Origin of the sequence: Planococcus circulans, assembly GCF_020023385.1 — a bacterium.
Lineage (GTDB): Bacteria > Bacillota > Bacilli > Bacillales_A > Planococcaceae > Planococcus.
Genome location: NZ_JAIQCL010000001.1, coordinates 1 through 57671, shown reverse-complemented (window position 1 = coordinate 57671; position 57671 = coordinate 1). Strand labels below are relative to the sequence as shown.

The 57671-nt window shown below is 46.1% G+C and carries 62 protein-coding genes and 2 riboswitches (1 of these 64 running past the window's edge); of the genes, 46 read left to right on the top strand and 16 right to left on the bottom strand.

Annotated elements, in window-relative coordinates:
* The 6 genes from K8U60_RS00310 to K8U60_RS00285 all read left to right on the top strand — a co-directional run.
* Positions 1-575 carry the final stretch of an ABC-F family ATP-binding cassette domain-containing protein gene (locus tag K8U60_RS00310; RefSeq protein WP_223632520.1) on the top strand. 1303 nt of this gene lie to the left of the window's left edge, so 575 of the gene's 1878 nt are visible here — the last part of the coding sequence; its start codon lies off the left edge, out of view; its stop codon occupies positions 573-575.
* Positions 576-601: 26 nt separating this feature from the next.
* The gene (locus tag K8U60_RS00305; protein ID WP_223632518.1) at positions 602-1732 is read left to right on the top strand and encodes a conserved virulence factor C family protein; all 1131 of its coding nucleotides are present in this window, start codon (positions 602-604) and stop codon (positions 1730-1732) included.
* A gap of 149 nt (positions 1733-1881) precedes the next feature.
* Positions 1882-2184: a hypothetical protein gene (locus K8U60_RS00300; protein ID WP_223632515.1), complete on the top strand. Its 303-nt coding sequence runs from the start codon at positions 1882-1884 to the stop codon at positions 2182-2184.
* Positions 2185-2216: 32 nt separating this feature from the next.
* Positions 2217-2471, top strand: a complete 255-nt coding sequence (locus K8U60_RS00295; RefSeq protein WP_223632507.1) for a hypothetical protein — start codon at positions 2217-2219, stop codon at positions 2469-2471.
* A 240-nt stretch (positions 2472-2711) separates the two neighbouring features.
* Complete coding sequence (locus K8U60_RS00290; RefSeq protein WP_223632503.1) at positions 2712-2918, top strand: hypothetical protein; 207 nt, start codon at positions 2712-2714, stop codon at positions 2916-2918.
* Between the two features lie 113 nt (positions 2919-3031).
* Positions 3032-3274, top strand: a complete 243-nt coding sequence (locus K8U60_RS00285) for a hypothetical protein (RefSeq protein ID WP_223632499.1) — start codon at positions 3032-3034, stop codon at positions 3272-3274.
* Positions 3275-3353: 79 nt separating this feature from the next.
* Here K8U60_RS00285 and K8U60_RS00280 read toward each other — a convergent pair whose 3' ends face one another.
* Positions 3354-3590 carry a hypothetical protein gene (locus K8U60_RS00280; RefSeq protein WP_223632497.1) on the bottom strand — a complete coding sequence of 79 codons (237 nt, stop codon included), beginning with the start codon at positions 3588-3590 and terminating at the stop codon, positions 3354-3356.
* Between the two features lie 128 nt (positions 3591-3718).
* Complete coding sequence (locus K8U60_RS00275) at positions 3719-3952, bottom strand: hypothetical protein (RefSeq protein ID WP_223632495.1); 234 nt, start codon at positions 3950-3952, stop codon at positions 3719-3721.
* Positions 3953-4212: 260 nt separating this feature from the next.
* Here K8U60_RS00275 and K8U60_RS00270 point away from each other — a divergent pair, with 260 nt between their 5' ends.
* The 16 genes from K8U60_RS00270 to K8U60_RS00195 all read left to right on the top strand — a co-directional run bounded on the left by K8U60_RS00270 (position 4213) and on the right by K8U60_RS00195 (position 15998).
* Complete coding sequence (locus tag K8U60_RS00270) at positions 4213-4650, top strand: BrxA/BrxB family bacilliredoxin (RefSeq protein WP_223632493.1); 438 nt, start codon at positions 4213-4215, stop codon at positions 4648-4650.
* Entirely contained in the window at positions 4647-5429 is a 783-nt protein-coding gene (locus K8U60_RS00265) for a class I SAM-dependent methyltransferase (RefSeq protein WP_223632491.1), read from the top strand. Before K8U60_RS00270 ends, K8U60_RS00265 begins: the two co-directional genes overlap by 4 nt.
* Positions 5430-5701: 272 nt before the next feature.
* Entirely contained in the window at positions 5702-6295 is a 594-nt protein-coding gene (locus tag K8U60_RS00260; RefSeq protein WP_223632489.1) for a YpjP family protein, read from the top strand.
* Positions 6296-6565: 270 nt separating this feature from the next.
* The gene (locus tag K8U60_RS00255) at positions 6566-7510 is read left to right on the top strand and encodes a thymidylate synthase (RefSeq protein WP_263298517.1); all 945 of its coding nucleotides are present in this window, start codon (positions 6566-6568) and stop codon (positions 7508-7510) included.
* Between the two features lie 76 nt (positions 7511-7586).
* On the top strand, positions 7587-8072 hold the full coding sequence (locus K8U60_RS00250; protein WP_223632487.1) for a dihydrofolate reductase: 486 nt from the start codon (positions 7587-7589) through the stop codon (positions 8070-8072).
* 3 nt (positions 8073-8075) lie between these two features.
* Complete coding sequence (locus tag K8U60_RS00245) at positions 8076-8816, top strand: lysophospholipid acyltransferase family protein (RefSeq protein WP_223632485.1); 741 nt, start codon at positions 8076-8078, stop codon at positions 8814-8816.
* Between the two features lie 88 nt (positions 8817-8904).
* The gene (locus K8U60_RS00240; RefSeq protein WP_223632482.1) at positions 8905-9744 is read left to right on the top strand and encodes a DegV family protein; all 840 of its coding nucleotides are present in this window, start codon (positions 8905-8907) and stop codon (positions 9742-9744) included.
* 39 nt (positions 9745-9783) lie between these two features.
* Positions 9784-10584, top strand: a complete 801-nt coding sequence (locus K8U60_RS00235) for a GDSL-type esterase/lipase family protein (RefSeq protein WP_223632480.1) — start codon at positions 9784-9786, stop codon at positions 10582-10584.
* A gap of 12 nt (positions 10585-10596) precedes the next feature.
* A complete protein-coding gene (locus K8U60_RS00230) occupies positions 10597-11172 on the top strand; it encodes a YpmS family protein (protein ID WP_223632477.1) in 576 nt (191 codons plus the stop codon).
* 16 nt (positions 11173-11188) lie between these two features.
* Positions 11189-11719, top strand: coding sequence for a peptide-methionine (S)-S-oxide reductase MsrA (msrA, locus tag K8U60_RS00225; protein WP_223632474.1), 531 nt, complete (start codon positions 11189-11191; stop codon positions 11717-11719).
* Positions 11716-12141 carry a peptide-methionine (R)-S-oxide reductase MsrB gene (msrB, locus tag K8U60_RS00220; RefSeq protein ID WP_223632471.1) on the top strand — a complete coding sequence of 142 codons (426 nt, stop codon included), beginning with the start codon at positions 11716-11718 and terminating at the stop codon, positions 12139-12141. The genes msrA (K8U60_RS00225) and msrB overlap by 4 nt, the downstream gene beginning before the upstream one ends.
* Before the next feature lie 59 nt (positions 12142-12200).
* On the top strand, positions 12201-12416 hold the full coding sequence (locus K8U60_RS00215) for a YozE family protein (RefSeq protein WP_223632467.1): 216 nt from the start codon (positions 12201-12203) through the stop codon (positions 12414-12416).
* Between the two features lie 69 nt (positions 12417-12485).
* Positions 12486-13190 (top strand): purine-nucleoside phosphorylase, encoded by a 705-nt coding sequence (gene deoD, locus K8U60_RS00210; protein ID WP_223632464.1) that lies wholly within the window; start codon positions 12486-12488, stop codon positions 13188-13190.
* A 108-nt stretch (positions 13191-13298) separates the two neighbouring features.
* Positions 13299-14822, top strand: coding sequence for a lmo1851 family serine protease (locus K8U60_RS00205; RefSeq protein WP_223632461.1), 1524 nt, complete (start codon positions 13299-13301; stop codon positions 14820-14822).
* A gap of 58 nt (positions 14823-14880) precedes the next feature.
* The gene (locus tag K8U60_RS00200; RefSeq protein ID WP_223632458.1) at positions 14881-15762 is read left to right on the top strand and encodes a CobW family GTP-binding protein; all 882 of its coding nucleotides are present in this window, start codon (positions 14881-14883) and stop codon (positions 15760-15762) included.
* On the top strand, positions 15759-15998 hold the full coding sequence (locus K8U60_RS00195) for a hypothetical protein (RefSeq protein ID WP_223632454.1): 240 nt from the start codon (positions 15759-15761) through the stop codon (positions 15996-15998). Before K8U60_RS00200 ends, K8U60_RS00195 begins: the two co-directional genes overlap by 4 nt.
* A gap of 451 nt (positions 15999-16449) precedes the next feature.
* On the opposite strand, the gene K8U60_RS00190 is transcribed toward K8U60_RS00195, so the two are convergent.
* Complete coding sequence (locus K8U60_RS00190; RefSeq protein ID WP_223632450.1) at positions 16450-17826, bottom strand: MATE family efflux transporter; 1377 nt, start codon at positions 17824-17826, stop codon at positions 16450-16452.
* Positions 17827-18078: 252 nt separating this feature from the next.
* Between K8U60_RS00190 and K8U60_RS00185 the strand changes: the two genes are divergently transcribed.
* From K8U60_RS00185 to K8U60_RS00145, 9 genes are all read left to right on the top strand, one after another.
* Positions 18079-19155: an undecaprenyldiphospho-muramoylpentapeptide beta-N-acetylglucosaminyltransferase gene (locus K8U60_RS00185; protein WP_223632448.1), complete on the top strand. Its 1077-nt coding sequence runs from the start codon at positions 18079-18081 to the stop codon at positions 19153-19155.
* 30 nt (positions 19156-19185) lie between these two features.
* Positions 19186-20139, top strand: a complete 954-nt coding sequence (dapF, locus tag K8U60_RS00180; RefSeq protein WP_223632446.1) for a diaminopimelate epimerase — start codon at positions 19186-19188, stop codon at positions 20137-20139.
* Between the two features lie 18 nt (positions 20140-20157).
* Complete coding sequence (locus tag K8U60_RS00175; RefSeq protein WP_223632443.1) at positions 20158-21804, top strand: diguanylate cyclase domain-containing protein; 1647 nt, start codon at positions 20158-20160, stop codon at positions 21802-21804.
* 246 nt (positions 21805-22050) lie between these two features.
* Positions 22051-24876 carry a 2-oxoglutarate dehydrogenase E1 component gene (locus tag K8U60_RS00170; RefSeq protein WP_223632440.1) on the top strand — a complete coding sequence of 942 codons (2826 nt, stop codon included), beginning with the start codon at positions 22051-22053 and terminating at the stop codon, positions 24874-24876.
* Between the two features lie 24 nt (positions 24877-24900).
* Entirely contained in the window at positions 24901-26172 is a 1272-nt protein-coding gene (gene odhB / locus K8U60_RS00165; protein ID WP_223632428.1) for a 2-oxoglutarate dehydrogenase complex dihydrolipoyllysine-residue succinyltransferase, read from the top strand.
* 89 nt (positions 26173-26261) lie between these two features.
* A complete protein-coding gene (locus tag K8U60_RS00160; protein ID WP_223632426.1) occupies positions 26262-26852 on the top strand; it encodes a DedA family protein in 591 nt (196 codons plus the stop codon).
* A 636-nt stretch (positions 26853-27488) separates the two neighbouring features.
* On the top strand, positions 27489-27686 hold the full coding sequence (locus tag K8U60_RS00155) for a DUF6501 family protein (RefSeq protein ID WP_223632424.1): 198 nt from the start codon (positions 27489-27491) through the stop codon (positions 27684-27686).
* 89 nt (positions 27687-27775) lie between these two features.
* Positions 27776-28633: an ATP-binding protein gene (locus K8U60_RS00150; protein ID WP_223632422.1), complete on the top strand. Its 858-nt coding sequence runs from the start codon at positions 27776-27778 to the stop codon at positions 28631-28633.
* Between the two features lie 6 nt (positions 28634-28639).
* Complete coding sequence (locus K8U60_RS00145; protein ID WP_223632418.1) at positions 28640-30496, top strand: vWA domain-containing protein; 1857 nt, start codon at positions 28640-28642, stop codon at positions 30494-30496.
* A 687-nt stretch (positions 30497-31183) separates the two neighbouring features.
* Here the strand turns inward: K8U60_RS00145 and K8U60_RS00140 are convergent.
* Together K8U60_RS00140 and K8U60_RS00135 are read right to left on the bottom strand one after the other, a co-directional pair.
* Complete coding sequence (locus K8U60_RS00140) at positions 31184-32365, bottom strand: toxic anion resistance protein (RefSeq protein ID WP_223632415.1); 1182 nt, start codon at positions 32363-32365, stop codon at positions 31184-31186.
* Positions 32337-33044: a 5-bromo-4-chloroindolyl phosphate hydrolysis family protein gene (locus K8U60_RS00135; RefSeq protein WP_223632412.1), complete on the bottom strand. Its 708-nt coding sequence runs from the start codon at positions 33042-33044 to the stop codon at positions 32337-32339. Before K8U60_RS00135 ends, K8U60_RS00140 begins: the two co-directional genes overlap by 29 nt.
* A gap of 203 nt (positions 33045-33247) precedes the next feature.
* Between K8U60_RS00135 and K8U60_RS00130 the strand changes: the two genes are divergently transcribed.
* From K8U60_RS00130 to K8U60_RS00115, 4 genes are all read left to right on the top strand, one after another.
* The gene (locus tag K8U60_RS00130) at positions 33248-33544 is read left to right on the top strand and encodes a DUF1033 family protein (protein WP_223632410.1); all 297 of its coding nucleotides are present in this window, start codon (positions 33248-33250) and stop codon (positions 33542-33544) included.
* Positions 33545-33728: 184 nt separating this feature from the next.
* A complete protein-coding gene (locus K8U60_RS00125; protein ID WP_008428384.1) occupies positions 33729-33929 on the top strand; it encodes a cold-shock protein in 201 nt (66 codons plus the stop codon).
* Between the two features lie 227 nt (positions 33930-34156).
* Entirely contained in the window at positions 34157-34363 is a 207-nt protein-coding gene (locus K8U60_RS00120; RefSeq protein ID WP_223632408.1) for a cold-shock protein, read from the top strand.
* Positions 34364-34417: 54 nt separating this feature from the next.
* Positions 34418-34894, top strand: coding sequence for a YkvA family protein (locus K8U60_RS00115; protein ID WP_223632407.1), 477 nt, complete (start codon positions 34418-34420; stop codon positions 34892-34894).
* A 135-nt stretch (positions 34895-35029) separates the two neighbouring features.
* Here the strand turns inward: K8U60_RS00115 and K8U60_RS00110 are convergent, their stop codons facing one another.
* Together K8U60_RS00110 and K8U60_RS00105 are read right to left on the bottom strand one after the other, a co-directional pair.
* A complete protein-coding gene (locus K8U60_RS00110; protein ID WP_223632405.1) occupies positions 35030-36637 on the bottom strand; it encodes an ABC-F family ATP-binding cassette domain-containing protein in 1608 nt (535 codons plus the stop codon).
* A 107-nt stretch (positions 36638-36744) separates the two neighbouring features.
* Positions 36745-36978 (bottom strand): hypothetical protein, encoded by a 234-nt coding sequence (locus tag K8U60_RS00105; RefSeq protein WP_223632403.1) that lies wholly within the window; start codon positions 36976-36978, stop codon positions 36745-36747.
* Positions 36979-37134: 156 nt separating this feature from the next.
* Between K8U60_RS00105 and K8U60_RS00100 the strand changes: the two genes are divergently transcribed.
* A complete protein-coding gene (locus tag K8U60_RS00100; RefSeq protein WP_223632401.1) occupies positions 37135-38307 on the top strand; it encodes an MFS transporter in 1173 nt (390 codons plus the stop codon).
* Here K8U60_RS00100 and K8U60_RS00095 read toward each other — a convergent pair whose 3' ends face one another.
* Positions 38308-38619 (bottom strand): hypothetical protein, encoded by a 312-nt coding sequence (locus tag K8U60_RS00095; RefSeq protein WP_223632399.1) that lies wholly within the window; start codon positions 38617-38619, stop codon positions 38308-38310.
* Between the two features lie 83 nt (positions 38620-38702).
* Positions 38703-39233: a peptide-methionine (S)-S-oxide reductase MsrA gene (gene msrA / locus K8U60_RS00090; protein WP_223632397.1), complete on the bottom strand. Its 531-nt coding sequence runs from the start codon at positions 39231-39233 to the stop codon at positions 38703-38705.
* 376 nt (positions 39234-39609) lie between these two features.
* Between msrA (K8U60_RS00090) and K8U60_RS00085 the strand changes: the two genes are divergently transcribed.
* The 4 genes from K8U60_RS00085 (at position 39610) to K8U60_RS00070 (ending at position 43167) form a co-directional block, all read left to right on the top strand.
* Entirely contained in the window at positions 39610-40557 is a 948-nt protein-coding gene (locus K8U60_RS00085) for an LCP family protein (RefSeq protein ID WP_223632395.1), read from the top strand.
* 58 nt (positions 40558-40615) lie between these two features.
* Positions 40616-41803 carry an AI-2E family transporter gene (locus K8U60_RS00080; RefSeq protein WP_223632393.1) on the top strand — a complete coding sequence of 396 codons (1188 nt, stop codon included), beginning with the start codon at positions 40616-40618 and terminating at the stop codon, positions 41801-41803.
* Positions 41804-41867: 64 nt separating this feature from the next.
* Positions 41868-42287: a sporulation protein gene (locus K8U60_RS00075; protein WP_223632391.1), complete on the top strand. Its 420-nt coding sequence runs from the start codon at positions 41868-41870 to the stop codon at positions 42285-42287.
* A gap of 550 nt (positions 42288-42837) precedes the next feature.
* Positions 42838-43167 (top strand): hypothetical protein, encoded by a 330-nt coding sequence (locus K8U60_RS00070; RefSeq protein WP_223632389.1) that lies wholly within the window; start codon positions 42838-42840, stop codon positions 43165-43167.
* A gap of 142 nt (positions 43168-43309) precedes the next feature.
* Here K8U60_RS00070 and K8U60_RS00065 read toward each other — a convergent pair whose 3' ends face one another.
* From K8U60_RS00065 to K8U60_RS00040, 6 genes are all read right to left on the bottom strand, one after another.
* A complete protein-coding gene (locus K8U60_RS00065) occupies positions 43310-43771 on the bottom strand; it encodes a hypothetical protein (RefSeq protein WP_223632374.1) in 462 nt (153 codons plus the stop codon).
* A 222-nt stretch (positions 43772-43993) separates the two neighbouring features.
* Entirely contained in the window at positions 43994-44416 is a 423-nt protein-coding gene (locus tag K8U60_RS00060; RefSeq protein ID WP_223632371.1) for a VOC family protein, read from the bottom strand.
* Positions 44417-44463: 47 nt separating this feature from the next.
* A complete protein-coding gene (locus tag K8U60_RS00055; protein ID WP_223632360.1) occupies positions 44464-45219 on the bottom strand; it encodes an energy-coupling factor transporter transmembrane component T family protein in 756 nt (251 codons plus the stop codon).
* Positions 45200-46630 (bottom strand): ABC transporter ATP-binding protein, encoded by a 1431-nt coding sequence (locus K8U60_RS00050; RefSeq protein WP_223632358.1) that lies wholly within the window; start codon positions 46628-46630, stop codon positions 45200-45202. Before K8U60_RS00050 ends, K8U60_RS00055 begins: the two co-directional genes overlap by 20 nt.
* Complete coding sequence (locus K8U60_RS00045; protein ID WP_223632356.1) at positions 46623-47204, bottom strand: ECF transporter S component; 582 nt, start codon at positions 47202-47204, stop codon at positions 46623-46625. Before K8U60_RS00045 ends, K8U60_RS00050 begins: the two co-directional genes overlap by 8 nt.
* A gap of 1 nt (position 47205) precedes the next feature.
* Complete coding sequence (locus tag K8U60_RS00040) at positions 47206-47796, bottom strand: Ykof family thiamine-binding protein (protein WP_223632353.1); 591 nt, start codon at positions 47794-47796, stop codon at positions 47206-47208.
* An 88-nt stretch (positions 47797-47884) separates the two neighbouring features.
* A riboswitch (TPP riboswitch) is annotated at positions 47885-47990 on the bottom strand.
* Positions 47991-48632: 642 nt separating this feature from the next.
* Between K8U60_RS00040 and K8U60_RS00035 the strand changes: the two genes are divergently transcribed.
* The gene (locus K8U60_RS00035; RefSeq protein WP_223632351.1) at positions 48633-49349 is read left to right on the top strand and encodes a vWA domain-containing protein; all 717 of its coding nucleotides are present in this window, start codon (positions 48633-48635) and stop codon (positions 49347-49349) included.
* Between the two features lie 66 nt (positions 49350-49415).
* Here K8U60_RS00035 and K8U60_RS00030 read toward each other — a convergent pair whose 3' ends face one another.
* Positions 49416-50618 carry an MFS transporter gene (locus K8U60_RS00030; RefSeq protein ID WP_223632349.1) on the bottom strand — a complete coding sequence of 401 codons (1203 nt, stop codon included), beginning with the start codon at positions 50616-50618 and terminating at the stop codon, positions 49416-49418.
* A gap of 88 nt (positions 50619-50706) precedes the next feature.
* A riboswitch (purine riboswitch) is annotated at positions 50707-50806 on the bottom strand.
* A gap of 219 nt (positions 50807-51025) precedes the next feature.
* On the opposite strand from K8U60_RS00030, the gene K8U60_RS00025 reads away from it, so the two are divergent.
* From K8U60_RS00025 to K8U60_RS00005, 5 genes are all read left to right on the top strand, one after another.
* A complete protein-coding gene (locus tag K8U60_RS00025; RefSeq protein ID WP_223632346.1) occupies positions 51026-51709 on the top strand; it encodes a response regulator transcription factor in 684 nt (227 codons plus the stop codon).
* A gap of 1 nt (position 51710) precedes the next feature.
* Positions 51711-52715 carry a sensor histidine kinase gene (locus K8U60_RS00020; RefSeq protein ID WP_223632343.1) on the top strand — a complete coding sequence of 335 codons (1005 nt, stop codon included), beginning with the start codon at positions 51711-51713 and terminating at the stop codon, positions 52713-52715.
* Positions 52716-52835: 120 nt separating this feature from the next.
* Complete coding sequence (locus K8U60_RS00015) at positions 52836-53519, top strand: ABC transporter ATP-binding protein (RefSeq protein ID WP_223632339.1); 684 nt, start codon at positions 52836-52838, stop codon at positions 53517-53519.
* Positions 53516-56098: an ABC transporter permease gene (locus K8U60_RS00010; protein ID WP_223632336.1), complete on the top strand. Its 2583-nt coding sequence runs from the start codon at positions 53516-53518 to the stop codon at positions 56096-56098. Before K8U60_RS00015 ends, K8U60_RS00010 begins: the two co-directional genes overlap by 4 nt.
* A 197-nt stretch (positions 56099-56295) precedes the next feature.
* Positions 56296-57576: a M48 family metallopeptidase gene (locus K8U60_RS00005; RefSeq protein WP_223632333.1), complete on the top strand. Its 1281-nt coding sequence runs from the start codon at positions 56296-56298 to the stop codon at positions 57574-57576.
* Positions 57577-57671 lie beyond the last annotated feature (95 nt).

Below are 57671 nucleotides of genomic sequence, written 5' to 3'. Positions count from 1 at the left end.
ATGGCACGCAAATCGGCAAACTGTCGGGCGGCGAGCGCAAGCGCCTGTATCTCTTGAAACTATTGATGGAACAGCCGAACATCCTGTTCCTGGATGAGCCGACAAACGATCTGGACATCCAGACACTTTCGGTTTTAGAGGACTTCCTGGAAAACTTCCCAGGCGTCGTCATTACGATTTCCCACGATCGCTTTTTCCTTGACCGCATTGCGCGGAAATTATGGACAACAGGCACCGGGAAAATTGAAGAATATCAAGGCTTATACTCTGAGTTCATCAAAGAGAAAAACAATCCGGTGTCCCTGGCTGAACAGGAGCTTGTTGAAACAATTGTGCCTGAGCCGGTGAAACCGAAAAAGAAAATGACCTATAAAGAACAGCAGGAATACGATGGCATTCTTGAGAAGATTGCACAGGCGGAAGCGAAAATCGAAGCACGCGAAGAGGAAATGGCTCTGGCTGGTGCAGATTACGATAAACTGCAGAAGCTGACAAAAGAAGTAAATGCACTGACGGCTGATTATGATGCATTGATCGAGCGGTGGACCCATCTTCAGGAAATCGCGGAAGCATGATCTATTAATTGCAGGAGGGATTTTTTGTGAAAATCATTACCATTGAACCGACGCCAAGTCCAAACACGATGAAAGTGATCATCGATCAGGAGTTGCCATTTGGCAAAAGCCACAATTACAACAAGGAAAATCTGGCAGGTGCACCGAAAGAATTTCAAGAATTGCTTTCGATTGACGGAGTCAAAGGCGTCTACCACGTAGCTGACTTTTTGGCAGTCGAGCGCATCTCGAAGTTTGACTGGGAAACGATCTTGGCACAGGTCCGCAATGTCTTTGGCGAAGACCGGGAACATTCAAGCGATGAAATCGAAATGGACGAGCATTTCGGTGAAGTCTATGTACATGTTCAGGAATTCAAAGGCATACCCTTGCAGGTCAAAGTCTTCGATAACAGCTCTGAAGAACGTTTTGGCATGCCGGAGCGATTTGTCACTGCTATGAAACTGGTCATGGACCCGACAGAGGAAAACTACCTGCTGCAGCGTAAATGGGCCGATTACGGCGTCCGTTACGGTGACAAAGGCGAAATCGGCAAAAGCATGGTGGAAGAAATCGAAGCGGCTTATCCGCAGGACCGCCTGGACGCGCTGACTACGAAAGAAGATGCAGAGCAGGCACAAGCAGCACCACGGGGCCGCAGGATTTCTGCAGAGGAATTCAACGCGCCTGATTGGGAAACCCGTTTCCAGCTGCTCGATCAAATGATTGAAGCGGATGTGGACGACCTTCCATTGCTGTCTCTTGCGTTAGATGACGAAAAGATGTCAATCCGCCGCCAAGCCGCTATTTTCCTTGGAGACATCAAGGATAAAGCAGTGGTGCCTTACGTCGAACGTGCAATGAAAGACAAGAGCTGGGCCGTCCGCAGAACAGCGGGGGATACCATCAGTGACCTCGGTTTTGAAGAATTCGAACCGATTATGGTGGAAACCTTGAAGGATAAAAATAAGCTGGTCCGCTGGAGAGCGGCGATGTTCCTGTATGAAACAGGGACAGAAGCAGCATTGCCTGCATTGAAGCAAGCAGAAGAGGATCCGGAGTTTGAAGTGAAGCTCCAGATTAAAATGGCGATCGCACGCATCGAACTGGGTGAAGACGCCAAAGGGTCCGTTTGGAAACAAATGACCGAAGCGCGCGAAGCGATGAAAGACCAATAAAATTGAAGGCCGGTGACTGAAAAGTCATCGGCCTTTTTCTGTCATTAAGTCAACTTGTTCCAAATAAAATGTTTCCTTCGGTCCATTAAGAGGTAAAGTGCTCCTAACCGAGATAAAAAGGGAGTCATAATTTACTAGGAGGAATACAGATGGAAAACAGCGTTTATTCAATAGAAATCTTATCCAGTGGAAAGTACGAATCATGGGAATTTGAAGACCGCCAAAAACGTGATGCTTTTTTTGAAAAAGTAAGCAGTCAATTTAAAGAACAAAAAGTAAAGGAGCAGGAAGACGATATCGATGATACGCAGATTGTTCAGCTGTCTTCCAATAATCTGGAGATAAAGGACGATGGAAAATACGATCAGGATACTTCGTATGAATGGTTCGAATACGACATCTTCAGCAAAATGCTGGATTTCATCAACCAAGAATACGACAAGCTGGGGTAGGTAATTCTTTAAAGAAAGGAAGGTAGATGAAAATGAGGCTCACGAAAGATCAGTTGGAAGTCATCGCAAAAACTTTGAATGCCAAAGGCGTCAGCAAAACATGCGCAGCATGCGGTACCAAAGACCCTGTAATGGTGGATGAACTTCTGTTTTTGGGGAAATCGACAACGGGCAAGTTTCCATTAGTGGTCACCGGATGTGGTCACTGCGGACTCACGCAAAGCTTTGCAGTTAATCGGCTGGTGCCGGAGTTATTTGACAATCTGGCATTCGAAAAGGAAAGTTGACTAACTGAAGTGTTCCCCAACTACCCATTTCGGGTAGTTTTTTCGTTGTCAGGAAATCGTGTTTTGTGAGTGGGTAATGGCAGATATATAGGAAAAAATAGGACTATAAAATCACTTTATGCATCAAAAGATACGAATTTATCAATATTATTCATTTTTATTAAAAATTATTAGGTCCTTGTATACGTTTAATGGTATTAAATTTATGCTATCTTGTATGTATACATAGGAGGGTTTCAGGTGAATCTTACAGTCAATGGGGTAGTATTGAATCAAAAAAGAAGTTCGTTGATCATCAAAGAACTCATAAGAGAAGCAGTGGCAGAACATCCACAAGATGTAGAAGAATATTTAAAGGATTACACGGTAGAAGAGGTCGGAAGCTCCATCATTCTTCGCCCACCATCCGTTGAAGGCATTCAAATCTCACTATTTAAGTCGTCCTGAGGGACGGCTTTTTAATTTGTCCGGGTAGTAGGGTAGTATGTTAAAAGATGTGAAGTAAGCCATATTCAAAGTTTCAATTTTACTGTATATTGAAAAGAGAAAAGAGTGATATTATGGGCAGTGCAGTATTTCCCGCAAAAAAGAAAAAAATAGAAGCTATGATCAAAAAATATGGTATAGAGATGAGTTGGCATGTTTTTAAGACTAATTTTAAAATTGATTACCCAGAAGATTGGGAGCTGATCAATGCGGCTTTTGAAAGTTACCAAAAAAACACCAAAAGAGGCAAAAATCATCCGATGCCCCATCCGGATAAATATCTTAAGAATCTGTATAACAGCTTCTCAACCAAATAATGAGTTTAAAAGAGCATCCAACCGGATGCTTTTTTTCTTGGAATTCACATAGTATGCAGTGAGTAAAAAAACCTTCCTTTTAAGGGAGGTCAGTAGAATAGATTTTCTTGAAAAGACTTTCAGCCGCTTCATCGATCGACGTGTAGTATTCGACTTTGTGGCTTTCACTGGAAGTGACCTCCAGGATGAATGTGTCCTTGATGCACTTAACTTTAAGCGTATTTTCACTTTCTTCAATAGCGAATGTGTGTGTGATTGAAGAAGTGTTGAAATGGCAGGTGATTAATAGGAGATCCTTAATGTGATTCAACTTCATAACGTTAGCTCTCTTTCAGGGTCAGGCTTAACTTTTCATTTATACGTGCATCCGAGACAAGTTCCATGAAAAGTAATATATTTCACTATTTTCAAGAAAATCATAAAAAACCCCTGAGAGATCAGGGGTTAAGCATTGTGGGGTGAATTAACTTGGAGTTCTACTATTTTCACTGCTTCCGCAATAGAATCAAATAACTCTACTCTTTGTTCTATGAGAAAAGTAAGTTCTATGGTGGAAGTTGATGGGATACATCTTGCACGAATCAAATAAATACCATCTTTACTAAAGGTATGGATGATTATGGCAGTATTGTATTGGCGTATGGTAGTCAGTATTTCTGTTATACTTTCTAATTTCATGGTAATTCCTCATTTCCATAATTGGAAATTGACTAAGTGAAGTCTCAAAGAATCCATTACATCATACAATTCCTACTATAACATAGTAAGGGAAATCATGTAGAAGACAAGAGCAACTTCCGAATCTCCATTCCGATCATTTTTAAGGTTTCTCAGAAATAGATCGGTACACTATGAAATTAGGAGTTATCTGGGTTACACTAAAGGAGATAAGATTCTCGATACGCAACAAAATATTTACTAGGAAAAGGGGCGAAAGCATGAACGCATATGATGAATACATGAAAGGCATAGTTGTACCTATGCGCCAGGAATTGACCGGTGCGGGGTTCAAGGAATTATTGACGGCTGAAGAGGTCAACGAACATATGAGCAGCGCTCACGGCACAAGTCTTGTAGTCATTAATTCAGTCTGCGGCTGTGCAGCTGGTTTGGCACGTCCGGCAGTCATTGAAGCGCTGCAGACAGTGGAAGCTAAGCCGGAACATCTGGTGACGGTATTCGCTGGACAGGATAAGGAAGCGACTGCACAGATGCGCAATTATTTTGAAGAGATACCACCGTCTTCACCCTCAATTGCCGTATTGAAGGATGGCCAATTGGCTCACTTTATTCCGCGCGAACACATTGAAGGTTATCCGATGGAACAGATCCGCGACCATTTGGCACAGGCCCTTGAACAGGTGGCTGCTCAGTGAAAACGGTCATCACCACAGCGTACCGGCCAACTTCGTACATCTTCGAACAGGCCGGCCGCGTTTCAGCAGATCTTTCGCTCGATCAGATTCCACGCAATAAACGCTCCATCGAAAGATTGCATATGGATGAAAGAGCGGATCTTCTAGTCTGTTTAAAGGAACGGCTCGAGTTTTATCCACTGGGTAAAAACGAGCCGTTCTTTTTTCATCCGAATTCAGCGGCTTTCCGGACAAAAAGGCCGCTTGAACAAGACCCTTTGATCGAAGTATCGAGTCTACAGCCCGGCGATTCTTTTCTGGACTGCACATTGGGGTTGGCATCTGATTCGATTGTGGCTTCCCAGCACGTTGGTGAACAGGGCCAGGTGTATGGCTGTGAAAGCCATCCTGTCCTCGCATACGTCGTAGGGCAAGGCCTGCAGCAATATAGCGGCATGCCGCATTTGGAAGAGGCGATGAAACGCATTAAAGTGATTTCTTCCGATGCGGTGTCATTTTTGCAGAAACTGGAAACAAATTCGATTGACGTGATCTACATGGATCCGATGTTCACAGAAGAAATTACGGAAGCATCCAATTTTACACCACTAAGAGGTCCCGCTGACCAGGGTCAATTGACACAACAATGGATGGACGAAGCGAAAAGGGTGGCGCGCAAGGCGATTGTCCTGAAAGCGCATTTTCGCTCACAGGATTTTGAACGCTTCGGTTTTACCCGGCGTGTACGTCCGAATACGAAATTCCATTACGGTTTGATCTCTTGCCAAACCAAAAAATAAGCAATAAAAAAACTTCCCGTTATCCAGGAAGTTTTTTTATTGCTTATTAGTCTGTAAAAGAAAGTGAAGTCAAATATACGAGCATAAATAAAAGACCCAGTCCAATCAATAATGATGCATCCATGAAAAATTCCTCCTTTTCAAAAAAAACAAGGCGTTGTTAATGACTTTATTGTACAATGAATTTCAAGAAGATGAAACCTTTACCAATAAAATTCGTATAAATAAGCAAGCGTGTTACTAAAATGTTCATAAATGAAAAGGTGATGTTGATGAAAAATTGGTGGCAAAAGTCGCTGGTGATTGCAGTTGCCGTTTTAACATTGGGCGCCATCTCTCCGAACCATCTTATCTGGGAGTCGCTTCTGGACGAAAAAGGCCAACCGAAATCACATGCAGCAGAAAGTGATAACAAACAATATACGTATGATTGGATCGATCCGAGCGAGTTTTACATTACCGGTGAATCCATACTTGACACTGTGCACCAATCTGCCGAAGAGCAGTCTTACCTGAAGTTCGGATCGCGGATCGGTCCTGTGATACAGGATGAATTCCAGACCATGATCCTGCCGAACATCCAGCGGGCGATTGACGTTCATTTGGCAACTCTTGATTCCGGTAAATTAAGCAAACTGGCCATTTCTGAGAAACCGTCCGGCGATTACTCAGAAAAGATCTTCCATGTCTACGATACTGAAACCAATAAAGACGAAATCCGCTTCCATGTGAGAACGGAGAAAAAGCCGCAAGTTGGCTATTCCTTCAATTTCCACTACCATCTGGCCGAAGATGATTTCCAAAAGCACATAACCGTGGGCGATATTTACTGGTCCAAAAATACACCGCCGAAATGGCTCTCCTAAACCGCTCACTATGTGACGGTTTTTTGTTTTGGCGAATTATACAGTAGAAAAATGAGTTCGCTTTGAATTTACCAATCTCTTAGCGCCGGCGCGTCCGCGGGCTGGGCGGAGCGATAAGACGGGTGTACTTCCCGGCTTATTGTGTGAGCCTTGCCCAAAGCGACCGAAGCGGCATCTGAAATAATGATTCTCAGGTTTAATTTAAATTTAAAATCTTTATTAACACCAGCAGTATTGTTATGATTAAACTTAATAATGGAGGCGAAATACATGAAACAATATTTAGACTTATGCGAACATATTTTACATAATGGAGCGACTAAGGAAGATCGGACCGGTACAGGAACCTTAAGTGTCTTCGGCCACCAGATGCGATTCGATTTAACTGAAGGGTTTCCACTGATGACCACTAAAAAAACGGCGTTTCGCTTGATCGTCTCGGAACTTCTCTGGTTCATCAAAGGCGACACCAATGTCCGGACTTTGCTGCAGGACAATAATCATATATGGGATGAATGGGCGTTTGCCCAATGGGTCACAAGCGATGAGTATGCAGGTCCCGATATGACTGATTTCGGCCGCCGTGCGCAAAAAGATCCGGAATTTGAGGAACTGTATAAGATGGAAATGCAAGGCTTCCAACGGAAAGTCATCGAAAATCCGGAGTTTGCTGAAAAGTACGGCGACCTTGGGCCGGTTTACGGCAAACAATGGCGCTCTTGGGCAACAACCCAAGGCGGAACCATCGATCAATTGAAAAATGTCATTGAGTCGATCAAGAACAACCCGGATTCCCGCCGTCACCTGGTTACTGCCTGGAACCCTGAATTCATCGACGACATGGCTTTGCCGCCATGCCACATCATGTTCCAATTCTATGTAGCGGATGGCAAACTGTCCTGCCAGCTGTACCAGCGCAGTGCAGATGTCTTTTTAGGCGTGCCTTTCAATATTGCATCCTATGCGCTTTTGACACACCTTATTGCACGGGAATGCAAGTTGGAAGTCGGCGATTTCGTCCACACAACAGGCGATACCCATCTGTATTCCAATCATCTGGAACAGGTTAAAGAGCAAATGGCAAGAGAGCCAAAACCATTGCCGACTTTAAAGATCAACGAAGACGTCGAATCGATTTTTGACTTGACTCTGGCGGATATTACAATTGAAGGCTACGATCCGCATCCGCGGATCAAAGCTCCGGTCGCAGTTTAATGGATTTATTTAATAACAAAAAAGCCTGATCATTAAAGCTCAGGATCCGCCGAAGAGCGGTATAGGAGGAAAATGCATGATTTCATTGATGGTAGCGCATGATCAAAACCGTGTCATCGGCATAGGCAACGAATTGCCTTGGCATATCCCAGCAGATTTAGCTTATTTTAAAGAACACACCATTGGGAAAGGCATCGTCATGGGGCGCAACACGTATGAATCCATCGGCCGGCCGCTTCCGAAGCGCCGCAATATCGTCGTCACTCGCAATGATGATTATGAGGCAGAAGGTGTCGATGTCGTCCATAACATACAGGATGCCGTAAAATTAGCCAAAGAAGTCCATGAAGAAGTCATGATCATCGGCGGCGAGCAGATCTTCAACTCGGTGCTGGACGATGCAGACCGCTTGTACATCACGCTAGTACATCAGTCATTTGAAGGGGACACCTACTTCCCGGAATATGGACGTGAATGGAAGCTCGTTTCAGAGTCGGAACAGCAAATTTCAAACGAAGTGCCTTTTTCGTATCTGGTATACGAACGGCGCAAAAAGAAATAGACCATGTTTAATTCGATCCGGACATTCTCGTTTCTTTTTGGCTATTTGCCATTCAGTGCAGTGAACCTGAAAAAGTGCATGAAGCAGAAACCTCAGCTGAGCATACAGGAATACGATCAACTGATCCATATAGAGCCCCAAAAATGGGCATCCGGCATTATGGAGCGGACGAAAAGCACCGTCTCGATCACCGGACTGGAAAATTTACCTGAAGGACCTGCCCTTTTTGTCAGTAATCATGAGGGGAATTTTGATATCCCGGTCCTGCTTTCGACAATCCCGAAACCATTCGGCTTTATCTCCAAAAAAGAAGTAAAAAAGCTGCCGATCATCTCCATGTATATGGAACAGATGAATTGCATCTTTTTGGATCGCACCGATCGTCGGAGCGCATTAAAGTCCATCACCGATACAGTCGGGAAATTGAAAGATGGCCATTCGATCTTGATTTTTCCTGAAGGGACTAGAAGCAAAGGACAAGGATTGGGTGAATTCAAGTCCGGGTTCATGCGCATTGCAAAAGATGCAGGTGTACCTATTCTGCCGATTGCGATTCATGGAACTTCCGATATAATGGAAAAAAATAACAACAAGGTCTTGCCAGCGGATGTCAAGGTCCAGATTTTGAATCCCATCTCTGCAGAATTGATCGGAACGCTTGATTCGAAAGAAGCGATTACATTGGTCCGGTCGCAAATTGCTGAAGCTGTTTTGACACTCGCTCTCTCAAAAACCACTAACTGAGGATGGGTTTTGAAGCGGGTAGCAACCCTATCAGTTGTTTACTGTTCTGTAATTCCTTAAACTAAGTAGAGAAGAAGGAAGTGATTTCATGTCCAAGATTCATATTGTCACGGATTCGACCGCCGATCTAAAACCGGAGGTCATTGAAAAATACGACTTGCATGTAGTTCCCTTAACGATTCAAATCGGCGGGAAAACCTATCTGGACCGGGTTGACCTGGAGCCTGAATCTTTTCTTGAATTGATGAAGAATTCCGATGAAATGCCAAAAAGCTCACAGCCGGCTCCTGGGGTATTCAAGGAACTTTATGACAAGCTAGGCGAAAATGGAGATCAGATTTTATCAATCCATATGACCGGCGGAATGAGCGGTACTGTCGAATCGGCAAAAACCGCAGCTCAGCTGACGGATTCGGATGTTACGGTCATTGATTCACGCTATATTTCCCATGCGCTGACATTCCAGGTGTTTGAGGCTGCTGATATGGCGAAAGCCGGAAAATCAATGGAAGAAATCGTGGAGCGCATTGAACAGATCCGCCTGAATACGAAGCTGTTCGTCGTAGTGGATACGCTCGATAATTTGGTGAAAGGCGGCCGTATCGGAAAAGGCCGCGCATTATTGGGGTCATTGATGAAGATTAAGCCGATCGCTTCATTGGATGACGGAGAGTATACGCCAGTTGCCAAAGTCAGAAGCCACAAGCAAGTGGTGGATTACTTGATGAAAGAGTTCATGGAGCGGACAGCCGGGAAGATAGTCAAAGGTGTCGGCATTGCCCACGCCAATGGCTTGGCGATGGCTGAACCGTTGCGGGAAAAAATCAAGGAAACGGGTTTTACGGATATTAAATTCGATTTTACAACTCCAGTCATCTCCACCCACACGGGTATCGGAGCGATTGGTTTTATGTACTACACGGATTAACTGAAGTGGTAAGGCCCATTCGAAAAAGGGGAGACAAATTTGAAACGCATCCTGTTTATTATTGTCTTTTTGTCCATGGGTATAGTAGCGGGGTGCAGTCCAACGTTTATCTTTGGAAATGAAGAAGCGGAACCAAGAAGCGAACCAGCCATCAATCCATACACGGTTCCGCCTAATTTCATTCCTCAAGCAGTGATTCTCACAGCGCTTGGGGATTCCTTGTCTCAAGGCGTAGGCGATACAGAAAATCTGGGTGGCTATACAGGTCGGATTGCAGCCGAAATTCGGACCTGGCAAGGAATTGAAGGGGTCGCTGTTGAAAATACCGCCAAACGCGGGCGCCGCAGCGATCAATTGCTGGCCATGTTCCAGCAAGGTGAACTTACAGGTCCGGTGGCGGAAGCGGATTACCTGACAATGACAATCGGTGGCAATGATGTCATGCGGATCGTCAAACGGGATCTGTTTTCGTTGAATATGGAAGCTTTTGCTGATGAACTGATTCTCTATGAAAATCGATTCGATACGATTTTTACGGCAATCCGGGACATCAACCCGAATGCCCCTATGATCGTAATGGGCATCTATAATCCCTTCTCGCTCATTACGGATGAAGTCGAGGAGTTCGATCAAATTATCGCCTCATATAATGATGTGATGCAAGAAAGAGCAGAACAGGATCCGCAGGCATGCTTTGTGCCTGTCAGTGATTTGTTTGTCGGCAATAAAAACTTGGTTTACCATTCCGACTTTTTTCATCCGAACAGCAAAGGGTATGACTTGATGACTGAGCGCATCCTGGAACGGATGGAAGAATGCGGATTGAGCTATCAAGAATAGGGTGGTGACATAATGAAAAAATGGCGTATCGCTTTCTTTATACTGCTGGCATTTAATGTCCTGGCATTGGTGGGAGTCGTGCTTTATGTGACCACTCCGCCAAAAGATTACACATCTTATCAGGCATTAAAAAATGCTCCTGCTACCGGCAATACGGTAGTGGTCAATACGACAAAAGCTGATTTTGAAGGAATAGCCAATACCTATATCCAGGATGCCATGAAAGACCAGCCGATTCCTTTAGCATTGTCGGTTAATGACGATGTCAGTTTGTCGACAGAGCTTACTATTTTTTCAGTGACCCTGCCGATTTTGATGAAATTTGAACCGCTCGTTCAAGAAGATGGGAATTTATTGCTGGAACAGAAGTCGGTAGAAGTCGGTATGCTGGATATTCCTCCCGAATCTGCGTTAAAGTTGCTTAGAGATTCGGTTGAACTTCCAGAGTTTATGGAAGTGATGCCTGCGGACGAAGAAGTGCTGCTCAAGTTGACGGAAATTCCATTGGATGATGGCATTTCCGTTCGTGCATCATCATTCAACCTGCAAGAAGACGATATCCGATTACTGGTGACAATTGAACCATAAGAAACGGAGTGGACGTATGAAGACAGAAAAAGCAACATTTGCAGGCGGCTGTTTTTGGTGTATGGTCAAGCCTTTCGATTCATTGGATGGCATCGAAGAAGTGGTGAGCGGCTATACAGGCGGTGAGTTGCCAAATCCGACCTATGAACAGGTTTGTTCAAATGCCACAGGCCACGTAGAAGCTGTTCAAATTACCTTCCAGCCGGAGATTTTTCCATATGAAAAATTACTGGATGTATTTTGGACACAAATCGACCCGACAGATGCAGGCGGCCAATTTTTTGATCGCGGCGAATCTTACGGAACAGCAATTTTCTATCATTCTGACGAGCAACGGATCGCAGCAGAAAAATCCAAGCAGGAACTGGACAATTCAGGCAGATTTGAAAAGCCTGTAGCCACGCCTATCAAGGAAGCAAAGCCGTTTTATCCGGCAGAATCGTATCATCAGGATTATTATAAGAAAAACCCTGCCCATTACAATCGTTACTCGGTAGGTTCCGGGCGGACAGCGTTTATCGAAAAGAATTGGGGTGGACAATCATGAAAGAAGAATTGAAAGCGAAGTTAACGCCGATGCAATATCATGTAACCCAGGAAAGCGGGACTGAACCGCCTTTCCAGGGGGAATACGATCAGCATTTCGAAGACGGCATCTACGTAGATATCGTTTCTGGAAAACCGCTTTTCAGCTCCAAGGATAAGTTCGACGCCCATTGCGGCTGGCCGAGTTTTGCCAAGCCCATTGATGGCGCAGAAGTAAAAGAGAACTTGGATACAAGCCACGGTATGAGAAGAACAGAAGTCCGTTCTGAAACGGCTGATTCCCATCTTGGACATCTTTTCCCGGATGGACCGTCTTCTCTTGGCGGCCTGCGCTACTGCATCAATTCCGCAGCACTTCGTTTTGTGCCCAAAGATCAATTGGATGCGGAAGGCTTATCCGAATACAAGAAATTGTTTGAATAACGGGTTTCCCGGACAACTGTCCGGGTTTTTTTTGCCTTAAATTATGGAAGGAGACCTTCATGGAACGTTCATTTTATCAATTTGCATTGAAATACCGGGGGAAGCTCGTAGCTGACGATTATTCACGCTTTGCGGAAGCGATGTTCTTGGATCATTCATTTCCCAAAACGGCCACGGATTTCGACAAGCTATCCAAATACATCGAAGAAAAGGCGCATCCCGTCATGAAAGCGTCCACCTTTGATGACATGTGGGAAGAATATACAGGGGAATAAGGCTCGTCATTGCACTAAAGGAAAAAAACCAGTATGATTAAATCGACTATATTAAAGTGAGGTTTTTAGATGAGTGTTCATATCAATGCGAAAAAAGGCGATATTGCCGAAACAATTCTACTGCCGGGAGATCCGCTTCGTGCAAAATACATAGCGGAAACTTTCTTGGAAGATGTGACTTTGTACAACGAAGTCCGCAATATGTTCGGATATACCGGAACATATAAAGGGAAACGCATCTCTGTTCAAGGAACAGGAATGGGTGTACCTTCAATTTCGATCTATGTTACAGAATTGATGCAGGAATACGATGTGAAAAAATTGATCCGTGTTGGAACATGTGGTTCAATCCATAAAGACGTTAAGGTTCGCGACGTCATCTTGGCACAAAGTGCTTCAACTGATTCAAAAATGAACGAGATCATTTTTAAAGGTGTCAACTATGCTCCTACAGCTGATTTCGATCTATTGCTGAAAGCGTACAACGCCGGTATTGAAAAAGGATTGAATTTACGTGTTGGGAACGTCTTTACTGAAGATGTCTTCTACAACGAATTTGCAGAGCACGAAAAATGGGCGCAGTATGGTGTCCTGGCACTTGAAATGGAATCTTCTGCCCTATACACATTGGCTGCGAAATTCGGCCGCCAAGCCCTTTCAATCTTAACTGTCAGCGATCACTTGCTGACTGGTGAAGTGACGACTTCCGAAGAGCGCCAAACAACGTTCAACGATATGATCGTCGTAGCGTTGGACGCAGCGATCCAAGAGTAGAAAGAAAAGAGCAAGCAGCCTCTCAAGTTTTAAAAAAAGACTGTCTTGACAGTCTTTTTCTTTTAATGCTCTCCAGTTCTGAAGGCAATTATGAAAGTGGTGAAATAGATGGATGATAAACATCCGGGGGAAGAGCATGAACAGATTCCGCCAGTAGAAGAATCGCCGTCGCACACTATTAAGATGAAAACATTCTCGTTCATTATGCTTGTCTTCCTTTTAATAATAGCAACGGCAGGTTTGACCGTTTTTGCCTTAACGTTCGGCGACGACAAAGCAGTGGAAGTCAATTCGCCGGAACGCCGCGAATTCGAGAAGCTGTATACGGCATATGACCAAATCCAGGATCAGTATTTCAAGGATGTCGACAGAGATGTTCTGGTCAATGGAGCGATCAACGGCATGGTCGACTCGTTGGAAGATCCGTATTCCGATTACATGAATGAAGAAGAAGCATCTCAATTCCTGGAAGGGATTTCTTCAAGTTTCCAGGGAATCGGTGCAGAAGTGCAGGAACGCGGCGGGTTTATAACAGTGGTTTCGCCCATCAAGAATTCACCTGCAGAAAAAGCGGGTGTCTTGCCGAACGATCAGATTATAGCGGTTGATGGAGAAAGCATCCAAGGCTTTACAACAACTGAAGCGGTTATGCTGATTCGTGGTGAAAAAGGGACTGAAGTTACATTGACCATCGTGCGTGGCGAAAATGCAGATCCGATCGATATTACCATCGTGCGGGATGAAATTCCGATCGAGACCGTTTACGCGGAAATGGTCGGAGACAAAGTCGCACATATTCAAGTGACAAGTTTCTCTGAAAATACCTATCAGGAATTGCTTGATGCCATTGAGGAAATGGAAGCTGAAGGAATGGAAGCGCTCGTCATGGATGTGCGCCAAAATCCGGGTGGCTTGCTGGATGTGGCTCTTGATATTTCCGACTTGTTTATTGAAGAAGGTAAACCATTATTTGAAGTTCAGGCAAAAGGTGCAGAACCGGAAATCTATATGTCTACAGCAGGTACGAAAATCGATGTTCCTGTTACGATGCTGATCGATGGCGGCAGTGCTTCAGCGTCCGAGATATTGGCAGGAGCGATGAACGAGTCGGCAGACATCAAATTAGTCGGTGAAAAGACATTCGGCAAAGGGACTGTCCAAACAGCCAATGACCTTCAAGATGGCTCTAATTTGAAATTTACGACAGCTAAATGGCTGACACCTGACGGCAATTGGATCCATGAAAAAGGAATCGCGCCGGATGTGGAAGTGGCATACCCTGCGTATGCGTCTCTTCCGGTACTGGATACTTCAGTAGAGCTGAAAGACGGCGTCATTTCCGACCAGGTCAAGACTGCGGAGCAGATGCTCGAGGCACTTGGCTACGAAGTCGGAGAAGTGGATGGTGTATTTGAAGAGCAGATGACAGAAGCTGTGGAAACTTTCCAGGAGGAAAATGACCTGGAAGCGACAGGCATCTTGACTGGAGACAGTACATTTGCAGTAATGGATGCATTGCGTGAAAAAATCGAAAATGATGATCCGCAATTGCAGGAAGCTAAAAAACTTCTGATGGAAGAAGCGGGAATCGCAGCTTCGGCATCAGAAGAAGCTGAAGAAACTGAAGAGTGATTTCTAAAGGTCCGCTTAGGCGGGCCTTTTCTTAATCAGGGATTGAAAGGATGAGACGATGAAGGATGTATATTTGTTCAGTGGATTTTTGGGGAGCGGGAAAACGACGCTGCTGAAAGGCATGATCAGCCAAATGAAAGAACAAGGCCTCAAGCCTGCCGTCTTCATGAACGAACTCGGTAAAATGAATATGGATTCCGACTCAGTAGAAGATGGCGTGCCGTTGAAGGAAATCCTTGACGGCTGCATTTGCTGCTCGGGATCCGAGAAATCAGAAGCGCAGATCCAGACCCTGCTGGCTGAAGAGGACTTCGACGTCCTACTGATTGAAACAACAGGTGCCGCACATCCGGTAGAAGCCTTGGATGCCATCTTTTCTCCCTTATTTGCTGACCGCTTGAATTTCAAAGGGATCGTCACGGTAGCCGACAGCAAACGGTGGATGGACCGGGGTAGCTTATCGCCGCAGATCCGTTCGTTGTTTTTGGAGCAGATCCGCCACGCCGATTTGATACTGGCCAATAAATCGGACTTGCTGACAGAGGGCGAGCAGGGAACGGTGGTTTACGAAATCCAGTCGCTGAATCCGAAAGCACAGATCATTCAGACCGTGCACGCCAAAGTGCCATTTTCGGCGTTGGATAAATTGACGCCTTCAAAGTCGGGAGACGTTGCGAAAGCCCCGATCTCAAAATTGAACCTGAATGCCAAAGTGCTGCAATTTGAAGCACCAGTGCAACGGGAAAAGTTTGAGGAGTGGCTGCGCGCACTCCCGGATACGGTATTCCGCATCAAAGGCTATGTGCCGCTCGAAGGCGATAAATATCCGCATGCCTTCCAGTTTGCCTATGGGATGGCGCAATGGCTTCCTGAATACATCAAGATGCAGAACCAGATTGTCGTAATCGGAGAAGGCTTGGAAGGAGTCGAGCTTCCATGATTGAGGCTTATCGGAAACTCTGGCCGCAACGGGCGGCAGCGGAAAAGATTGCGACTCAGCAAGAGCTTGAAAAATACATGCTGATCGAATTGGATGACGAACTGACCCATCCACGCGTCCGCAAATCCAGACAGCAAAAACTGGAGTTGGCACTGGCGCGGATTGAACAATCAGATTTGTCGCAGACGGAAAAAGACGGTTTGGCCGCTTTGTATCGAAAACTAGCCGCTGAGTAGATCGAAAACCGATTGGGAAATAGTCGGCATAACTAAAAGCAGGACACGAAAAATCATTGATTTTTCGTGTCCTGCTTTTTATCGTTCCCTATTTTATTCAGGCTGTCAAGAAACTTCTAACAAGCCGTGGTTTTCCGAAGCTTACCGCTCGCTTTCCGCGGGCTCGCGTCCAAGCCTCCTCGTTCGCTTTGCTCTCTGCGGGGTCTCGGCCGTCTCGCTTTCCCGCAGGAGTCGAGCGGACGCTTCTCTAAACCACTTTATGAACTCTTTCTTCTTTGAATGTAGCGGAAGGCGGCGACTCCAACGGGAGCAGTGACGGAGCAAAGCGACAGAGCGACACGAGCTGGAGCCACTGGACTGAGCAGAGCGAGGGAAGCGGCAGAAGCCGTGCCCGTGGAACGCGTCCGCCTAGAGCGAAATGTAGTATGAAGACTTTTTCAACAAGCTGATTTTATTGCGCGTTCCGCGGGACTGCTGCGGTTTGACGGGAAATCTTTTTTTGGATCGACAGCAAGCGGATAGACAAGGTGACGGCTCCTGCCGTCAAGCCGACAATCAAACCGATCCAATAGCCGAAGGCACCGAAATCAGTGAAATTTGCCAGCAGGTATCCGCAAGGCAAGCCAATGACCCAATAGGATATCAAGGCCATGATGAAGGTGATGTTCACATCCTTGTATCCGCGTAACGCTCCTTGAACGGGCGCTTGAATCGCATCAGAGAGCTGAAACAAAGCTGCAAACAGCAGGAACTGCACGGCCAATTCGACCACCACAGGGTCTGAGGAATACAAGGCCGCAATTTCACTGCGCATGAAGAACAGGATACAGGCGGACAGGGCACTCAAGATGATAGCAGTGCCGACACTCAGCCAGCTATAATATTTGGCATCCCGGAAACGTTTGGCACCGACCTCGTAGCCGACCAGAATTGTCGCGCCCATAGAGATACTGAGCGGCAGCATATACAATAAGGATGCGAAATTCAGGGCAATTTGATGGGCTGCGATGGTGACGGTGCCGTAAACTGCCAGCAAAAACGTCACGGCAGAGAAAATACTGGTTTCCACAAAAATCGAAATGCCGATGGGAACCCCGATCCGGCTTATTTCGCCCCAGTGGCCAAGCGACACCTTCGGCCATTTACGGAAGATGCCGTAGGAATTGAACGGACTTCTTGTATGGATGATCCAGATGGCAATCGCAAGAATCAGCCAATATGTGATGGCCGAGGCAAAACCGGCTCCTGCGCCTCCAAGTTCCGGGAAACCGAAATTCCCGAAGATCAGCAGGTAGTTGAAGAAGATATTGATAGGTGCCGACAGCAGTGAAATGACCATTGTCACACGAGTGGCTCCGAGTGCATCGATATAGGAGCGCAAGGCATTGTAGACGAATAACGGAATCAACCCGATCGACATCGCAAAGATATAACGGCTTGCGACATCTGCGACAACCGGTTCAAGGTCCATGAAGGCCAGCAGATAATCGATGCCGAAGTAGAAGAAAGCAAAGACGATTGCAGACAGCAGGAACGCCAAATAAATCCCTTGCTGGACGGCTTGTTTTACTTGTTCTTTTTTCTTAGCTCCCATCAATTGTGCTACAATTGGAGTGATGGACATAAGAATACCAGCAAGGCCGATGTAGACGGGCACCCAAAAGGACGAGCCGATCGAAACGCCTGCCAAATCTTCTGTTCCGTAGCGGGCAGTCATGTAAATATCGAAAAATGTCACCATATACATCGCTATTTGCGTGACAAGAATCGGGAAAACAATTTTCACCAACAGCAGCATTTTTTCTTTCATGGTTCTTGTTTGGTGCATACTTCTTTCCTCCCGCAAATTATCTGAGTTGCAATTTGACTGTAGTTTTTCATATCGCTTCGGCTGTTTTGGGCAGAGTTCAAGCAAGAAGCCAGGTACAGTAAAGCAGTCTTCTTACTTTGTTAAAGCCATGGCACGCCGGCGGTAAGATATTATAAAAACAATTTTACACATAGAATCCAGTATAGCATAGAAAGGCGTGCTTAAAGCGGTCCGGCTATGCCAAATTAATAGATGAGAGTAGGACGAGCAATGGAAAACAGAACAATTTTATTGACCGGAGGCGGAACAGCAGGACACGTCTCTTTAAATCAGGCATTGATTCCAGAACTGAAGAATTTAGGATTCCATGTAGAGTACATCGGTTCCAAAGACGGCATTGAAAACGAACTGATCCGTGAATCGTTTCCATCCGTTCCTTACCACGCCATTTCAAGCGGGAAATTAAGACGCTATTTTTCCACAAAGAATTTTTCGGATCCGTTCCGTGTAGGTGCTGGATTGATGCAGGCGATGAGTATCATCCGGAAAACCAAGCCTGTGGCGATTTTTTCGAAGGGTGGGTTCGTATCTGTTCCGGTCGCAATGGCTGGACGCATGATGTCGGTCCCGGTCATCATCCATGAATCGGATGTTACGCCTGGATTGGCCAACAAGATTGCGCTGCCTTTCGCAGACCACATCTTCACCGTCTTCAAAGAAACACTGGCACATGTGCCGAGTGAGAAGTCTACATGTACAGGTTCACTTATCCGCAGTGAGCTGTTGGAAGGCTCGACAGAAAAAGGGCAGGAAATCTGTCCATTCGATAATGAATTGCCGGTTCTGATGGTGATGGGTGGAAGCCAAGGTTCGGCTATGATCAACTCAGCTGTTCGCAATAATCTGGAACGGCTGCTGGAACAGTTTAATATCATCCATTTATGCGGCAAAGGCAACAGTATGCCGGAACTGGATGTCCATGTGAATTACCGGCAATTTGAATACGTTACGCACGAATTACCGCATTTATTGCATATGACGGATTTCGTGGTTTCACGGGCAGGGTCCAATTCCATATTCGAATTTTTAGCATTAAAAAAACCGATGCTGCTTGTCCCATTATCCATCCAAAAAAGTCGGGGCGATCAGATACTGAATGCGAATCTCTTCAAGAAACAGGGCTTTGCGCATGTGGTTGAAGAGGAAGAATTGACTGCAGACCGCTTTGTAGAAGAAATGGACCGCTTGCAGGCCGGGAAAGGCCAGTTGATCGAAACTATGACACAAGCCGAAGCGCCGATTACTGCTGCTGAAATGGCTAAATTGGTCTCAGCCCATACAAAATAACTTCCAACTATATTAAAAGAGGTGACCGGAATGGAAATAACGTTGACAAAAGTCCATGGCTCTATGAATACCTTCTATATGCTGGAATCGGATGAACGCAATGATTTTGCTGAGATGGCGATTCAACTATCGGCATTGGATAAGGACATTGACGGTATTCTAGTGATTTTGCCTTCATCTGTTGCACACGCGAAGATGCGGGTATTCAATAATGACGGTTCAGAAGCATCCATGTGTGGAAATGGCCTTCGCTGTGTGGCCCGGTATGTATGTGAACGCGACGGCGTACAGGAAGCGGTGATTGAAACCATGAGAGCTTCGCTGCGCGTCAAAAAAGAAGAGACGTTAAATGAAGGGATCAAAACCTATGCGGTCGAAATATCCCCGGTTTCATTTTCGCTCAGCAGTTTGCCGATGAACTACGAGGGCCATGAGGATTGGGTTCATAAACCCTTGCCATTCGTGTCAGAAGAAATTCCGTTTTCAGCGGTCGCTGTTCCTAACCCACACCTGATCGGGATTGTACCGGCGGACTTGCAGAAGGATACAAGCCATCAGCAGAAATGGGCGCAGTATTTCAATGGCGACAATGATTATTTTTCTGATGGGGTCAACGTCAGTTACGTGACGCCTGTGGAAGACGGCATATTTGTCCGGACCTATGAGCGTGGTGTAGGATTCACGAATGCGTGTGGAACTGCAATGACGGCTTCAGCATTGATCAGCTGCATGGCGGGACTGGTTCCTTATGGGGATGTTTCGGTCTACAATCCAGGAGGCATGGTGAAATGTTCAGTTTCCAAAGAAGGGGACGACATCCAACTTTTGCTTACCGGCAATGCGACCTATCTGTCAGTTGCTAAATTCGACTGGCCACCGAATGGGACCGGCAGCAGAATCCTCTCTTCTGAACCACTGGATGAGCAGGCACGCTATGCGCAGTTCAGTGAGCAAATATCAATACTTTCGAAACAATTCGTCTAATGGAAAGCGGTGAACTAGATGCCAATGCCATTTACCCTGGAGCAGTTGGACCTCCTCTACAGAAATTCGAAAGACCCTGTCTATTTTATGGAGCAAAACGGTGACACCTTTGACTATGTCTACGTCAATCCGGTGTGTTTTGCTATATTCAAAAAAGAACTGCGTGGCACCACGTTGGAAGACAGCATGCCACCGGATTTGACCAGAGAAATCAAAAAGCAGTATCAGATTGCATTGAAAGCAGGAGAGAGGCACATCTACCGCGACTATAGCCTGTTTAGTGACCTGGATACAGCAATGGAAACCGAATTGACTCCGATTGAGTTTGAAGGGCAGAAATTTGTGCTGGCAATCACAAAAAATGTGGCAGCTCAAAAGAAGATTGAAGAAGATTATTTATTTTATGAGTCGCTGGTCCAAAACTCAGTGGATCCGATGATCATGATTTCTGCAGAATACATGATCATCGATTTGAATCCAGCTTATGAAGAAACGTTCGGCGTAGTAAAAGAAGAATGGGTGAACCGCTATTACAAGGATTTGCCCGATAAACAAAAAGAAGTGTTCAGGGCAGGAAAAACATTGCTGGAAAAATTCTCGCCTGAAACTAGAAGCACTTCTGTGATTATGAAGCGACGAAAGCTCGATGGCACAGACGCGAAGTTTTCAGTCAGCTATTCTCCCATCAATGAAAATGGCATTATCCGTGCATTTCATGTTGTGTTCAGGGAGTTGACCAGTGAATTGCTGTTGAAGAATGAGCTGAAAAAGACAGAGAATATTCTGGAGAGCTACAAGGATGCACTTAATTACGCAGCGCTTGTCGCAATCTGGAGTTTGTCTGGTACCATTGAATTCGTCAATGACAATTTCAATCAATTGACCGGTTATAAAGCTGAAGAGCTCATCGGCATCAATATTTCCAAGATAGGGAAAGCGGTCATTTCCACTGAAGAATATGAAAAGATTCGTGCTGTCGTTAGGAAAGGCTCCATTTGGCGTGGCCAGATAAAAAGTTTAAAGAAAATTGGTGAAGTTTTCTGGGTGGATGCCACTATTATTCCTTTAATGGATATGGATGGCCGAATTTATCAAGTGTTGTCAATCCTATTCGATGTCACAGAACGAAAAAAAATGGAAGAACAGCTCCATTTCATGGCTTACCATGACAGTTTGACGAATTTGCCCAACCGTCGTCTCATGGTCCAGCAATTTCAGCAGATGAAAGAGCAGGCAGAAGCAAAAGATGAACATATTGCTTTGTTGTTCATCGACGGAGACGATTTTAAATCAATCAATGATCAATTTGGCCATGATGTCGGAGATGAGTTCATCTATCATTTCGGCCAGGCAATCAAAAAAAGTGTGCGCAAGCAAGATATGATTGCTCGAGTAGGCGGCGATGAATTCCTGGTGGCCTTATGCGGCATTGCTCCTGAAGAAAGTCAAGAGCAGGTGGAAAGCGTCATCAGCCGGATCAATCAAACACTTGCCGACGGCTGGATAATCGGCGGTCATCATTTTACACCGACTTCATCAATAGGCATTTCGGTTTATCCCGTGCATGGAAATGATTTCGATGATTTGGTCAAAAAAGCGGATGCTGCGCTTTATTTAGCGAAAAGCAACGGTAAAGGCAGTTGCTACATGTATTCATTCCCTTAATACAGGGCTTTATAAGGCCATATTGCAGAAGCGAAGAGTATGAAAGCGCTTAACAATTTCTTATGTGAATATTTTCACGAAAAGGCTTTGTTTTTCAACGGGGAAGTAGTAAGATTGATAGGGAATTTTAAACTTTTATCAACAAAACGCCTTCTGCTTTATGTCTAGTGGGATGCGTGATAAAATAGACGAGACATATAACAAATAAAGTGACTGCCGTCAAACAAATAGTTGGAGGTTTTTTTAATGTCTAGCAATTATCCAGATGCAAAATCCCCGTGGAGTTCCATTACAGGCCCTAACCTGGGATACATAATGGAGATGTATGATCTGTATCAAGAATCACCGGAATTGCTTGATCCAGAGTACGTCGAACTTTTCAAACAATACGGCCCTCCTGTTGAAGCTTCCACAAGCCAACAAGTTTCGACAAGCCAACAAGCTTCGACCGAAAAAGCTGTGGAACCGAACAATTTCGAAAAAGTACTGGCTGCTGTTCATTTGGCGGAAGCGATTCGCGCTCATGGCCATCTGGCATCGGATATCTATCCGTTGAAGGACCAACCAAAAGACAGCTCCCGTATTGAGCCTGCAAATGGCCTCAGCGAGCAGGATCTGAAGGAAGTACCTGTTTCATTGCTTCTGAATAATGCACCGAGCGATGTAACGAATGGCCTGGAAGCTATTAATTATTTGAAGTCCCTTTATACGGATAAAGTCGCTTTTGAATTTTCACACGTAATCCAGCCTCAGGAACGCAGCTGGCTGCAGGAGAAAATCGAAGCTGGTGCAGTCAAACCGACATTGGATCCGGACAAAAAGAAACAAGTTCTTGATCTGTTGACACGCGTAGAAGGCTTTGAGAAATTTGTACACCGCACATTTGTTGGACAAAAACGGTTTTCAATCGAAGGCGTCGATTCACTGGTTGTTCTAATGGACGAACTTGTTCGCTTATCCGAGTCTGCCGGAACACAAGATATCATGATCGGGATGGCGCATCGCGGTCGTTTAAATGTGCTTACACATATTTTGAACAAACCTTACGAGATGATGTTTGCCGGCTTCGCGCATGTAGGAGACGATGCTTTCCTACCAGAAGATGGTTCGCTTCAAATCACTAAAGGCTGGTTTGGTGATGTTAAATATCACATGGGCGCAGCTTATAAATCAGAAAATGGGACAAGTGTAAAACTTGCCTATAATCCTTCCCACCTGGAAATCGTCAGCCCGATCGTTGCTGGACAGACACGTGCTGCTCAGGAACTCACCGACCAAGCGGGTCTGGCAAAAATGGATCCGAAAAAGTCATACGCGATTCTTGTACACGGGGATGCGGCATTCCCGGGGCAGGGCATCGTAACCGAAACCTTGAACTTCAGCCGAGTCAAAGGCTATCAGACGGGTGGATCAATCCACATCATCGCCAACAACCTGATCGGCTTTACAACAGAACAGTTTGATTCAAGATCGACACATTATTCTTCAGATCCTGCAAAAGGCTTTGAAGTGCCGGTTATCCATGTCAATGCTGATGATCCTGAAGCGGTAGTTGCAGTCGCACGCCTGGCTTTTGAATACCGTGAAAAATTCGGAAAAGATATACTGATCGATCTGATCGGCTATCGCCGTTATGGCCATAATGAAATGGATGAGCCATTAGTGACGAATCCGACAATGTACCATGGCATCCATCAGCATGATACTGTCCGCGAACTTTACGGAAAACAATTGTCATCAGAACAAGTTCTATCAGTAGATGATGTTAAAAAACTTGATTCTGATATTCAGAAAGAAATGCAGGAAGCTTATGACAAAGTCAAAGAAAATAAAGCGGCGGATTTCCCGAAAGTTGAAATTCCGGAAGCTGTCTTAAACGGCTATCCTGAAGTTGCGACGGGTGTCGATAAAGACGTTCTGACGAAGATGAACGAAGAGCTATTGTCTTGGCCAAGTGATTTCTCTGCCTTCGGCAAACTGGCCCGAATTCTGAAGCGTCGTGAAGATCCGTTCAATGATAAAGGCAAGGTTGATTGGGCACATGCTGAAACGCTGGCATTCGGTTCAATCCTGCAGGAAGGCAATCCAATTCGCTTGACTGGCCAAGATGCGCAGCGCGGAACATTCGCACATCGCCATCTTGTCCTACATGATGAAAAGAATGGAAATGAACTGGTGCCGTTGCATCACATTTCAGATGCCAAAGCGTCGTTCGTCGTCTATAACAGCCCATTAAGTGAAGCATCTGTATTGGGCTTCGAGTATGGCTACAATGTTGAAAATGATAAAGCGCTTGTTATCTGGGAAGCGCAATACGGCGATTTCGCCAATATGGCGCAAATGATGTTTGACCAGTTCATTTCTGCGGGACGCGCAAAGTGGGGCCAAAAATCAGGCTTGGTCATGCTGTTGCCTCATGGTTATGAAGGACAGGGACCTGAGCATTCGAGTGCCCGTCTGGAACGTCATCTGCAGATGGCTGCTGAAAACAACTGGACAGTTGCAAACCTTTCCAGCGCAGCCAACTACTTCCACATTTTACGCCGCCAGGCTAAAATGCTTGGAGAAGAGGCAATTCGCCCATTGATCATCGTTTCTCCTAAATCATTGCTGCGCCATCCGTTGGTCGGCGCAGATGTAGCTGATTTGGCTGAAGGCCAATTCGAAACTGTCATTGAACAGCCGAATATGGGCAAAGAAGCGAAAAAAGTGAAACGTGTACTTTTTGCTAGCGGCAAAATGGCGATCGACTTGGCAGAACGAGTGAAAGATGGCAAAGGCTATGAGTGGGCGCATATTGTCCGCGTAGAGCAGTTGTATCCTTTCCCGGCTGAGAAGATCAAAGCCATAGTCGACCGTTATCCAAACGTCAAAGAGTTGGCTTGGGTACAGGAAGAACCTCAGAACATGGGGTCATGGACTTTTGCAGATCCGTACTTGCGTGAACTTGCAGATGGCAAAGAAGTGAAGTACTTCGGACGCACCCAACGCCAAAGTCCTGCAGAAGGCGATGGAGAAGCACATAAAGTGGAACAAGCGCGTATAATTGACGAAGCATTAGCTAAATTGTAAGGATAATCTAAGGAGGAATTTTTTGTGGCAGAGATCAAAGTACCAGAACTAGCAGAATCGATTACAGAAGGAACAATCGCTCAATGGCTTAAACAGCCGGGCGAAACAGTTGAGAAAGGCGAATTCATCGTTGAACTGGAAACAGATAAAGTCAACGTTGAAGTCATTTCCGAAGAAGCTGGAGTTGTTCAGGAACATTTAGCACAAGAAGGCGATACAGTTGAAGTCGGACAAGTTATCGCAATCGTGGGCGAAGGTTCTGGCGAAGCAGCTGCACCTAAAGCTGAAGAAGCTCCACAAAAATCCGATGAGCCGGCTAAAACAGAAGCTCCTGCTACACAAGAGCCTGTAGCTGAAGATCCAGCAGCTGAAGAGCAATCTTCTTCTGACCGGACAATTGCAAGCCCTGCAGCACGTAAATTGGCACGCGAAAAAGGAATCGACCTGGCAGCTATTGCTCCAGTTGATCCAATGGGCCGTGTACGCGTCCAGGACGTTGAAGCTCACGGATCGAAACCGGCTGCAAGTGCACCGGCTGCAAAAGCGGAAGCACCAAAAGCACAAAAAGCCGCAGCTCCTTCTTCTGATGAAGAAAATGGCCGCATTGTCCGCGAAAAAATGTCAAGACGCCGTCAAACGATTGCAAAACGTCTTCTTGAAGTTAGACAATCAACTGCAATGTTGACGACATTCAATGAAATCGACATGACGAATGTTATGGCTTTACGCAGCCGCAAAAAAGACCAATTCCTTAAAAACAATGATGTAAAACTAGGCTTTATGTCATTCTTCACGAAAGCTGTTACAGCAGCTCTGAAAAAATACCCATATGTCAACGCTGAATTGGACGGGACAGATGTCCTTCTAAAACAGTTCTATGATGTAGGTATTGCCGTTTCAACTGAAGAAGGACTTGTTGTACCGATCGTTCGCGACACGGATAAAAAGAACTTTGCAGAAATTGAAGCGTCTATTGGCGAACTTGCAACTAAAGCCCGCGATAAGAAACTTTCAATTGCTGATATGACAGGTGGTTCATTCACAATCACTAACGGTGGGGTATTTGGTTCATTGATGTCTACACCAATCTTGAACGGTACACAGGTTGGTATTCTTGGAATGCACACGATCCAGAAACGCCCTGTTGCAATCGGAGACGAAGTTCAAATCCGTCCGATGATGTACGTAGCTCTATCTTATGACCACCGCGTAATTGACGGAAGCGATTCTGTTGGTTTCCTGAAAATGGTTAAAGATATGATCGAGAACCCAGAAGATCTATTGCTGGAATCTTAATAATCGATCTACCCGATAGTCCTGCATTGCAGGACTATCTTTTTTTTGTCATCATTAAGGAAAGAACAGCCTAAAGGCGGTAGAAGTCCATGGATATCTCGTTTTTAATTGACTTAGTAAAGGAATATGGTTATTTCAGTATGTTTGTATTTAATTGGCTGCTGCTTTTTGGCCTGCCGATTCCCAATGAAGTCGCCGCAGCCTTTTCAGGAGTATTGACGGAAATCAGCTATTTTAAGCCGGTTTATGCGTTTCTTTCAGCTTATCTAGGTCTGATCACCAGCAACACATTCGCTTACTTTATTGGGCGCAGCCTCGGGCATCGGCTGTTGAACCGGTTGAACAGGACACGTCTGAAAGGGCCGATCAGCCGATTCAATGCCTTTCTGGAAAAGCGTGGAGAATGGGCGATTGCTTTCAGTTTTTTCCTGCCTGGAATCCGTTGGGCGATGCCGTATGTTGTCGGTGCCAACCGCTTTCCGTTCATGCGCTACATGATGTTCGCCTATACAGCGGGATTTGTCTGGATGTTCATCTACTTTAATGTCGGTCGGACGTTTCCCTATGCATACCAAACTATCCTTGAACATCTGCAGGGCTTTTTGATCTTGCTGTCAATCCTTGTCATTTGTATCGTGGTGATCCGTTACCTCTACAGTACAAAGTTTGCGAAGAAGTGAGAGGTTTTGAGAATATAGTAAAGTTAATCGACTTGCATGATCCACATACAGTGGGTCTGGAGGTAGATGTTTTGCGAAACATTGAACTCTATATAAATCGAACTAATGATTTGTTTTAGCCGATACTCCGCAAAACAGCTGCGCTTTCGGGCCCGCAGGATGCGGGTTATGCAGCTGGCGCGACAGGACGTCGCAGTGCCAGCTGCCAAGAGCTCCCGCCCAATCCTCCTCGTCCGCTGCGAAAAACCGGTGCTCCTGCATCGCTGCGCTAGCTTCGTCGCAAATACGGTAGGCAAATTCCTTTTGCCCGCCTTATTCCCTGCGGTGTATCGGCCGAATCGCTGAGCCGCAGGAGTCTTCGCTGTTTTGCTCCATATCTTATAGAAACACATAGGCTTGCTTTGAATTCACTATATCTCTTAGCGAAGAGCTTGCGCAGGAGCAATCGTCTTGCTCGACTTAAAGCTTCCGAAGCGTAGAGTAAAAGCTAGTTTCTTTAGTTCAACTAATATAGCTTATTCAGTAAAAGATTTCGCAAATTATAACCTATGAAATCGATTAAAGCAGAGCCAGTTTGAAATTGGCCTGCTTTTTCCTTATACTGAAGGTATAGACAGATTGAAAAGGATGAGGACGATGATTCACAACGAATGGCTCCAGAGAGAAACGATCAAAACGGTGACCTGCAAGCACACAGATGCAGCCAAATTTTTGGTTTCCAATGTACTGACTGTGGGCAAGGAATACGAAGTGAAAAATGAAACGGAAGAATTCATTTTCGTAGTGGACAATACCGGCAAAATCGGTGGATTCTACAAAACTTATTTTGAATAATGTATGGATAGTTGGCTGTTAAAGCCTTAAAGAATGTCAAAAAGCCGATGGATTTACATCGGTTTTTTCTGTGGAAAAGAGGAAACGGAATGTCATTGATTGAGCAGGATATCACCAAGCGTAAAGAACGGACACATGAAGACTACAATAAATTGATCGGAAAACCGGGTTATATCGCTCCCGATGACCATCTCTGGCAGGATATTTTGTCTGCAGTGGTGTTGCGTAAGCCTGTATTGTTGAAAGGGCCGACGGGAGCGGGCAAGACCAAGTTGGCGGAAAGCGTTTCTGCACTGTTCGGGCAGCCGATGCAAAGCATCAACTGTTCTGTTGATTTGGATGCAGAAGCCTTGTTGGGCTTTAAGACCTTGGTGCAGCGCGATGGACAGAGTGTCATCGAGTTTGTCGAAGGTCCAGTAGTAACCGCCATGAAAAAAGGGCATTTTCTATATATTGACGAAATCAATATGGCTAAAGCTGAAACCTTGCCGATTCTCCACAGCGCGTTGGACCACCGGCGTATGATGACGAACCCTTTTACTGGGGAAGTGATTGAGGCACATCCTGATTTTGGAGTGATCTCTGCGATCAATGAAGGATATATCGGTACAGCTCCCATGAATGAAGCTTTAAAAAACCGCTTTATTGCGTATCCAATTCCTTATTTGACGGGTCAGCAATTGGCTGAGCTATGGGATCGCGAATTTCCGGAAGCAGATGGCAACCTGAAGGCGTTTATGCTGAATTTGGCGGAAGACTTGATGAAGCAAGTGACGAACGGCTTGTTGTCGGAAGAAGCTGCTTCAATTCGAAGCCTGCTGGATGCAACGGCTCTAGCGGAATATATGGATCCGCTGCGCGCCGTGCAATACGCCATTGCCGAGAAATTGGAAGATGAAAGTGAACGCGATCTGTTCATGGATCTGGCTCATACTTGGAAAAAGTAGGTGAAAATGATGGCATCAGTCAATCGGTTTATTCAATTCAATAACGAAACCATCGATACGAAGATGCTTCATCAAATGGAGCTGCTTGCCGGTGCGTTGGCGGATGCGTCTTACTTAAAGGTGACTACACGTAAATTGGTGGAGCTGAGGCCATCCGAATCCGCGATGTCCATCAGCGTTTTTTGGCGCCACCGCACCAAACGGATTGAGCGAAACGGCTATCTATCAGATATCTATTTGATGGCTGCAGGCTATTGGCGGGATTTCAATTTGGCTGCATGGCGCCAGTTCAAAAAGACGGATACAGCTTTGCCGAGCCTTCGGGAACAATTGCTGTTATGCGCTGAGGAGTTCCGTCTTTCCGAAAAGATCAAGGCAACACGTCCTGGTACGGTTGCGGCTTTTGATACGCGGGAAGCTGTTTATACGGAATATCACCAAGATCAATTCCAGCAAAACTTGAAAAAAGGCTTTAAAAGTGATCTTTTGATAAATGCGGCTTATTTAAGCTTGCGTGGAATCGAAGTGGATGCAGGCGAGCGCTTCAATGCCTTGCCTTTTATTTGGACAGGATTATTCGATGCGAAAACGACGATGGATTCCGTAAAAGTGGTGGAACGGATCATGGACCGAGCAGAATTCCTGCTCAGTTCGGATGCGCTGCATAGCTATTACACTTTTGGCGAAACCGCTGACAAAGCGCCGCCATTCCATTACCATGAAGGGATCGAAGCGGAAGAGGCGGAAGAACCTGAAGAAATTGAAACCATTGAAGAATGGTTCCAGTCCTGGCATCGGGAAACCGAAGAAAGTGAAGCCCCGGCATTGGAGTTTGAACTCGAACGCGGCGACTCCCAGCTAGCTGAAGGCGGCAGGGAAGAAGAAGGGGCAGGCGAGGTCCAACAGACGGCTAAAGGCGATTCAAGCGGAGAGCATCTGGAAGACAGCGACGCCGAGGACCGGCAGATGGAGAGCCAGCCGAAAAAAGCGGAAGGCCGATTCGGTTCAGCCAATGACCAGGTGGTGTATCACGAAACCAGATTGCGTGTAGAAGGCGACCATCGCCTCGAAATTGAGGGCTGGCGCAAAAAACAAGCGCCGTATGTACGCGCACTGCTGAAAGAACTGAAAAAAAGGATGACGCAGCGGCAGGAAGGTGTCCGCAGCAACTTGAATGCGGGGAGGCTGTCGAAAAAGCTGATGCCGCTAGTGATTGAGGAACGCCCCAAACCGTTCTACCGAAAAACAGCGCCATCCAAAGAACTGGATGCGGTTTTCTGCCTGCTGATCGATGGCTCTGCTTCCATGCTTGATAAATTGGATGAAACGAAACAGGCTGTCCTGTTGTTCCACGATGTGCTGCGCGGCTTGAATGTTCCGCATGAAATCGTCTTGTTTTATGAAGATGCCTACGAAGCGAGTGACGCTGAACAGCCGAATTATTTCGAGTGGATGCATAAGTTCGAAGACAGGGGCAAAGACCATGCCCAGGAAATTGCGTCACTGGATGCGCATGAGGACAATCGCGATGGTTTTGCAATCCGCTGGATGAACAATCGCCTGAAGCGCCGGACCGAAAAACACCGCTTTTTACTGGTCTTTTCCGACGGGGAGCCTTCTGCCTACAATTACGCAGAGAACGGCGTGGTGGATACCGCAAACGCTGTAGCGGAAGCGAAAAAGCAGGGAATCGAAGTGCTGCACCTATTCTTGAGCAGTGACTCCATTACTGAAGAGCAGGCGGCATTTTACCGGATGATGTACGGCAATAAATCCGTCAGTGCAGATTCCTTGGAGCAGTTTGTCGAACAGACTTTGCGGCTTTTGAAAAGAAGCTTGCATTTGGTCATTCAGGCGGGGTGATGTTCCTTTACTATATATGTTGAACTAATGATCTTCGCCTGTTGATATTCCACAAATCAGCTCCTGAAAACCCTGTGCTCCTGCATCGCTGCGCTAGCTTCGTCGCAAAGATACGATCCGAATTCCTTTCGGCCGTATCTTTCCTGCGGGCTTGCGCCGAAATCCACTCGGGCTTTTGGCCCGAGTGGATTTCTTGTATGTCGTTGCACTGCTCCCTTGGGAGTCTCCGCTGATTTGTTCCATATCTTTTATAAATATAGCGGAAACACAGTGGCTCAAATCGAATTCACTATGTCTCTTAGCGCCGGCGCGTCCAGGGGCTAGGCGAAGCAAGAAGCCTGGCGCTCTTTGCCTGGCTTCTTGCGGGAGCCAATGAGGGACCAGGCATTCCTGGGACCTCATTTGCAACGAGCTTGCGCAGGAGCAATCGTCTTTGCTCTACCCAAAGCGTCCGACGCGTTGTGTAAAAGCTAGATTCTTTAGTTCAACATAATATAGTTGATTCCTTTAAAGATTTATTTCCAGTATATGGATTTACTTTCGAAAAAGAGTAAAATACTTTCCGAAACAGACGGAATACTTTCCGTTGCTCCCAGAATACTTTCCGAATCGGTTGAAATACGTTCCATACAAATAAAACACACAAAAATCCCCAGACGCTCACGTAAGCATCCGGGGATTTTGCTGTTATCCATTGTTGTCGTTGTTGCCATCGTGGATGGCAAGCAGGCGTTGTTTCAGATCTTCTTCCATGCGGCCAATTTCAAGTTCAGCGGCTTTGCGGTTTCTTCGTCCTTCTGCCTGGATCTTGAGTGTTTCTTCGATGGTTTCGAGCAGGTTTTCCTGCGTCTTCTTCAAGGTATCGATTTCGACGATGCCGCGTTCATTTTCACGGGCGGTTTCGATCGAATTCATCTTCAGCATTTCCGAGTTTTTCAGAAGCAGGTCATTGGTGGTTGATGTGACTTGCTTTTGTGCTTCTACGGCTTTCAGCTGCTTGTTTAATGTCAAAGCGATGGCAATCTGATTTTTCCACAATGGAATCGAGGTCATGATGGATGACTGGATCTTCTCCGCCAAGGTTTGGTTAGTTTGTTGGATCATGCGGATCTGCGGTGCACTTTGAATCGTGATTTGACGGGATAGCTGCAGATCGTATAGGCGTTTTTCCAATCGATCCACGTATTGCATCATATCGTTGACTTCCTGATAGACCATCTGATCCTGTGAAGTCTCCGCTTTTTTGCGGAGAGCCGGGATCGTTTCGTTCATGATTTCATCCCGTTTCAGTTCAGCTGCCGCAATATAGACATTCAATGCTTGGAAATAGGTTTTGTTCTGGTCGTAAAGTTGCTCGAGCATCTGAACATCATCCAACAACCCGCGTTTGGAATGATCCAGTTGGATGCTGATGCGGTCCACCTGTGTGCTGAGCTTCTGGTATTTGGTCATCATTTCCTGGACGGAGTATTTAGCTTTCGAGAACAGCTTGCGGATGCCCGATTTCTTTCCTTGCGTCAATTCTTCGGGATTGAGCTCTTCCAGCTTTTTCATCAGATCATGAAGCACGTCACCGACAGGACCGATATCTTTGCGCTGGACATGGTCGAGCATTTTGTGTGAAAACTGGCTCAACTGGTTTTGTGCATTCGCGCCGTAGGTTAGGATCGCTTCGTTATTGCCGACCGGAATCTGCTTGGCAAGCTCGCGCGCTTTGGCCTGTTCTTCTTTTGTTAAACGGTCCATCAAGGCGACAGGGCGGCCCTCCGCCTGTTCGGCAACAGGGTGTTCCTGTTTTTCCAATTGCACGCCAAAAGGCGATTCCAATAAATCATCCAATTCACTTCGAGTTGATGGTTTCTCTGTCATCTTCCACGTCTCCCTCATGTTCAGGTTCTGGCTGTACGAGTAATTTCTGGTTATTGTGCTGATCGACAGCCAATTTTGCATAATCCAATTCCATGCGCAGTTTTTCGACATCACTCGATAGAACGCGCTTCAAGTCCTGCTCCATCACTTTATTGAGTGACAGCAGCATTTCCCGGGTATCCTGCAAGGCAACGCGCATTTCCTGATCTTTGACAGGCTGTCCGACCAGCAAGGTGTATTTTTCCGTCAATTCAATGGCTGAATCCAAATGGGAATAAAAGAAAGGTTCAGCTAAATAGAATTTTCTCGGATTTTGTTGAACTACGGTAATGATCTTATTCGCAATTTTTGTCATGTCCATCAATTGTTTGAAAGATGAAATGGAACGAACTTTATAATAATTGCCTTGAAGCTGTTTGATTTTTTCTTTGCCTTCTTTTATCTGGTTACGTACGTTTTTGAATTCACTGCGGGTCATCCCCAGATTTTTAGAGTCAGATGAAATCTGAACCTGTTTTATGGTGCTGTTGCTGGCGATATAAGTTCCGGCTGCCACAGCTCCTGATGCGATCAATCCGATTTCTGCTCCTAAATACAGGACTGGGAACATCACTGTCATAAGAGGCAGACTAACGGATTGCCTTTTGATAAAATTTTCAATCGGCTTTAGGGGCTTCATGCAAAGGACCTCCTTCACTGCTACTTACTCTATACGTCCTTGGCACTGAAAAGTTTCATTTCAATGCTCTCTCTTCCTTATATTTTACGTGAAACCGCATGTCAATACAAACTTTCGAATCCTTTGGGAAACCGAGCTTAACTCTTTACAAGCTGGAAAAGATTTGGCACAATGCTAAATAGGAAGAAATGAGGCTGGCTGCTATGCATGAAATCATCTATATGAGGGCTGATTATGAACCGTGGTGGATGTTCGATGACTGGCAGGACAAAGTAGTTTCGCGCCGGGAGTTTACTTCAGCCGAATCCGCCCGTGAATACTTGGGGGAACTAAAGGCGGATTTCAGCCACAGATTTGAAGAGCATGAAGAGCGGGATTCAGCCTTCAACAGCTACTGGAACCAGGAAGAAATGGAATATTGCGAAAAATGCGAAGAGGATTTACAGATATTTCATGGGCTGATTTGGCTAGTTGATGGGAAACCAAAGATAAGTTTTTAGATTTATTTGACTTTTGTAGTCAATTTGATATAATTATCTTAACAACATGAAATCTCCACCAATTACAGCTATTCACATATTTCCAAAAGTGATCAGCACGTGATGGTACTTTTGGAAATATGTGAATTTTTTATTGGAAAAGATTCCATATTGAAAAATTTTTTTACCACAGGAGGTAATTATTATGCAAGAAGGAACAGTAAAATGGTTTAACTCAGAAAAAGGCTTTGGCTTCATCGAAGTTGAAGGCGGAGACGATGTATTCGTACACTTCTCAGCAATCCAAGGCGAAGGCTTTAAAACGCTTGACGAAGGACAACGTGTTGAATTCGAAGTAGAAGAAGGCAACCGTGGACCTCAAGCAACTAACGTAACTAAAGTCTAATAACCCAGGACCACTCTTTCGGGAGTGGTTCTTTTTTTGTCAACAGATAGGTGGACGCCAGAATCATTTCGACATCTCACATATGCCTTCTCTTAATTTCAGTCCGTATCCAAAAGAGCAGTGTACTCAAAGGGAACGGCAGCCCAGAACGGACGCATGAGGTTTTTATTCAGTGCAGGATGGGTATAAATAGATGACTGGATAAAGAGAACACGGGAGGTTTTATCATGGAAGGTACAGTAAAATCATTTGATGAAGATAAAGGGGTAGGCATGATTACAGGCGACAACGGGGAAGACTTCTTCTTTGAAGAAATCAACATCAATGTCGACGGCTTCCGGAAACTGAATCCGGGTCAGCCGGTGAAGTTCACCGTCTATGAAGGTGTTGCCGACAAAGCCCGTGTAGCGACAAATGTAACATTAGTATTCTAGAAATCGTCATGGATTCATCAGTTATTGAAAAGAAAGATTAAGGGGGAATAGCAGATGGACAATGAATACCTAAAAAAACCGATGCCGAGTGAAGAAAAACAAAATGATTTCTATCAGAAATTGCGGACTAAAGTTCAAAAGTGGGTGGACAGCAAACCGGGAGTGGTTGGAACCGTCAGCGGCTATGTCTTGTTCGCGCCGGACTTATTCCATCTTTTGACCAGAATGATGCTGGATAGCCGGATTGATGCGAAAAGCAAAGCAGCAGTCGGTGCCGGAATCATGTATTTTATCGCGCCGATCGATTTCCTGCCTGAAATTCTGATAGGTCCAGGTGGATTCCTCGACGATGTCGTCGTGGCGGTATTCGTCATCAATACGGTTTTAAACAAATTCCCGAAAGAAGTCATCACAGAGCATTGGGCTGGAGATGAGGATTTATTGGAGCTCCTCAAAAAAGTATCCAATTCAGGAAATAAATACGTTTCCAAATTGCCTGCAGGCCGATTGGTGAAACGTTTTACAAAATAAAGCATGTCAGTCGAAAAACCGTGGATCTGCGCAGATCCACGGTTTTTCCATGTTCTTTTGGAAGAGTAGGCATACGAAAAAGCAGCAGATGGACTCAGGAAATCGAGTGCAGCTGCTGCTTGAATCATAATCTTTTTAGTTGGTGATACCTTGTGTATCTTTCCACTCCAGGTATTCATCGTACGTTAATTGCTTGTCGAGGATTGTTCCGTCTTCACGGATTTCAATCACGCGGTTTGCAACCGTCTGGATAAACTGATGGTCATGGGAAGTGAAGACCATTGCGCCTTTGAAGGCGATCATGCCGTTATTCAACGCTTGGATCGATTCAAGGTCCAAGTGGTTGGTAGGCTCATCCAAAAGAAGAACGTTTGCGTGTGACAGCATCATTTTGGAAAGCATGCAACGAACTTTCTCGCCGCCGGATAAAACAGAAGGTTTCTTTTTCACTTCTTCGCCGGAGAATAGCATTCTTCCAAGGAAGCCACGAAGGAATGTTTCGCTTTCGTCTTCCGGTGAGTACTGGCGCAGCCAATCCACTAGTGACAATTCACTGCCTTCGAAGTAGATGGTATTGTCGATCGGCAAGTAAGCGCGTGAAGTAGTGACTCCCCAGCGGGCCGAACCGGATTCCGGTTGGTCTTCTTCAGCTAGAATACGCAGAAGAGCAGATTTTGCAAGTGGATCACCGATCAGGACGATTTTATCGTCTTTGTTTAGGTTAAAGCTGATATTGTTCAATAATTTCTTGCCATCAACGGTTTGGCTGACATCTCTTACGGTCAACACATCGTTGCCGATTTCGCGGCCGATGGTGAAATTGACGAACGGATATTTACGGGAAGAAGGACGGATATCATCGAGCTCGATTTTATCGAGCATTTTCTTCCGTGAAGTCGCTTGCTTCGATTTGGAAGCATTGGCGGAGAAGCGGGCGATAAAGGCTTGAAGCTCTTTAATCTTTTCTTCTTTTTTCGAGTTCTGATCTGATGCCAAACGGGTAGCCAATTGGCTTGATTCGTACCAGAAGTCGTAGTTTCCGACATAAAGCTGAATTTTACCGAAGTCAAGGTCAGCGATATGTGTACAGACTTTGTTCAGGAAGTGGCGGTCATGCGACACGACGATGACAGTGTTGTCAAAGTTGATCAGGAATTCTTCCAGCCATTGGATTGCTTTCAAGTCCAGGTGGTTGGTAGGCTCATCCAGCAATAGAACATCAGGTTTACCGAATAAAGCTTGTGCCAAAAGCACTTTCACTTTATCGGAACCCGAAAGTTCAGCCATCTTCTTATCATGCTGGTCTTCAGTAATGCCAAGACCCTGTAACAGGATGGCTGCTTCAGATTCAGCTTCCCAGCCGTTCAATTCAGCGAATTCGCCTTCAAGTTCAGCAGCACGCATGCCGTCTTCATCAGAGAAATCCTCTTTCATATAGATGGCGTTCTTCTCGGACATGACCTCATATAATTTCTTGTGGCCCATAATAACAGTCTCAAGAACAGCATATTCTTCGTATTCAAAATGGTTTTGCTTCAGTACAGCCAGGCGTTCACCTGATCCCATATAGACATTTCCGGATTGTGCTTCAAGTTCACCGGAAAGGATTTTGATGAACGTCGATTTGCCGGCACCATTGGCACCGATCAATCCGTAGCAATTGCCGGGGTTAAATTGGATATTTACATCTTCGAATAGTTTGCGGTCACCAAAGCGAAGACTTACATCATTTGCAGCTATCATTTATACGTACCTCCTAAATTTCACAATAAGAAGAGTATACCACGAAATCCACGGAAATCGATAGCATTCGCCCGTGGTCTCGGATAAACTAAAAATATAAGTTGTTTTTACCTTGTTTTCCGTTCAACATAGGCTTCCAACATGCCAAGTTCCTTATTCAGCAAATACTCCATCCGTACATACTCGCGACGGCCGGGAATGTGTTCCGGCGTCAGGCCTTTCATCGAATAGATAAAGTAATAACCGCCGATTTGGCGAAACAGTACAACAACATGGGGGAATTCATCGAAAATCGCTTTTATATTGTAGCGTTTCGCGTAACTCCAATTCACGAGTTTCATCGGCAACCCGCCTTTCACACCTCTATTTTAAATGATTGAGGGGTGAGTCACAAGTTTGGTGTTGTGTACCGAGAAGTTCGGCAGGATCATTTAGAATGAGTGATTAATAAAACGATGAATTCATATTCTTACTATAGTTATCAGGAGGAAAAAAACGTGGCTGAACAGCAAAAGAAATCGACGATTGGCTTGATGGTACTGGCGATTTTGTTTGTCGCCTTGAACCTGCGTCCGGCCATTTCGTCCATCGGCCCGATGCTTGAGCCGATTCGCGCAGATTTGGATTTAAGCAATAGTGAGGTCAGTCTCTTAACGGCTGTTCCTGTTTTTTGCATGGGGCTTTTTGCGCCTTTGGCGGTTCTGTTCGGCCGGAAATTCGGATTGAAGCGCTCGATAGCCATGTTGCTTGTGGCAATCGGCCTGTTTACATTAATCAGAGGTTTTGTACCGACTTATCCGGTTCTGCTTGCGAGTGCCTTTTTCATCGGGTTGGCCATCGCAATCATCAGTCCTCTTCTGTCGGCGATGATCAAGCGTGATTTTCCGATGCGCACTGCAGCATTGATCGGTGTCTATTCGTTTGGGATGGGGTTAGGGGCGACTTTGTCAGCTGGTTTGACAGGAGTTTTTTACACCGTAGCGGACTGGCCGCTGGCGATTGCCAGTTGGAGTCTATTGTCTGTAGCGGCCATCATCATCTGGGTGCGTGTCAAACAGCCGGCTGAAGTGAAAGTTGAGGAAACAGCCATTGACGGTGTTGCGCTAGTATCGCCGTGGAAAAATAAGCGGGCCTGGTACATGCTGCTGTTTTTCGGCTTCCAGTCTGCATTTTTCTTTTCGATGCTGACCTGGCTTGCACCGATTGCGATTGAAAAAGGCATGACCGTTTTGGCGGCTGGAGGGGTGTTGACTCTGATGACGGCGGTTCAAATTGTGGGGAATATCAGTATTCCGTTGATGTTCAATAAGTTTCCAAGCCGCTTGGCCTGGATATTGATTGTATTGGCCTTTGGCACGGTGGGAATCTTCCTGCTGATGTTCGGCAATGTTGAGGCGATTTGGATAGCGGCCGCTTGTATCGGTGTAGCATTGGGTGGGCTTTTCCCCATCGCCTTATTGATGCCGCTCGATGAAACGACTTCTGCCGACGAAGCCAATAGCTGGACAGCGATGACGCAGTCAGGCGGCTATATCATTTCGGCCTTCATGCCATTGACAATCGGCATCATCTACGATGCAACGGGCAATCACGATATCACGTTGCTGCTGTTTTTAGCCTTTATTGTGCTGATGGTTATTTTTTCGCTGCTGCTCAATAAAAAGGGGTAGCTATTCTTTTGGCTCCGGCAGGAAAAATGCTTTAATGACATGCGGCTGGAGCACCACCATCCACGAAAGGTAAAGCGAGATTAAAGGAAAGATGATGCACCACGAGGAAATCATGGTGAAAGAAAGCTCAGAGCTTGGATAAAAAGACGTGAAATACCAAAAATTATAACTCAAAGTTAAGATCATCGTTGAGACGGGTCCGACATAAACTCTTTTGGTGAGTAGAGCGAGCAGGAGACCGATTCCGATGACAATCATCGGAACAATCACCAATTGCATCACAATAGGATCTACAGATTCTATAAGTTTCAATCGAGTGCCTCCCTAAATCGGAAATGGGTAGTTCAATTGTTCGAATAATCTGTTTATAATGCAGGGTAAAAAAAGCTGACGCATCAAGCGTCAACTTTTTCCCAGGCATTAGATAGGAATACATCCCGGCCGGATTCTGCCCGGTCTTTTTTATAATGTTCGGCATTTTTCTTATAAAAATCCTGGTGGTAATCCTCTGCTTTGTAGAAAGCAACAGCGTCCCGGATTTCCGTCACGACGGGTTTATCGAAACGTCCGCTGGCATCCAATTCCTGCTTGGATTTTTCTGCTATCGCACGCTGGTGTTCGTTATGGACGAAAATCGACGCCCGATAAGAAGGGCCTCTGTCTTGAAATTGGCCTTCATCATCTGTAGGATCAATTTGCTGCCAAAAGATATCCAGCAATTGTTCGTATGGAAAAACATCAGGCTGGAATGTAATTTCTACAACTTCCAAATGGCCGGTGGTTCCGGATTTCACTTGTTCGTAGGTAGGGTTTTCTATAAGTCCGCCACTGTAACCTGAAACAACCTGCTCAATGCCGTCAAACTGATCAAACGGTTTGACCATGCACCAAAAGCAGCCGCCTGCAAATGTCGCTTTTTCTGTCATGATAATGGCTCCTCTCCCGGTGATGCTATATGGTTTACTTGGCAGATGAGAACTTTCGCTTTTATATCTCGGTAGTTAATAGGAAGAAAAAGTTATTTTAGGCCGCCATCTGATAGTAGGTAAGAAAAATCTTACCACTCGATCGCATTTCCGACAATTAAAATGTTCTGTAGACAGCGAAACTTTTATAGCGGCGCGTCTGCACAGTTCGAGCAACTCTTTTTCTTTTGTTCGCATGCTTTTAAATCATTCCATCATAAAAGGGAGAAAAAGCCCATTATTATGGTTTAGCTCGTTAATTTAAAAGGAATCCCGAAACTTATTGTACAGGTGAGCGTCATATTGACGTAAAAGTTTAGAAAGGAGTGTATTGATCATGGAAGAAGAATTACAACCCCTCAAAAGAAAAAGACGCAGAAAAAGAAGATTACGGCTGCGCGGCATCGTCTTCCTGCTCCTGATTGCACTCATCGCAGTGGGTGTTTATGCATTCTTGCAATTTAAAAGTGGTGAAAGTCTCGCTGATGGCATAGAGCAAGAACCTGTTACATTCGATGGAGACGCAGCAAACGGAGATTATGAAAACATCCTGGTGCTTGGTGTCGATTCGCGTGGAGAAGAGCAATCCCGTACAGATACGATGATGCTCGTCACACATGATAAAGTGAACGACGAAATTAAATTGACTTCATTCATGCGGGATATTTATGCCGATATTCCCGGTTATCAATCCTATAAATTAAATACGGCATACTATTTAGGCGGAGTGGACCTGCTGGCAGATACGCTTCGGAACATGTTTGGGGTGGAGATTCATCATTATGCTTTGATTGACTTCACAAGTTTTGAAAGCCTGGTTGATATTGCTGCACCAAATGGCGTGGAAATTGATGTCGAGAAAGCAATGTCTGAAAAGATCGGGGTCTCTTTGACGCCAGGCGTTCAAAAACTCAACGGTAAAGAGCTTCTAGGCTATGCTCGGTTCCGTTCTGATAATGAAGGAGACTTTGGCCGGGTGCGCCGACAGCAGCAAGTGATTGCGTCTATGAAAGATGAACTGGTCAGCATTTCTTCTATTCCGAAGTTCCCGAAATTGGCAGGTGCATTGCAAGGCTATGTCCAAACCGATATGCCATTGACGGACCAAGTAAAACTGGCCACCGAATTGGCAACCGGCGGAGGCGGGGAAGTGGACCGTTTGACTCTTCCAGTTGAAGACAGCTATAGCTATGGGAACTACGCTCATGCGGGGTCGGTTCTTGATATTGATGTGGAGCAAAATAAGCAAGCATTAAGTGAATATTTGTCACAACCCCTAGACTAAATCATTAGTGATTATGATAATATGAAGGTAGATAGTCTATTCAGAAAAGGGGAAGCTTATGCAGCCAGAGGACAAGCCATCATTTTTTGCGACCAATTACATTCGGTTTTTAGGTGGCAGAAATACGTTATTCACCCTGATATCCTTGTTATTGCTTGGATTGGTGGTATTTATCTTTAAGGAAGTTTCATTTCTCTTTCATCCTGTTAGTGTTTTTATGAAAACAGTGGTTTTACCGATAGTGCTGGCATTGATTTTCTTCTATTTATTGCGGCCGATATTGCGCATGCTGGAGAGTTTCAAAATCCCGCGCATCTGGGGGATTATCATCATCTTCCTCGGTGTGGTAGGGCTGATTACACTGTTGATTGTATTGGTATTCCCATTTTTGCGCTCACAGTTTCAAACACTGATTGAAGAGTTTCCGGAGTATTTCATGCAATTGCTGACGGATGTCGATGCGTTTTTGCGGACATCGTTTATTGGAAACTATTACAGTGAATCCGATTTCACGATTGACACTTTGCTTGCGACCTTGCCCGCCAATATTGCTGATACGCTGCAAAACACTGTAACAAGCGTTATTACAGGTGTTACCGGGTTGATTTCGACGATTACCGGTGTTATTTTATCGGTGGTCATCGTTCCGTTCATCCTGTTTTATCTATTGAAAGACGGCGAGAAATTGCCGGAGTATTTCCTGAAGCTTTTGCCGCCAAGATTCCGCGAAGATACGCGTGAAGTGTTCACTGAAGCGGATCGGCAGTTGGGTGCCTATATACAGGGACAGCTGATTGTGGCATTTTGCATCGGCGTCATGGTCTATATTGGATTCCTGATCATCGGTATGGATTATGCGCTATTGCTGGGGGTTTTAGCGATGGTGACGAGCATTGTTCCTTATATCGGTCCTGCCATCGCCATCACACCAGCAGCGATTATCGCGCTCGTCACTTCTCCATTCATGCTGGTTAAGCTGGCCATTGTCTGGACGGTTGTGCAATTGGTGGAAGGCAACTTGATATCGCCGCAGGTCATGGGAAAAACCTTGTTCATCCACCCGGTGACGATCATTTTCGTACTTTTGACGGCAGGATCATTGTTCGGCATTGTCGGGGTCATTCTGGGTATCCCGATGTATGCATTGCTTCGGGTGTTGATTTCTCATTTTTATAAGCTATTCAAACGACGCTACAACAGACACGAGACCAATTTGGAAAACCAATACGATTACACAGAACTCTAAGATTGTTTTAAAAGAACAAACTTGTGGTATACAAGGACTAACAAAAGTTGGGGGTTTCGAGGTTATGAAGTTCAAGGATTTTTTATCATCAATAGGCATCGGTTCATTGAAAGTGAATACGGTGGTTGAAAGGCCACATCTCGAAGAAGGCGAAACGTTGAACGGTACGATTTACCTAGATGGTGGAGATGGAGAACAAACTATTGATTTCATCGAGTTGAATGTCGTGAGGCTTGTCGAAGATACGCGCGATGACAGCGATTTTGATTTTTATGAAACCGTCATTGCCAAACAATCGATGGAGTTTGCAGGATCCGTCAAATCAAAAGATACGGTCATGCAGCAGTTTGAAATCGTTCCCGACGAGCGTTGGGTACTGGAACATCCGAAAGCCAAATTGATCTTGCGGACGATTGTCCACGTGAAAAATGGGGTCAATGCAAGAGACGAAGATGAAATCACATATGGAACACTGGAGAGCTGAATTTCAGCTCTCTTTTTTTGCATTTTTAGTCCATAGACATTTAGATACAAGGGGCGGTTGGGTTTCGAATAGAGGGAGTAGAAGGGTCGTCTTAATGATATTGATAATCATTATCATTTATGTTAAGCTAATTAAGTACAACAGCTAAGAAATTTAGCGCAAAAAGAAGGACCCCCACAGACCATCGAAATGATGCCGGGTTGCTGGAATAGGAATGACCAACTGTTTCTCTGCAGGAACAGGCCGTGACCCTGTGAATGTGGTTCAGACGAGTTGAGGAATAGTACCAAGTTTGTTGACGTGATCGCTTTCGCTTTTGAGTCGGAATAATTTACAGCAATTCCGTTGGGCCTGAAATCATCAGTTAGCAACTAGTTAAATGAAGGCTCCGGTGCAATCATTGTTCGCAGGTGCTCTGCTCAGCATCTATGGAACAGTAATTGTTGCCAGAAAGCCTTTATTTATTTGTCTCATTTTGCTTTTGGGGAGGCGGCTGGCAAGTTCGCTGCACACCGAATATCCAAATCACCGATAATAGGAGCGGAGGCAGATGAAGAAAACAATACGCTTGCTGTTCTTTTGCCTGCTTCTCTCTAGTGGAATCCAAACTGGCGTGTCCGGTGATTCCCGCGAAAATGGAAATGAGACGGATCGCGTCTTGCCACCGGCTCTCCTATTTGAAGCAGTGCCGGCAACTCAAACCATGAGAATCGAGACAAAGCTCGCTGGAATGTCCTCGGACCAAAGGAAACGCGCAGTGGTGAAAGCGGACATCGACGAAGATGCAGGACAGGTCGATTGGAAAACAGCCATTATTGTACTAGGTGTCGCTTTTCTGGTTTACTGGATCAACAAGAGTAAGCGGCACGATATCGATTAGCCTAGCTACTGATTTCCAGTCTCTGACCGTCTACCTAGAATAAAATACATAAAAAACCATTGTTTAAGCGTGCGCTTAAAAGGCGTGCTTGGGCAATGGTTTTATTGCTGAGGTGAAATAACGGATTTATTTATAGATGGTGTCATAGCGGGATGTCGTATATCATTTTGGCGCCGAGAGCTTTAATTTCGATAGTGGGAGATGCTTTTTTCAGGCTGGCCATTTGTTCGGTCGCTGTTTTTTGGGCATCTTCAAAGTTTTGGTGATTCTCTATTTTTCCGGCAGGTTGAAATTCAAAAGGAGCGGAAGGGGAACTTTTAATAAATAATAGTATTATGTAACCTTCTTGAATAGAAGCGTCCATAAATGAATCCGGTTCAATCAATAATTCATTGTCTGGGAAATAACTGATTTTGTCTTCGCAGAAGATTGCGATTTTCTTCAGAATCCAGCTATTCGACTGAGTAGAGGGGACGACGGATTCGAAATGTTCCAAGACGGTTTCCAGATGTTGTTCAAACAATAGAAACGAATGCGGATGACAAGGTGTGAAAACAAAGTAGATCCGGCTGTCCTGTTCGTCGAGCAACTGAAATCCATTCACAGCAATTCCTCCCCGTTCATATTAAATATGTAACTGCTTTCATTATAATCGATAGCAGCACTGGAAACAAATGGTGTTATCATTTGTACATGTAAAATACTACATAAGGCTAAACGAGAAAATTCAAAACAAGTAATAAGAACTGACGACCGGCTAAATAAAAAAAGAAAGGAACCTTAATAAAGGTTTCTTTCTTCGCAATTGAACATTTGGCCGTTTAGCTCAATCAAGTTTATCCATATGCGGATTCCAGACAATTTCCCATAAATGGCCGTCAGGATCTTGAAAATAGCCAGAATAGCCACCCCAGAATGTATCATGGCCAGAAACTGTGACGACTGCTCCACTGTTATGGGCTAGCTCTAGAACATTGTCAACTTCCTGTTTGCTCCCGACATTGTGTCCAATAGTCATATTGGTGGGGCTTGGAGGAGATAGTTGTAGTTGAGCGTCATGCGCAATATCTTGGCGCTTCCAGATGGCCAGCTGCAATCCCGGTTGCAATTTAAAAAAGGCGACGGCTCCGTGCTCGAATTCAGTGCCAATGATTCCATCAGAAGGAAAACCCAGCCCGTCGCGATAAAATGCCAAGGAAGTTTCCAAGTCCTCGACGCCGAGCGTCAATACCGTAATTCGTGCTTCCACTTCCATCACTCCCAGTAAGATTTTGTGTAGACCATCTTACCATATTTTCAGCTTAACCAGCTGCCGCCAACACAACTGATGAGCAGGATGAGAAAAAACACACCAGACATCAGGAAATCAATGCGGCCGATCCGGACTGGCCGGTAATACGCGCTTCTCGGTTCTCCGGTAAAGCCGCGCGCTTCCATGGCGAATGCCGACCGTTCGGCTTTCCGGACAGCGCCCGCGAGCATGGGGATCAATACGCGGCGCATTTCCAGCAAACGCTGCCAGCTGCGCTTTTTCATTTCTGCACCGCGCAGCCTATGAGCTTGCTGAATCTGTGTGAATTCATCTTTCATGACCGGCAGGAACTGGTAGCCGACCATGATACCATAGGCTAATTTCGGCGACAATTTGAGCTGCTGCATGAGGCTCAAGATGAATTTTACAGGATCGGTGGTGAAGGCGAACAGGAGGGATAGTGTGGAAAATGCCATGACTCGGAAAGCCAGAGACAAGGCGCGTGCCCATTGTTCGTCTGTCACATCGATTCCGGCAAATGACCAGATAACGGTTCCGCCAGTGTCTGCGCCAAAAACGACCGTGGTCCATAAATACCCGAAAGCGCCGATAAAAAAAGGCAGCATGAACAGGAGCCAAAGTTTCCAGTTGATGCGGCTCATCGTGAGTTGCAGCAGGATGATACCTGCCCAGAACAACAAGGGCGTCCATGGATTGAAAAAGAACGCGATGGCCAGCATCGACAGAGTGATCAGGAGGAATTTGACGGACGGATTCATTTCATGCAAAAGATTCCGCAAGGCGGGCCACTCCTTTCGGCGCCAATAAATGATGCGACGCCAGCAGCTCTTCGTCATGCCATACATCTTTTGCGTCGAACTTGCCGGTCATTTGGCCGTCTTTGATGAGCAGTACCGAATCGGCAAGGCTCGCCGCAAACTCCATGTCATGCGTGACAATCAAAAAAGTCGTGCCTTCTTTGGAGCGCTGGTCAATCAAACCGTAAAGTTCGAGCAGCGCGGCGGTATCCTGCCCCGAAGTCGGTTCATCCATCAGCAGTACCGGCCGTTTATCGGCGAGCATGGCGGCTATTGCGACACGCCGTTTTTGGCCGTGGCTGACGGCGAAAGGATGTGCCTCTTTTATTTCGTCCAGCCGCAGATTGACCATCAATTCATGAAGCTGGTCGTGGGTCGAAGCACCAGAATACGCCACTTCCTGGTCGACACGTTGTGTCAGGAACAGGTATTCTGGAGACTGCGGCACGTAGCCTGTTCCGTCGGACTCGATTGTTCCAGTCGTCTTTTTATAGATGCCGCAAAGTAACTTCATGAGAGTCGACTTGCCGCTGCCATTCGGTCCGGCGATGACCACAACTTCGCCTCGGTGGGCGGAAAACGTTGATGGAGAGAGCAGTTGCTTATTCTTGATCGTTACTGAGAGTTCTGCAGCATGTAACGCAGTTTCCGGTTGGACTGCGGGTTGCCGTACAGGAAACAGAACCGACGGCCGTGTTGTGAATTTCTGATCGGCGACGATATTTCCGTCACCGCCCATTTGAATTTCACGTCCGAAAAACGAACCCCAGCTGTCCAGCCGGTGTTCGACTGCAACGATGGTCAAATTGGCTTGTTGCTGCAGCTGTTCGAGCCACTGGACGAATTGTTTGGCGGTATACGGATCTAGGTGAGACAACGGCTCATCAAGCAATAGAACCTCGGGATCCATGATCAGCGCACACGCAGTAGCGACGCGCTGTTTCATCCCTCCGGACAAGGATTGGATAATAGTATGCCGCAGGTGCGTCAATTGGGTCAGCTCCAAAACTGCCTGGATGCGCGGGTCCATTTCATCATATGATGTCTGCAGATTTTCCAGCGTGAATGCAAGCTCTTCTTCCACGGTCGGCATGCAGAACTGTGAATCCGGATCCTGGAAAACAGTTGCCACGCGGTGATTGATTTCCCCGGCGGCATAGTCAGCTGCAGGCTTTCCGAACAATAAAATCTCACCATCGACCAGACCGTCGCAGTTCTCCGGATACAAACGATTCAGCAAATACAACAAGGTACTTTTTCCGCAGCCGCTTGGGCCGGTTAAGACCAGCCGCTCGCCCCGGTGGACCGAAAAGGAAATACCGGTCAAGGTCTTCGCTTCATCTTCCGGAAAGCGGAACGATAGCCCAATTAACGAGAAAATCTCATCAGGCATTCACATCACCTTTTTTCGCACGCGCAATCGCATAGCCGCGCAGGGAACCAGTCGCAAGCAAAGCATCACCGATATACTTGCCGCCGATTCCTGCGATGATGGCGCCGCTGAGGACTCGGATGGTGAACATCAACGCGACAAAAGAAGGATCGAGTGCTGCATAGCCCGAGATGAAATAACTGTAGACGAAGCTGAAGACGGCTGAACCGATGCCGGCAAGCATCAGCACCAGGATGTTGAAATGCTTATAGCCGGTCAATGCGAACGCGGCTTCAGCGCCGAGCCCTTGAATGACGCCGGATAGAATCAGGCGGGGGCCCATGGCATTGCCGATCAATACTTCAATTGCAGCAGCCATCGTTTCGGACATAAAGGCAGCGCCCGGTTTGCGGATGATGTACATGCAGATGATCGATACGATGAACCAGATGCCGAACATCCATTCATAGGCGAGAGGGCCGATGACTGCAGCCCATATGTTGGCTGCATGGACAAACAGCAAGTAGATGATACCGAAAACGACCGCAAACAGGGACATCAACACCACTTCTTTTAATTTCCACGATTTCAGCATCTTACGCACCTCCGTGGGACGGGCTGTTGATGCTCATCGATACCGTCATCACCAAGTGGCGGTGTTCTTCGGAACGCGCATTGGTGAATGCTTCTTCGTAAAAGGCGAAGACGTCATGGATATCGCCATGGATGCCGCTTGCGTAATGCATTGAGTCGTTGAAGACGCCCTGCTTTTTAGCGCGGTCCACTTCCCGGTAGATGACCGCCATGTAATCCGGATTGTTCATCGGGTACAGCGCAAACTGGGAAGAGACGTATTGCTTCGTGTCGTCGGTGTTCAACAGCACATCGTCTTTTTCCAAATAGACGTCCCCGGATGAATCGCCGGGGCAGCCGATCGAGAAGGTGCCGGACAATGCGACGTGCTCTCCGGTTTTTGCAGTATGCAACGCCAGTGCTTTCGCGACGTTGAAGACGTGATTCTGTTTGCCGCGAATGACGGTTGAGACGTCATCGGTGTGCATCCAGACGTTCGACGTGTCCGTTTCGATCAAGGCTCCTTTGATGACTTTGATGAAATCGCCGGTCATCGGATGAAGCGAAAAGCGAAATCCGACAATCGGGCTGGTCCCGCATTGCAATGGTTCCATATCAACATTCCTCCTAAAAATTTGCACAAAAAAGGCCGCATCCGCGAAGATGCAGCCATAATCTACAAATAACCAAAAGGAATTATTTCAGAAATGCGCCGCACTTCCTCACGCAGGTATTATCCTGATCGAGTCTTAAGGGATCGAAGCTTGCGCTTGCATCTCAGCCATAATGGGCACCCCTAGTGCAGTAAACGGTATGCGGTTTTTGTGTTCGGGTTGTTCCCGATGGGTTTAGTGTAGAGGAAGTGGTGGGGGATGTAAAGCAGGAGTTTGGAAAGATGTGAGAAGTGGCAGTATGGCTTAGTGTACTGGAATCGCTTCGAGCGCTTTGGGCATGAACTAGGCGAGCTGTGGATATTCCGCAAACCAGCTCCTGGAAACCCGGTGCTCCTGCATCGCTGCGCTAGCTTCGTCGCAAAGATACGATCCGAATTCCTTTCGGCCGTATCTTTCCTACGGGCTTGCGGGAGTCTCCACTAGTTTGCTCCATATCCTTCAATGGTATATGTATATATGTGCTTCTGCACATCATTAAAAATTATTATTCAAAATGACTCAAAGTGCATTTTTCTCTCACTAAGTCGTGTAAGGCACGAAACAGTTGAGACCCATAAAAATTTCCACCTGGAACAATTTCTTCAGATCTTGGCTTATTAAACTGTGTAGAAGATAATCTCTTAGAAATTGATAATGTTGAGTCGTAATCTAATTTACTTTACTGATTAACATACTGATTAGAAATTAATATTTACATTTAATCATTTCCAATATTTACTTTTTATTTTTAAAATCTTCGATATACTGAAGTCATTATGACTTGAGGAGGCCATTTGATGAGTACGATTTCCCTGAAAAAGAAAACGGCCAGCATCGTGCTGGAGAAAAAGAAGTTAACAGGTGTTGTGGCGAAAGTCGGTATTGTGTTGGATATTACCGGATCGATGCGGAAGCTGTATCGTGACGGTGTCGTGCAGGAAGTTGTCGAGAGGGTACTGGCGGTAGCGAGCCAGTTTGATGATGATGGGGAATTGGATGTCTGGGTGTACGATAACGAATTTTCCCGATTGCCGGCAGCGACGGAAGAGATTTTCATGGGCTATGTGGAGAAAAACATCCTGTCCAATGATGAGGTCCATAAATATGGTCGGAACGACGAACCGAAAGTGATGAAAGACGTCATCGAGAAGTATACGAAAGAAGAGCCGAGCGATGTGCCGGTTTTTCTGGTTTTCATCAATGACGGCGGCTGTAAAGCCGGTATCAAGAAATTCATTGTGGAATCGTCCACTCAGCCGATCTTTTGGCAATTCATCGGCATCGGCGATTCGAACTTCGATGTCTTGAGAAAGTTGGATACGATGGAAGGCCGCTTCGTGGACAACGCGAATTTTTTCCATGTCCTTGATATCGATCAAGTGACGGATGAAGAGCTGTACAATCAAATGCTGAACGAATTTCCCGAGTGGCTGAAAGAAGCGAAAGAAAAAGGCATTTTGCGTAAAAAGAAAAAATCGCCTTTGGATTTTATGTTCCCGAATCGGAAAAAATGATGATGGAAGCATAAAAAAACCCCCGATGAAATCAATTGATTTCATCGGGGATTTTAGCTGGCTGCGTTAATTTTGCTCATAACCGGCATTGAGTTTCCGATTGTCAGCCTTTTGCCCATTGCGGTCAATTGCCGGGCGCGTTAGTGAAAAGACGGCACAGGCAAGAGCAATCAGTACGATGACAGCACCAACCCAAGCGGTGCTTGATACCGAACCGGTTTGGGTCAAGGTGACTCCGCCGATGGCAGAACCTAAGGCGATGCCGATCTGCAGGGCGGAGTTATTGAAGCTTTGCTGAATGTCCGACGTGGCCGGGTCGGTTTCGATCAAATAGCTTTGCTGAGGCGGAGCCAGGCTCCAGCTCAGTGCTGCCCAAATGACCATCACCGGAAGGAATACAATCAGCGAGAACGTTGTCAGCGGAAGCAGGAATAATACAGCTGCAAAAGCTGAAATGACGATGATGATGCTCCTTTTTGAGCCGATTGAATCGGACATGGTGCCGCCGATTGCACCGCCGCTGACTGCCGCAATCCCGAACACCAGGTAACAGACGCTGACCCAGAACGAGCTCAACTGCAGGTTGGTCTCAAGAAATGGCGTGAAGTAGGCGTAAACGGTGTAATGTCCGGCAAGCATGAACATTGTCGCGAGATGGGCGGTACCGATTTTGGCACTCGCCACTGCTTTTAACTGCTGTTTAAGCGGAATAGCCGCACCACCGGGAATTGGCTGGATGTACTTCGCAATAAGAACCATCGAACCGACGGACAATGCCGCGATACCAAGGAAAATCACACGCCATCCGAAGGCATCGGAAACAAGGATGCCGAGCGGAACGCCGAGGACGAGTGACGAACTGATGCCCATGAAAATCAGGCCGATCGCTTTTGCGCGGTAAGGCGGCTCGACGATTTTCGCCGCAATGGTCAACGACAAGACGACAATGAGTGCGGTACTCGCTGCGGTCAATACGCGCGCGATCATCATCCACGTAAAGTCTGGACTGAAAAACGTCAGGATATTGCCGAGGAAAAAGATGAACAAGGAAATCAAATAAACTTTCTTTCGCTCAAATCGGCTGGTCGCCACCAGTAAAACAGGTCCGGCAATAGCGTAGATCAACGCAAATACGGTGATCAACTGTCCGGCTGAACTTAACGAGACGCCGAACTCCTCTGCGATCGTCGGCAAGATGCCTCCTACAATAAGTTCCACGAGTCCGACAGCGACTGTGGCCAGTGCTAAAATATAGACTTTAAAATTCATGTGCTCATACGCTTCCTTTCGAAAATAGAATAAAAAAATGGCTCTAAAGATCCCTGTCAGAAAACACAAAAAAATCCTGATTACAAAAAACGAACGGATCGTTTTCTGTAATCAGGATTTTGCGGTTCCTGGTAGAGACCCTTAAGCCATATTCTTAAGGTTATACAGATGGGGATTGATGGATATTTACTTTAGAAATCTTACTACAGCCAATCCGTTTCTGCAAGTCATCACAAAAAGTACCAATCCCCAGGCAAAGAAACTAACCCATAAGCGGGATCAACCTTGCTGTAAATTTCAACCAGTCTCTGGTCATGGAATGCAAAAGCCTGTATCGTAGATTCAGAAGGATTCATTTCAGCCGGTTAACTGAAAAACAAGATAAATTAGATGATAGGGGAAACCATATGAACATTTTAGTGGTCGAAGACGATCGCACCATCGCATCCGGATTGACGTATTCCCTGCAGCAGGAAGGCTACGGAACCATCCTGTGCCACACAGCGGCAGATGCTGAGAAAGTCATCAGAGAACAGCATAAGGACATTGGTTTGTGTTTGCTCGATCTGTCGTTGCCGGACGGCAGTGGCTATGATTTATGCGCACTGGTGAAAGAACAAGGCGACATACCGGTCATTTTTTTGACGGCGTTCGATGATGAAGTGAATGTCGTGATGGGGTTGGATATGGGAGCGGATGATTACATCACCAAGCCGTTCCGGGTCCGTGAACTTCAGTCACGCATCAATTCGGTGCTGCGCCGCTACAAGCGGGAGAAGCAGCCGAAAACGGCCATCCGAATCGGGGACGTCCAAGTGGACACGGCAAACGGAAAAGTCCATAAAGGATCCGATGAAGTTCTATTGACAGCTTTGGAATACCGGCTGCTGCTGATCTTCGCCAATCATCTTGGCCAGGTTCTTACAAGGGCACAGTTGCTCGACCGGATTTGGGATGTCGGCGGGGATTTCGTCAACGACAATACGTTGACGGTCTATATCAAGCGACTGCGCGAAAAACTAGAAGACGACCCCCAACAGCCAACCCTGATTAAGACCGTGCGGGGCATGGGCTATAAGGCGGGTGACTGAAATGCTGCGCAACCGGGAAATCCAATTATTCCTGATGGTACTCCTTGTCATCAGCGCCTCAGCCGCGATTATAACCGCTGTTTTCATATCTGCTGCGGCAGCTTGGAGCATTGCCATTGTATCTTTTTTATTGATCATGACTGCCGTCGTTTTTACGTGGTGGCGCTACCGGGAAATCGAAAAGCTGTCGGGGTACCTGCAAAAAATCAGCAATGGCGATTTTCAACTGGATGTCCGTGACAACACAGAAGGTGAATTGAGCCTGCTGAAAAGCCAAATTTACAAAGTGACGAATCGGCTTTCCGAACACGGCACGCTTCTCCGTGAAGACAAAGAAAAACTGACGGATGCCATTTCGGATATTTCCCATCAATTGAAAACCCCGCTGACATCCATGATGGTCATGTCGGATTTATTGCGCGACAGCCGGCTTGATGAAGAAAAGCGCGCTGAATTCACCCGCAATCTGCGTGTTCAGCTGGAGCGGATGGATTGGCTCGTGTCGTCGCTGCTCAAGCTTTCGAAAATCGATGCCGGTACCATTGTGTTCAAAAAAGAACAGATAGCCCTGCCGCTTCTCATCGATAAATCGGTTGAACCATTGCTCGTGCCGCTGGATATCAAAGGGTTGCAGGTGGAGATAGAAGGAAACCCCCAAACTGCTTTTTCAGGGGATCTGAACTGGACCGCCGAAGCGCTGATCAATATCTTGAAAAACTGTGTCGAACATACTCCAGCGGGAGGGAAGCTGTCGATCGGTTATAAAGAAAACGCACTTTATACCGAAATTACGATAGCTGACAATGGCTGCGGCATCCTGAAACAGGACTTGCCCCATATTTTCAAACGCTTTTATAAAGGCAAAAATGCAGGAGATGACAGTGTCGGCATCGGACTTGCGATGGCGTACAGCATCATCACCAGCCAACAAGGTGACATCGAAGTGAAAAGTGAGCCGGACATGGGTACCTCATTTCACATTAAATTCTACAAGCAGGTGATTTAGCCCATTGCCTGCTTTTTCTCTTGTTTTCTTAAGTGACTGGATTGTCACTTGCGAGTCACCGGGCAGTCATGTGGCCTATCTATACTAAACTTAGAAATAGAATTTAGGGAGGTTTACCGCATGACAATTGTTGAAGTGAAAAAATTATCAAAAATATACGGTACAGGCGAGACGGCGGTGATGGCACTGGACGACGTATCGTTTACGGTGAACAAAGGCGAATTCGTCTGTATCATCGGCCCGTCCGGTTCCGGCAAATCGACTTTGCTCCATATGCTGGGCGGTGTCGATCGGCCAACAAGCGGAAGCGTATGGATCGACCAAACTGACATTTACAACTTGGATGAAACACAGCTGGCCATTTTCAGGCGCCGGCAAATCGGTTTGATCTACCAATTCTATAATTTGATACCGATTTTAACGGTTGAAGAAAATGTCACCTTGCCTATGCTGTTGGATGAACAACAAGTGGATCCGGCGCATTTTGACAGAATCATTGAAGTGCTGGGGCTGGACAAACGGCTGTCCCATTTGCCGAATCAGCTCTCGGGGGGACAACAACAACGTGTCTCGATTGGGCGTGCACTTATCAGCAACCCAGCGATTATGCTGGCGGACGAGCCGACCGGCAACCTTGACAGTAAAAACAGCGAAGAAATCATGGAATTGCTGAAGCTGTTCAACAAGATGTACAAGCAGACCTTGATTGTCATCACCCACGATGAACGCATCGCGTTGCAAGCTGACCGCATCATATCCATCGTTGATGGGAAAATTGCAAAAGATGAGGTCATCCGGCCATGAACATCATCAATAAAGTAACCATCCGGCATATGCGGCAGAACAAACGCCGCTCACTTGTGACCATCATCGGCGTCATCATTTCCGTTGCGATGATTGCAGCGGTGACCACGCTCGGTGTATCGTTTCTGGATCTTATGGTCCGCCAGGAGATTTCGAAAAACGGAGAATGGCATGTCCAATATGAACATGTGAATAAACAACAAATCCAGGCCATCGAACAGGATGGCGATACCGAAAAGGTAATCCTCTCAAGCGGCGGCTATGCAACCCTGGAAGGTTCAACGAATGCTTACAAGCCCTACTTGTATTTCCAAAACTATGACGAACAGGGCTTGGCACAATTTCCGATGACGGTTTCAGAAGGACGATTGCCGGCTTCTGAAGAGGAAATCGCCATCTCATCAGTGATCCAGGAAAATATTGAAATGCCTGTTCAAATCGGAGACCAACTGACGGTTGAAATAGGCCAACGAATCCACGAGGTCGAAGGGAAAGTGTTGACACAAACCGACTCCCTGCAGATCAGCGATGGCCAGTCCTTCGAAAAACTCGACAACCTGGAAACGAAAACGGTGACGATTACAGGAATACTCGATCGCCCGGAGTGGGAACCGGCTTGGTCGCCCGGCTATACGGTGGTCGGTTTTATAGACAAAAACAAACTAGATGAAAGCGAAACATTCGACGCTTTCGTTGTCGTCTCCAAGCTCAAAACAGAACTGTTTGACCATGCAAAAACTTTCGCAGATGATAACGGCATTGAAAAGGTTGAATTCAATTCGGACCTGCTGCGCTATTATGGCGTGACCGGCAATGATCGTTTGCGGCTTACGCTGTTTTCATTGGCAACAATCATCATGGCGGTTATTCTCATCGGTTCGGTGGCATTGATCTATAATGCTTTCGCCATCAGTGTTTCTGAGCGTGCAAGGCATCTGGGCATGCTGTCGAGCGTCGGAGCAACGAAAAAGCAAAAGCGCAATTCCGTCTTTTTTGAAGGAGCGGTGATTGGGGCGATCAGTATACCCATCGGATTGTTGGCAGGCTTTGGTGGCATTAGCCTGACTTTTGTCTTCATCAATACGTTCATTGAAGACGCACTCAATATCTCTGAAAAGCTCGAGTTGGTCGTCACGCCATCTTCATTGCTGCTCTCTTGTGGCATTTCGATTCTGACCATTTTCATTTCGACTTATCTCCCTGCAAAAAAAGCAGCGAAAATTTCCGCCATCGATGCCATCCGCCAAACAGAAGACATCAAATTGTCCGGGAAAAATCTTAAAACATCCAAGTGGGTGCGGAAAATTTTTGGCCTGGAAGCGGAAATCGGCTTGAAGAATGCCAAGCGCAACCGCAAACGCTACTTGGCCCTTGTGTTTTCACTGGTCATCAGCATCGTCCTATTTTTGTCGGTGACGTATTTTACCGATGGCTTGAAAAAATCCATGGAAATGGTGCGTAGTGATTCCCAATACGACCTGCAGATCAGCGGAAATGGTGTCGGAGAAAGCGACCTGCCTAAATACCGCCAATTGCAGCATGTCACCGAAGCCACAATGATCAAAAGCACATGGGCAGAAGCGCTGATTGAACCAGAACGGCTGCCAGAACGTTTGGCTGCGCAATTGGAAACCGGCGAAGTAGCACTTGAAGATGGAAAGTTCCGATACTATGTCGATATCCACGGCCTGGACGATGCAAGTTTTGAAGCTTATGCGAAAAAGCTCGGGATGAATGCGGAAACTTTCGGCCAGGACAGTCTGAAAGCGATCGTCATTGATCAAGTGTCTTATGAAGATGCCGCGTCCGGCCAATTCGTTCAAACCAAAACCATCCTGAGTGATGTCGGGGATGCAATTGACTTGTATAGCCAACCTTATGACGAGGCAGGCGAGCCAGCTGAAAAAGAACGGTTAAGTACATTTGAAATTGCAGCATTGACCAATGAAGTTCCGATGGGTGTAGAGACGGCGGTTCTAGGAGGATTGAATGTCATCATCCCTGAAAAAGCCTTTGAACAACTGAAGCTCACGGACGATCAATTCATGCATTCGATTTATGCCATGAGCACCGATCCAATCGCGACACAAGAAGCGATTGAAGAACAGAATGACATGACGATCCAAGTCCAAAACGTCTACCGGCAGCGCCAGCAGGAAGAGCAGATGATTTTGCTGATGTCCGTTTTCACATACGGCTTCATCACCTTGATCTCGCTCATTTCCATCGCCAATATCTTTAATACCATCTCCACGAGCATTTCGCTCCGGAAACGGGAGTTTGCGATGTTGAGGTCGGTCGGGATGACGCCGAAAGGCTTTACGAAGATGATCCGCTACGAAAGCCTTTTTTATGGTGTGAAAGCATTGGCGATCGGACTGCCGCTGAGTATTGCCGTCATGTTCGCCATGCACTGGTCACTCGGCTATACATTCCAATACGGCTTCACGCTTCCTTGGATGAGCATCCTCTTTGTGGTCTTGATGATATTCCTGATTGTCGGAGCAGCGATGCTTTATGCAACCGCCAAAATCAAAAACGACACTATTATTGAAAGCTTAAAACAGGAGAATGCATAGCTATTCTGAGCTAAATAAAGAAAAGGTATCAACCACCCCCTTCGCAAGTGAAGGGGGTGGTTGTTTGTTTAACGCCTCCAATTAGAGCGTGACTTAGCCGGGAAAATAAAATTGAGTATTAACGAAAATTCACCATCCATAAATAGGTACCATGTGCTATTATATGTAATATATTCCAAATTGAGAGGAAGTAAGAGATGGATAAAACAGCTATTCAATCACACAGAGAAAACGTATATTTTTTCATTAGTTTATTTTTCAGCATTCTTATCTATGCAGCAGCAGTCGTATCCATCATCGGTATTGCGATCGCCATTACAATTTTCGTCGTTATGCTGTTCGCAAACGCCGTTATGCTCGGTTCGATCCGTGGCAATGGAGTCCGTGTCCACGATCGGCAATTTCCGGATGTCTATGAACGCGTACAGACATTGGCGAAACAAATGGAATTGAAGAAAGTGCCGGATGTTTTTGTCATCCAATCAGAAGGGGCATTGAATGCTTTTGCTACCCGTTTCTTCGGTCGCGATATGGTCGTCTTGTATTCCGAAGTATTTGAACTGGCGCGTGAGCAGGGGCAGGAGGAACTGGACTTTATCATCGCCCACGAACTGGCCCATGTGAAGCGGCGCCACGTTTGGAAAAACCTGTTGATCCTGCCGGCTGGGTTTATTCCATTCCTCAGCCAAGCGTATAGCCGGTCATGTGAATATACATGCGACCGTCATGCTGCTTTCACCATCCAGAACGCGTCAGCGGCGAAGCGGGCATTGACGCTTCTTGGAATCGGCAAGAAGACGTATATGGAAGTGAACGAAGATGCCTATCTTGAACAGATTGCGACGGAATCCAACGCGGTAGTCTGGTTGAGCGAAGTCTTGTCGACGCATCCGCGCCTGCCGAAGCGCGTACAGGCGATTGGGCAATTCGACAACAGTGATATGAAATTCTATGAACCGGACCACGGCAAAATCGTCCTTGGCGCTGCGTTGATGGTGGGTGTGCTGGGGGGAGCTTACTTCCTGACGGTCGCTCTTTTTGCAGGGGGCGCCTTCGCCTTTTCGCAATTCGCGACGGATATAGATGAAAGCTTCTATGAAGAAGATTTTGGCGTAGAAAATGAAACAGCACTCATGACAGCTGCTTCCATCGGGGATATGGCAGGCGTCGAACAAGCCCTCGCAGACGGAGAAGATATCCATGCTACGGATTCCGAAGGATCGGACGCCTTGATGTATGCCATTTATTCTGGAGATCCGGCCATCGTTACAGCTTTGCTGGATGCTGGAGCAGATCCCAACTCGACGGATGACTATTCGACCGTTTTAGGGTCAGCCGTTATGTATGGAGACGATGACATGGCGCTGGTGCTGGTGGAAAACGGAGCCGACCCTGCTTTGCCAGGACCGGATGGTTTAAGTGCCATAGATCATATGGGCGCTGAAAATGAAGAAGAGTTTTTGGAAAGATTGAAATAAGATATTCACATAAGTGTATGCTGAAAAGCGTCGATTTCACCAGAAATCGACGCTTCAGACTGTAGACAAAGCCTGACCAAAATGTATAGCAGTGC

Bases quoted from the DNA above. Each gene is read 5' to 3' on its own strand.
- K8U60_RS00300 (WP_223632515.1), top strand. From the start codon at position 1,882: ATGGAAAACAGCGTTTATTCAATAGAAATCTTATCCAGTGGAAAGTAC.
- K8U60_RS00295 (WP_223632507.1), top strand. From the start codon at position 2,217: ATGAGGCTCACGAAAGATCAGTTGGAAGTCATCGCAAAAACTTTGAAT.
- K8U60_RS00285 (WP_223632499.1), top strand. From the start codon at position 3,032: ATGGGCAGTGCAGTATTTCCCGCAAAAAAGAAAAAAATAGAAGCTATG.
- K8U60_RS00280 (WP_223632497.1), bottom strand. From the start codon at position 3,590: ATGAAGTTGAATCACATTAAGGATCTCCTATTAATCACCTGCCATTTC.
- K8U60_RS00275 (WP_223632495.1), bottom strand. From the start codon at position 3,952: ATGAAATTAGAAAGTATAACAGAAATACTGACTACCATACGCCAATAC.
- K8U60_RS00270 (WP_223632493.1), top strand. From the start codon at position 4,213: ATGAACGCATATGATGAATACATGAAAGGCATAGTTGTACCTATGCGC.
- K8U60_RS00260 (WP_223632489.1), top strand. From the start codon at position 5,702: ATGAAAAATTGGTGGCAAAAGTCGCTGGTGATTGCAGTTGCCGTTTTA.
- K8U60_RS00255 (WP_263298517.1), top strand. From the start codon at position 6,566: ATGAAACAATATTTAGACTTATGCGAACATATTTTACATAATGGAGCG.
- K8U60_RS00250 (WP_223632487.1), top strand. From the start codon at position 7,587: ATGATTTCATTGATGGTAGCGCATGATCAAAACCGTGTCATCGGCATA.
- K8U60_RS00245 (WP_223632485.1), top strand. From the start codon at position 8,076: ATGTTTAATTCGATCCGGACATTCTCGTTTCTTTTTGGCTATTTGCCA.
- K8U60_RS00240 (WP_223632482.1), top strand. From the start codon at position 8,905: ATGTCCAAGATTCATATTGTCACGGATTCGACCGCCGATCTAAAACCG.
- K8U60_RS00230 (WP_223632477.1), top strand. From the start codon at position 10,597: ATGAAAAAATGGCGTATCGCTTTCTTTATACTGCTGGCATTTAATGTC.
- msrA (WP_223632474.1), top strand. From the start codon at position 11,189: ATGAAGACAGAAAAAGCAACATTTGCAGGCGGCTGTTTTTGGTGTATG.
- msrB (WP_223632471.1), top strand. From the start codon at position 11,716: ATGAAAGAAGAATTGAAAGCGAAGTTAACGCCGATGCAATATCATGTA.
- K8U60_RS00215 (WP_223632467.1), top strand. From the start codon at position 12,201: ATGGAACGTTCATTTTATCAATTTGCATTGAAATACCGGGGGAAGCTC.
- deoD (WP_223632464.1), top strand. From the start codon at position 12,486: ATGAGTGTTCATATCAATGCGAAAAAAGGCGATATTGCCGAAACAATT.
- K8U60_RS00205 (WP_223632461.1), top strand. From the start codon at position 13,299: ATGGATGATAAACATCCGGGGGAAGAGCATGAACAGATTCCGCCAGTA.
- K8U60_RS00200 (WP_223632458.1), top strand. From the start codon at position 14,881: ATGAAGGATGTATATTTGTTCAGTGGATTTTTGGGGAGCGGGAAAACG.
- K8U60_RS00195 (WP_223632454.1), top strand. From the start codon at position 15,759: ATGATTGAGGCTTATCGGAAACTCTGGCCGCAACGGGCGGCAGCGGAA.
- K8U60_RS00190 (WP_223632450.1), bottom strand. From the start codon at position 17,826: ATGCACCAAACAAGAACCATGAAAGAAAAAATGCTGCTGTTGGTGAAA.
- K8U60_RS00185 (WP_223632448.1), top strand. From the start codon at position 18,079: ATGGAAAACAGAACAATTTTATTGACCGGAGGCGGAACAGCAGGACAC.
- dapF (WP_223632446.1), top strand. From the start codon at position 19,186: ATGGAAATAACGTTGACAAAAGTCCATGGCTCTATGAATACCTTCTAT.
- K8U60_RS00175 (WP_223632443.1), top strand. From the start codon at position 20,158: ATGCCAATGCCATTTACCCTGGAGCAGTTGGACCTCCTCTACAGAAAT.
- K8U60_RS00170 (WP_223632440.1), top strand. From the start codon at position 22,051: ATGTCTAGCAATTATCCAGATGCAAAATCCCCGTGGAGTTCCATTACA.
- K8U60_RS00160 (WP_223632426.1), top strand. From the start codon at position 26,262: ATGGATATCTCGTTTTTAATTGACTTAGTAAAGGAATATGGTTATTTC.
- K8U60_RS00155 (WP_223632424.1), top strand. From the start codon at position 27,489: ATGATTCACAACGAATGGCTCCAGAGAGAAACGATCAAAACGGTGACC.
- K8U60_RS00150 (WP_223632422.1), top strand. From the start codon at position 27,776: ATGTCATTGATTGAGCAGGATATCACCAAGCGTAAAGAACGGACACAT.
- K8U60_RS00145 (WP_223632418.1), top strand. From the start codon at position 28,640: ATGATGGCATCAGTCAATCGGTTTATTCAATTCAATAACGAAACCATC.
- K8U60_RS00140 (WP_223632415.1), bottom strand. From the start codon at position 32,365: ATGACAGAGAAACCATCAACTCGAAGTGAATTGGATGATTTATTGGAA.
- K8U60_RS00135 (WP_223632412.1), bottom strand. From the start codon at position 33,044: ATGAAGCCCCTAAAGCCGATTGAAAATTTTATCAAAAGGCAATCCGTT.
- K8U60_RS00130 (WP_223632410.1), top strand. From the start codon at position 33,248: ATGCATGAAATCATCTATATGAGGGCTGATTATGAACCGTGGTGGATG.
- K8U60_RS00125 (WP_008428384.1), top strand. From the start codon at position 33,729: ATGCAAGAAGGAACAGTAAAATGGTTTAACTCAGAAAAAGGCTTTGGC.
- K8U60_RS00120 (WP_223632408.1), top strand. From the start codon at position 34,157: ATGGAAGGTACAGTAAAATCATTTGATGAAGATAAAGGGGTAGGCATG.
- K8U60_RS00115 (WP_223632407.1), top strand. From the start codon at position 34,418: ATGGACAATGAATACCTAAAAAAACCGATGCCGAGTGAAGAAAAACAA.
- K8U60_RS00110 (WP_223632405.1), bottom strand. From the start codon at position 36,637: ATGATAGCTGCAAATGATGTAAGTCTTCGCTTTGGTGACCGCAAACTA.
- K8U60_RS00105 (WP_223632403.1), bottom strand. From the start codon at position 36,978: ATGAAACTCGTGAATTGGAGTTACGCGAAACGCTACAATATAAAAGCG.
- msrA (WP_223632397.1), bottom strand. From the start codon at position 39,233: ATGACAGAAAAAGCGACATTTGCAGGCGGCTGCTTTTGGTGCATGGTC.
- K8U60_RS00085 (WP_223632395.1), top strand. From the start codon at position 39,610: ATGGAAGAAGAATTACAACCCCTCAAAAGAAAAAGACGCAGAAAAAGA.
- K8U60_RS00080 (WP_223632393.1), top strand. From the start codon at position 40,616: ATGCAGCCAGAGGACAAGCCATCATTTTTTGCGACCAATTACATTCGG.
- K8U60_RS00075 (WP_223632391.1), top strand. From the start codon at position 41,868: ATGAAGTTCAAGGATTTTTTATCATCAATAGGCATCGGTTCATTGAAA.
- K8U60_RS00070 (WP_223632389.1), top strand. From the start codon at position 42,838: ATGAAGAAAACAATACGCTTGCTGTTCTTTTGCCTGCTTCTCTCTAGT.
- K8U60_RS00050 (WP_223632358.1), bottom strand. From the start codon at position 46,630: ATGCCTGATGAGATTTTCTCGTTAATTGGGCTATCGTTCCGCTTTCCG.
- K8U60_RS00045 (WP_223632356.1), bottom strand. From the start codon at position 47,204: ATGCTGAAATCGTGGAAATTAAAAGAAGTGGTGTTGATGTCCCTGTTT.
- K8U60_RS00040 (WP_223632353.1), bottom strand. From the start codon at position 47,796: ATGGAACCATTGCAATGCGGGACCAGCCCGATTGTCGGATTTCGCTTT.
- K8U60_RS00035 (WP_223632351.1), top strand. From the start codon at position 48,633: ATGAGTACGATTTCCCTGAAAAAGAAAACGGCCAGCATCGTGCTGGAG.
- K8U60_RS00030 (WP_223632349.1), bottom strand. From the start codon at position 50,618: ATGAATTTTAAAGTCTATATTTTAGCACTGGCCACAGTCGCTGTCGGA.
- K8U60_RS00025 (WP_223632346.1), top strand. From the start codon at position 51,026: ATGAACATTTTAGTGGTCGAAGACGATCGCACCATCGCATCCGGATTG.
- K8U60_RS00020 (WP_223632343.1), top strand. From the start codon at position 51,711: ATGCTGCGCAACCGGGAAATCCAATTATTCCTGATGGTACTCCTTGTC.
- K8U60_RS00015 (WP_223632339.1), top strand. From the start codon at position 52,836: ATGACAATTGTTGAAGTGAAAAAATTATCAAAAATATACGGTACAGGC.
- K8U60_RS00010 (WP_223632336.1), top strand. From the start codon at position 53,516: ATGAACATCATCAATAAAGTAACCATCCGGCATATGCGGCAGAACAAA.
- K8U60_RS00005 (WP_223632333.1), top strand. From the start codon at position 56,296: ATGGATAAAACAGCTATTCAATCACACAGAGAAAACGTATATTTTTTC.